The sequence below is a fragment of the Streptomyces sp. NPDC037288 genome (assembly GCF_055603265.1).
The window spans coordinates 1-55856 of the sequence record NZ_JBVJVY010000044.1; the positions used below are offsets into that span (position 1 = coordinate 1).

Consider the following 55856-nt stretch of genomic DNA (forward strand, 5'->3'; position numbering starts at 1 on the left):
AGGGCGATCTGGACGATCTCGAGCCAGACGTTGTTCTGGGCGGTGTCGTGCAGGGGAAGGTTGCGCAGGCCGGTCGAACGCGCGGCCCGGATGCGACGAGCAGGCCCGCAGGGATCGTGGGATCGAACTCCTAAAGCGGTGGTCAGCGCACCGTGGACTGTCCGTGGACCATGAGACCCTAACGGTTGCTTTCCTAGGACGCAGGGCTCTCTGGACCCATGTGCACAGGTTTGGCGAGGCAGCGGAGTGCACGCGCTGCCGGGAGCCAACCGGGGAGCCAACTGAGGCGTCCGACGACGAACGGACCCGAACCGCCACGGACAGTCGCGTTGTTCGCGCGCAGGTGGGCTACCGGGTTCCTCCTCCGCTTCCTGAGCCCTCGGTTAGTCCGGCCTTAACGGCACCGTAAGGGTCGCGCGGCTCCCCGCACCGGTCTACGGCCACCGGGCTCACCGCATGCGGAACGGGGCGAAACCGGGCAGGGTGGATGCACCGGCCGTACGCCCGATCTTCCAGTGCCCGGTGATTTCGAGGAGATGCGATGTCCGATGCCGTAGCGCCGGTCCAGCCGGTCCTGGAACCCGCGGCAGCCGAGTTCGCCAAGGCGACCGCCAACCCGCCCTTCCTCTTCGAGCTGCCGCCCGCGGAAGGCCGTAAGACGCTCGACGAGGTGCAGTCCGGCGACATCGACAAGCCGGTCGTCGACGAGGAGTGGATCACCGTCTCCGGCGGTCCGACGGGCAGCGTCCAGGCGCGGATCGTCAAACCCGCGGGAGCGGACGGGACCCTCCCCGTGATCCTTTACATCCACGGCGCCGGCTGGGTGTTCGGCAACGCCCACACCCATGGCCGCCTGGTGCGTGAACTCGCCGTCGGCACGGACGCCGCGGTGGTGTTCCCGGAATACGACCTCTCCCCCGAGGCCCGCTACCCGGTCGCCATCGAGCAGAACTACACCGTCGCGCAGTGGGTCGTCGAGCAGGGCGCCACCAAGAACCTGGAAGGCTCGCGGCTGGCCGTGGCCGGCGACTCGGTCGGCGGGAACATGACCGCCGCGCTCACGCTGATGGCCAAGGAGCGGGGCGGCCCCTCGCTGGTGCAGCAGGTGCTGTTCTACCCGGTCACCGACGCGAACTTCGACACGCCCTCCTACCACCAGTTCGCCACCGGCTGCTACCTGCGCCGCGACGGCATGCAGTGGTTCTGGGACCAGTACACGACCGACGAGGCCGAGCGCGCCCAGATCACCGCCTCCCCGCTGCGCGCCACCACCGAACAGCTGACCGGCCTGCCCCCGGCGCTGGTCATCACCGGTGAGGCCGACGTCCTGCGCGACGAGGGCGAGGCCTACGCCAACAAGCTCCGGAAGGCCGGCGTCCCGGTCACCGCCGTGCGTTTCCAGGGCATCATCCACGACTTCGTGATGCTCAACGCCCTGCGGGACACCCACGCGGCCCAGGCCGCGATCGACCTGGCCGTCCGCACCCTGCGATCGGCTCTGCACACCACCTGAGATCCGTCCGGGGGCACGGTCCGCCCGCTATGCGCGGTTGCCGTCGCACAGCGACCACACCTCCCGCAGCAGGGCCGGGTACTCCTCGCCATACGTGGCGACGCCCGCGTACACCGCGTCCAGAGCCGCCCTGAGCGGGTCGGGGTCGCGGCGGCGGCGAGCAGCGCGGGTATGGCCATGTGCGGCTGGGAGAAGCGCAGGGAGGGGTCCGGCTCGCCGATGGTGACCCACACGGTGTACTTCGACGCTTCGTCGGGCGGGGCCGTCGGTGCCCCGGGCGGCTCCGGCGCCGCGGGTGTCCCCTGCGCGCGTCCGGTGCGGAGGTGACGGCGTCGAGAACGCCCACGGCGATCACGTGTAGCGGCCTGGTTCATCCCGGCGCACCCCGGCAGAGCCGAGTTCCCCGCCCCCGCAGCCACCAGGTCGAGGTCCGTTCGCCGCCAGCCTTCCGCACCCCCCGCCGGTGAGATGGAGGCATGACTTCACAGACAGCTCTGAACGGCAAGAAGGCCCTGGTCACCGGCGGCAGCCGGGGCATCGGTGCGGCGACGGCACTGCGGCTGGCGCAAGAGGGCGCGGACGTGGCCGTGACCTTTGTGCAGGGGAAGGAAGCGGCTGAGGACCTGGTACGGGAGGTCCAGGCGCTGGGCCGACGGGCGGTGGCCCTGCGCGCCGACGCCGCGGACGCGGAGGAGGCGGCGGGCGCGGTGGGCCGTGCGGCCGAGGCACTCGGGGGGCTGGACGTCCTCGTGAACAACGCGGCCGTCGGGCTGATGCAGCCACTGGAGAGCATGTCGCTCGCCGACGTGGACCGCCTGATCGCCGTGAACGTGCGCGGGGTGTTCCTGGCCGCCCAGGCCGCCGCCGCGCTGATGGCACCCGGGGGACGCATCATCACCCTCGGCAGTTGCCTCACCCACCACACGCCGGGCCCCGGTGCCACGCTGTACGCACTGAGCAAGTCGGCGGTCGTCGGGCTGACGAAGGCACTGGCCCGTGAGCTGGGCGGGCGCGGGATCACGGCGAACGTCGTGCATCCGGGCCCGACCGACACCGACATGAACCCCGCGGACGGGCCCTTCGCCTCCGGCCAGGCCGCCATGACCGCCCTCGGCCGGTTCGGCAGGGCCGAGGAGGTGGCGTCGGCGGTGGCCTACCTGGCGGGACCGGAGACGGCGTACGTGACGGGCGCGGAACTCGCGGTGGACGGCGGGTACGCGGCGTGAGGGAGAGGGGGCGGGAGGCGCCGCGCCGGGGTCACGTCCTGTGCAGCCGGCGTACGTCCTCCTCGTCCCACTTCCTGGTGTCGCGGGGCTGGGTGTAGGGCTCGGTCCGGGGCGGATGGCCGCCGGCGACGGCCCGTTGCCGCACGGTCTCCGCGTCGAACTCCAGGCCCAGCAGGATCGCCAGGTTGCTGATCCACAGCCAGACCAGGAAGACGATGACACCGGCCATGGTGCCGTAAGTCTTGTTGTAGGAGGCGAAGTTGCCGACGTAGAAGGCGAACCCGGCGGAGGCGATCATCCAGATCGCCAGCGCGAGGACGCTGCCGGGGGTGATCCACTTGAAGCCCTTGACCCTGGCGTTGGGCGTCGCCCAGTACAGGATCGCGATCATCATGGTGACCAGCAGGACCAGCACCGGCCATTTCGCGATCGACCACACCGTCAGTGCCATGTCGCCGACTCCCAGGGCCTGGCCGGCGTGGCGGGCCAGCCCGCCGGTGAAGACGACGATCAGCGCGCTGGCCACGGCGAGGACCATCAGGACGACCGTGACGCCGATCCGTACCGGCAGGATCTTCCACACCGGGCGGCCCTCCGGCATGTCGTAGACGGCGTTGGCGGCGCGGATGAAGGCGGCCACGTAGCCGGAGGCCGACCACACCGCGAGTACGAGGCCGGCGACGGCCATGACGGAGCCGGTGCCGGAGTGGCTCTGGAGCTGCTCCACGGCCCGGGTGAGGATGTCCCGGGCGGAACCGGGCGCGAGATGCCTGAGGTCGGCCAGCACCTTGTCGGTGACCGACCTGCCGGCGACGGACAGCAGCGACACCAGTACCAGCAGCGCCGGGAACAGGGCGAGGACCCCGTAGTACGTCAGGGCGGCGGCCCGGTCGGTGAGCTCGTCGTCCCGGAACTCGCGTAGCGAGCCCTTGAGCACGGCTCCCCAGGCCCGCCTGGGGAGCTTCGCCGGGGTGTCGGGGGCGGCCCGCTCGACCTGCCGGTCGGGCCCGGCCTCCTCCGGTGCCGGTACGTGGGGCGCCGGAGTCGTGTCGCCGCCGTGGTGGTGGCGCCGGGGAAGATGCAGCTTCGCCATGCCGGTCGGGTAACCCGGCGGCGCGTCCTCAAGCCCCGGGGTCCGCGGGAATCGGCCGGGGCGCCCGATTGACCGCACCACCGGGGTGGGTTTGGATGTGGCGCATGCCGGGTGCAGCGCAGACGGGTGGGACACGGAACGCGGCCGATCAGGTCCTCGCCTTCGCCTCGCAGGAGGCGTGGGAGAGGTGGCTGGAGGAACATCACGCCGAGGTGCGGGGTGTCTGGCTGAAGATCCCGAAGAAGGACTCCGGGCTGCCCGGCGTCGACTACGCGGGAGCACTCGAGTCCGCCCTCTGCTTCGGCTGGATCGACGGGCAGAAGAAGAAGCTGGACGAGCGGCACTGGCTGCAGCGGTTCACCCCGCGCCGGCAGGGCAGCAAGTGGTCGAGGGTGAACCGCCAGAAGGCCACCGAACTCACGGAGCAGGGCCGGATGCGACCGGCCGGCCTGCGGGAGATGGAGAAGGCCCGGGCGGACGGCCGTTGGGAGGCGGCGTACGCGAACCAGGCCGCGGCCACGGTGCCCGACGACCTCCGGGCCGCCCTGGAGGCCGCCGGACCGGAGGCGCGGGACTTCTTCGCCGCCCTCGACAGCCGCAACCGGTACGCGATCCTCTACCGGATCCAGGACGCCAAGAAACCTGAGACCCGGGCGGCGCGCATCCAGAAGTTCGTCGCCATGCTCGCCGCACAGCAGAAGATCCACCCCTGACGGCGGCCCGCTCCGAGCGAGACCGCCCCCGTGCCCACCGCCGCCGGGATGCCCTGTGTGCCGTCCATGGCGACGGCGCAGAGGTTCTTCGCCGTGCCGTCGAGGACGGCGCCGGAGGGCACGGTGCCGCGAGGCCGGCCAGGCACGTGAGCCGGAGAGTGACCGACGCGAGCGGGGACTTCACGAGGGACTGCCCCGTGGTTTGGAGCCAGTCCTCACACCGTCGACATGTACGGCGTCGGCGCCAACGAGGAGTTCCTCGCGCCGTTCGCTGCGTACTCGCCGCTCGGCCGGGGCTTTTTGACCGGGTCCTGCCTGGGTGCAGCAGCGGGCGCAGATGCCCGGTCTGACCGTGGTGCCGATCCCCGGAACCCGTAGGCGCAGCCGCCTGCTCGAGAACGCCGCGGCCACCAGGATCACGCTGAGCGCCGAGGAGTCGGCCCTGCTGCAGCCGATCGCGGGCCAGGTGGCGGGCGACCGTTACGCGGACATGTCCCTCACCTCGGCGGCCAGGCAGTCGCGGGCATGAGGCCGGCGCATCAGCACTGGGGCCGTTTCCCGTGGTTGGCGGCATGACCGCGTCGCGACTTCTTCTTACGGCGTCGCTTCGAGGACATGGGAACCTCCTGAGGGAGAGGAAAGCGATACGGACGGACTATCCATGAATACGCCATATCCGGACTGATCACCTCTCCACTCACCGCCCTCGTTGATAAGATGCATAAAATGTCCGACTCATGAATATCCTCCCCTGGACCAGAGGAGCCGGAATGGCCGGTGACCCGAAGCCGATCAGCGCCACGGCCCGTCATGCGCTGGAGCGGGAGCTGGCCGATCTGCGCGACGAGCGCCGGCTCGTCGCCGGCTCGCTGCGCGACAGCGCCGGTGTGGGTGACCAGGCCGACCAGGCCGACGAGTTGCGGCGCGTCGATCAGCTCGGCCGTCTGGACCGCCGTATCGAGGACATCACCGAGCGGCTGCGCCAAGCGGACGTGGCCGGGCCTCCCCCCACGGATGAGGTCGGCGTGGGCAGTACGGTCACCGTCCGCTTCCCCGACGGCTCGCAGGAGGCACTCCAGATCGGCGAGGTCGCCGAGGCCTTCGACCAGAACCTGGTCACCTCGGACAGCCCGCTCGGCCGTGCGCTGCTCGGGTGCCGCGCGGGTGACTCGGTGCACTTCGACACACCGGACGGCCCGTCGAGCGCGGTGGTCGTGTCGATCGGGGACGGTCAGCCCCTCTAGACGGCAGGCTCGCCGCAGCCGCTGCCCTGGCGCACCGTGCAGTGCAGTGAGTCGTGTTGTACGTCGGCGACGACGGTGTCGCCGGGCCCCGCCTCACCGCCGAGCAGGAGGCCGGCGACGCGGTTGTCCGGTTCCGCCTGGATCGTGCGGCGCAGCGGCCGGGCGCCGAACTCCGGCTGGTGACCGTGCGCGACGAGCAGCTTCTTCGCCGCCTCGGTGACCTCCAGTGCGATGCCCTGGGCGTGGACGCGGTGTCTGCTCCGGTCCAGCAGCTGGTCCACGGTCTTCCCCCGGTCGTCCTCGGTCAGCCCGTGGAAGACGATGATGCCATCGATCCGGTTGAGGACCAGGATCCGGTGCGCGCCGATGTTGGACGTCATGATGACGACGCAGTGCCGGAAGTCGACGGTACGGCCCTGGGCGTCGGTCAGCCGGCCGTCGTCCAGGATCTGCGAGAGCGTGTTGAAGACGTCCGGGTGCGCCTTATCCACCTCGTCGAACAACACCACGCCGTACGGCCGGCGGCGCACCTTCTCCGTCAGCTGCGAGACCGGAATCCCCCCGATGCCGGCGAGTTCGCCCTCCACCTCGGCGATCTCCCGCTTCAGCTCCGCAGCCTTCTCGAAGTCCTCGCCCGAGACGGCCTGTTCGAGTTCACGGCGGAGTCCGGCGATACGGTCCTCGCGGCTGACGATCTCCGTGGAGCGCCCCACGCCGCGCAGCCGTACCCGCGCACCGGCCTGGTCCATCACATCGATGGCCTTGTCGGGAAGGAAACGGTCGGTGACACAGCGGTCGGACAGGGTGCGCCTCGTAGGAGCCCCGCAGCCCCGTGTACCGGATCCCCCGGCGGATCGCTGACCGCGGGCCCGGCCGGGCTCATACGGGCGTGTGTCCTTGAAGGTACGCGCGTACGGCTGCCGGGAGCACGGCGTCGGCGGCCTCGGGGATCGGCACCCAGCGCACCTGCTCCGGCGCGAGGCTCGCTCCGTCCGACGGGGACCCGCTCAGCAGCTGGCACACCACCGCCGACGCCCCGTCCACCGGGGCCGTGTCGTGCGGGGCCAGGGACTCGGTGCCGTCGACGAGGTAGCCGGTGAGTTCGTAGACGACGCGCGCCGCGGTGGCCTCGGCCGGCTCGGCCGGTTGCGGAGTGCCCGACGGCAGCGTCCACGCGTCACCGTCCGCCACCAGCAGCAGCCGTCCGTCGTACAGGACGACCGCCTGTACCACGCCCTCGGCAGGCTCCAGCCTCATGACCGACCACCTCTCCCCCGGCGCGCCCGGCCGGGTCCTCCTCCCCTACCCAAGCCCGGCCCGTCCTGCACCGACGCCGCGTCACCTCCCGCTGGCCGGCGGTCGGTACAGCACCGGCAGGTCTCCGGGCCGTACCCGCACCGTCACCGGGAGGGTGGCGTCGACCTCGCCGTCGGCGCCGTAGGGGACGGGCCGGTTCGCCTCGATGCGCAGTTCCCTGCCGCGCAGGACACGCACCTCGGGGCGGTGGATGTGGGCGCCCGTCGTCAGCTCGTTCATGAGGGCGAAGAACAGCCTGCGCGGTGCCTCGCGGATCATCACCACGTCCAGCAGTCCGTCGTCGACGCGCGCGTCGGGGGCGATGAGCCGGCCGGAGCCGTAGTAGGGGGAGTTGGCGGCGACGACCGTGTAGCCGCGGTGGGTGTGCTCCTCGCCGTCGACGGTGACGCGGTAGTCGGCCGCCCGCCAGGTGGTGACGGCGCGCAGGCCGCCCGCGTAGTAGGAGGCGGCGCCGCGCAGCAGCCGGGCGTGGTTGGCGTGCCGGTTGGCCACGGCGTCCACACCGGCGTAGACGCTGCCCAGGACCACGGTGCCCTTGTGGACGGCCGACTCCACCTCGATGGTGTCGACGGGCCGGGGCTCGGCGTGCAGCAGGATCTCGGCGAGTGCGGCGGGGTCGGCGGGCAGGTTCAGGGCGCGGGCGAAGTCGTTGCCGCGTCCCGCGGGTACCAGGCCCAGGACGGTTCCGGTGCCGCTCAGCGCGCCGCCGATGCCGCCGGCGATCCCGTCGCCGCCGACGGCCAGCACGATCCTGCCGCGCTCGCCGGCGCGGCGGGCGATGTCCTGGGCGTGGGCGAGGCTGTGGCTGTACTCCGTCTCCAGCTCGGCTCCTGCCTCGCGCAGCAGCCGGGCCAGGTGCAGCAGGGTCGCCGCCCCGGTGGAGCCGCCCGCGGTGGGGTTGACGACGGCGGTGAACTGTCGCATCGGTGTGCCTCCGAAGCAGGCGGATCTGATGGGTCGGCCGGACTGGTGGACGAGTCGTATCAGGGGGTCAGTCGGCGGGGAGCAGGACGCCGGGGTTGAGCAGGTCCTCGGGGTCCAGGCGGCGCTTCACGGCGCGCAGCGCCGAGATGCCGAGCGGCCCGGCCTCGCGGACGTACCAGTCGCGGTGGTCGGTGCCGACCCCGTGGTGGTGGGAGATGGTGCCGCCGGCGGCCAGTACGGCTTCGTTGGCGGCGTGCTTGGCGGGCGTCCAGTGGGCCACCGGGTCCTCGCCCTGGGCGCTGACGACCGTGAAGTACAGGGAGGCGCCGTTCTCGTAGACGTGGGAGATGTGGCACATGACCAGGGGCGGGGTGCCGGCCTCGGTGAGGGTGTCGGTGAGCGCGGTGCGTACGGCCGTGTACAGGTCGGGGATGCGGGACCAGAAGGCCGCGGTCTCCAGGGTCTCGGCGAAGGCGCCGACGTCGAGGAGGGCGTCGCGGAGGTACGGCGCCGAGTAGCGGCCGTGGGCCCAGCGTTCGCCGGGTTCCGCTCCGACGAGGGTGCCGCCGCAGGCGGTGAGGACGGCCGCCGCCTGCTCCCGGCGCAGCGCGGTGTCCTCGGCCGTGCCCTCGTAGCCGGTGATGGCCAGGCAGCCCGCCGCGCTCTGCGTCAGGTCGCCGCCGATGGCGTCGGGCTGGGCCAGGCCGATGAGGGTCTCGGTCTCGTCGGACAGCCGCAGCACGGTCGGCCGGGGGCCGTCCTGGGCGAGCCTGCGCAGGGCGGCTGCGCCCTCCTCGAACGAGGCGAACCGCCAGCCCTCGTAGATCCGTTCCTGCGGCAGCGGGCGGATGCGTACGGTGACGGAGGTGATGACGCCGAAGGCGCCCTCCGAGCCGAGGATCAGCTGGCGCAGATCGGGGCCTGCGGCGGAGCGCGGGGCGCGGCCCGTCTCGAGCGTGCCCTCGGGGGTGGCGACGGTCAGGCCGAGGACCATCTCGTCGAAGCGGCCGTAGCCGGCGGAGGCCTGTCCGCTGGAGCGGGCCGCGGCGAAGCCGCCGATGGTGGCCCATTCGAAGGACTGCGGGAAGTGGCCGAGCGTGAAGCCGTGTCCGGCGAGCAGCGCTTCGGCCTCGGGGGCGCGCAGGCCGGGTTGGAGGACGGCGGTGCGCGAGACGGGGTCCAGGTCGAGCAGAGCGTTCATGCGGCGCAGGTCCAGGGCGATGAACGCGGTGCGCTGGGGGGCGAGTCCGCCGACGACCGAGGTGCCGCCGCCGAACGGGACGACGGCGAGGCCGTGCGCGGCGCAGGCGCGCAGCACGGCGAGGACCTCCTCGTGGCAGGCGGGCAGGACCACGGCCTGCGGGACGTCCGAGAAGTCCCCGGTGCGGATGCGCAGCAGGTCGGGTGTGGACTTGCCGCGGGTGTGGCGGATGCGGCTCTCGCTGTCGGTGCGGACGTGGTCGTCGCCGCCGACGGCCTCGGCGAGGGCCCTGAGCGCGGCCGGGGCGGCCGTGGTGCCGGGCAGGCGGATGTCCTCGAGGGAGAGGGCGGGGGTGGTGCGGGGCTTGACGCCGAGCAGGTCGCGCAGCAGGCCGGTCACCGAGTCGGGCAGCGGTGCCGCCTTGGCCGGGTCGCCCCAGCCGTTCCACAGCATGTCCATTGAACGGTCGTCCTCACAGGTCGGTGTGCTCGGTGTGCTCGGTGCGCGCGACGGCCGGCGGCCGTTCCCAGGGCTGACGGTGGCTGCTCCGCCCGGCCCCCGGAGCGTTACACTGTGACACATGACGCCTATTCGTCACAACGGCTCGGACAACGATCATGTGCTCGACGCGGTGCGCGACTGCGTGCTGGCCGTCGGAGTCCGCCGCACCACCCTCGCCGACGTGGCCCGCCGCGCCGGCGTGTCACGGATGACGCTCTACCGGCGCTGGCCGGACCTGCGGACCCTAGTCGGCGACCTGATGACCCGTGAGTGGATCGACGTGGCCACCCGGGCGATCCCCGAGCCCGCCGACGGCACGGACACGCGCACCCGGATCGTGGACGGACTGGTGGCCGGAGTCGAGGCCTTCCGGGCCCACCCGCTCTTCCGCAAGATCATCGACGTCGATCCGGAACTGCTGCTGCCGTATGTACTCGACCGGCGCGGGGCGAGCCAGGAGGCACTGCTGATCCTGCTGGCCGACGCGGTGCGAGCGGGCCACGCGGACGGGTCGGTACGCCCCGGCCATGTCGAACGGCAGTCCCGTGCCCTGCTGTTGACGGTGCAGTCCTTCACCCTGTCCCTGCGCACGATGACCGACGAGGACGATCCGGAGCTCGACTCCACCGCCTTCCTCGCCGAGTTGCGCACCCTCCTGGAGAGGACCCTCACGCCATGAGCCACACCAGGTCCCACGCGGGCTCGTCCCTCAGCGCCCACCGCCGCAGGCGGGAGCTGGCCGAGGCCGCGGACGGCAGGGTCGCCGACGTCCTGGTCGTCGGTCTCGGCGCCACAGGAGCCGGAGCCGCACTCGACGCGGCGGCACGCGGGCTGGACGTCGTCGCGGTCGACGCACACGACCTCGCCTTCGGCACCTCCCGCTGGAGTTCGAAGCTCATCCACGGCGGGCTGCGCTACCTGGCCTCCGCACAGTTCGACGTCGCGCACGAGAGCGCGGTCGAACGTGGGGTGCTGATGACCAGGACCGCCCCGCACCTGGTGGCCGCCCAGCCGTTCGTCCTGCCGCTGACCCCGCTGGTGTCCAAGGCCCAGGCCTCGCTGGCCTGGGCCGGGTTCCGTGCCGGGGACATGCTCCGGATGGCCGCCCGGACCCCGCGCCAGGTGCTGCCCGCGCCGCGCCGGCTGTCGGCCACGGAGACCCGGCACCTGGCGCCCTCGGTGCGCGCGGCCGGGCTGCGCGGCGGACTGCTGTCCTGGGACGGCAGGGTGACCGACGACGCCCGGCTGGTCACCGCCCTGGCCAGGACCGCCGCCGCGCACGGCGCGCGGATACTCACCCGGGTCAGGGTGCTGCGGCTGACCGGCACGGGCGCCCGGATCCGCGACGAACACACCGGCGAGGAGGGCGAGATCAGGGCCCGCGCGGTCATCAACGCGGCCGGGGTCTGGGCGGGCGGCCTCGTCGAGGACATCCGGATCCGGCCCTCCCGCGGCACCCACCTGGTCCTGCGCTCGGAACGGCTCGGCGCCCTGCCGGCCGGCCTGCACATCCCTGTCCCCGGCGAGACCAACCGCTTCGTCCTGGTCCTGCCCCAGGGCGACGGCCGGGTGTACGTCGGCCTCACCGACGAGCCGGTCGAGGGCGGGATCCCGGACGTCCCGGAGGTACCCGAGACGGACATCGGCTTCCTGCTGGACGTGCTCGGCTCGGTCCTGGACGCGCCGGTGGCCCGCGAGGAGGTCGTCGGCGCCTTCGCCGGACTGCGCCCGCTACTGGACACGTCCGGGCACGACGGCCGGGACGGTGCGTCCGCGCGCACCTCCGACATCTCCCGCCGGCACGCGGTGCTGGCCTCCCCCGACGGTGTCACGACGATCGTCGGCGGCAAGCTCACCACCTACCGGCGGATGGCACAGGACGCCGTGGACGCCGCGACCGCCGCCCGGGGCCTTCCCGCCGCCCCCTCCCCCACCGCCGCACTGCCGCTGGTCGGCGCCGCCGCACCCGCCCGGCTGCGCACCCTGTCGGCGCCCCGGCGCCTGGTCCGCCGTTACGGCGTCGAGGCCGAGGCCGTCCACGCCCTCGCGGCGCAGGACCCGGCCCTGGCCGAGCCGGTGCTGCCGGGCCACCCGGTCACCCGCGCGGAACTGCTGTGGGCGGTCCTGCACGAGGGCGCGCTGGACGAGTCCGACCTCCTGGACCGCCGTACCCGCATCGGTCTGGTACCGCAGGACCGCGCCGAGGTGCTCTCCGTGGCACGGGAGGTGCTGGCGGAGGCGGCGGTGGCGCGCCCCTGACCCACAGGGCCGCAGGCTGGGGCCCCAGGCCGACTGGGCACTTCACGGATCGGAGCAGAGCCTCACAGCAGGCGGCGGATGTCGCCGCGGACCCGGTAGAAGCCGCCCGCCGCCTGGTGCAGGGCGTCCACGACGTAGCGGGCGCCCGGCTGGCGTATCGCGCGCGGGAACTGCACCTTCCAGGAGGGGTCGTAGCCCTCGGACACCACGTGCACCCGAAGCCGGCCGCCCTCCTGCACGCACTCGACCACGACGGTTCCCGAGGGAGCCCGCTCGACGGTGGCCACCGCGGCCACGGCGGTGGCGGGTGCGTAGGTCGGCAGGGCGGCGGCGAGCTTGACGTCGCGTGCCACCGGCACCGTGCCCTGCTGGGCCGCGGCGATGGCCGTCTCGCTCGCGTCGACGCACACCAGCGAGCCGTCGGTGGTCACCAGGTACAGCCGCTCGTCGCGGTACTGCATCGACAGCGCCGAGCCGCCGCCCGTGCCGAGCTTCCACAGGCGCGTGCCGTCCCGGTCGAAGCAGTAGACGGACGACGCGGCGTCCCCGGCGAAGACGAACCGCCCGCCCGGGGACGTGGCGCACGAGTAGACCGCGCTGTCGCAGGCGTACGTCGCCTCGATCGCGCCGGTCGTCTTCGACAGCCGCTGGACCACGCGGTGTCCGGTGCCCGCGTAGACGGCGTCGGCCTCCTGCCAGCCGAACAGCACGCTGCCGTTGGTGGCGGTGTGCCACAACTCGCCGCCGCCGTCGGGGGCGTAGGCGGTGACGCCCCTGTGGTGGCCGTGGTAGACGGCCCGGTCGTCGGCGCGGACCATCCAGGCGTGTTCGCCCTGGCTGCGGCGGGCCCACTGGTGTTCGTCCTCGTGGTCGATGACGGTGAGCCGGCCGGCGCGGTCCGAGACGTTCAGGACGCCCTCGTGGATGTCCAGCCAGAAGATGTCGACGTCGGCGGCGATGTCGTACGCGGCGAAGGGCAGTTTGGAGGAGAGGTCGTAGACCTTGCCGTCGTCGCAGCCGGCGTAGATCCAGAAGTCGTCGGCGACCAGGCACTTCACTCCGTCCGGGAGGCTGAACCGGGCGAGGACGGCACCGTCGTGTCCCAGGGTGTAGACGTCACCCGCCTGATTGCCCACCCAGCAGTGCTCTTCGTCGACATGGATGCCGAACGCCGAGGAGCCGGTGCGGAACCGCCACAGCACGGGCGCCACCGCCCGCGCGGTGGACGGGGCCGAGCTGACCTGACGCCGGGTCACCGCGCGCGGGGCGCGCTGCCCCTGGACGGCCGGGGCATAGCCCTTGCGGACCTTCTCCCCCACCTTCTTCGCGGCGGCCGCCCTGGCCTTCTCGGCGGTCGCGAAGGTCGTGGTCTGGGTCTGCCCCGCGGCACCGATCCTTCCGTACCGCACCGTCACCACCGAACCGTCGACGGTCACCTCGTAGAACTTGTGGGCGCCGCCGCCCTCCTGCGACAGCTCCAGATACGTCGTCGACACCGCGGACGCCGTGGTCATGGCAGACCCCTCCCCAGGGACGGACCCGCGGCCGTTCCGGCAGGTCCTCACTGATCGAACCGTAAGGGCGACCACTGACAACGGCCCGCCGGCTATCCTCCGCTGTTGCGGTGCGGCGCCAACGCACCCATTCCGCCGACCAGTTGGCGCAGGCAGTGGACCGCCAGGGCGGCCGGTGCGGACTCCCCCGTCACTCCCGCCTCCGTGTCGGCCCAGGTCTCCAGCGCGATCCGGATCGCGTCCGTGGCCGCCGCCGCGACGAGTCGCACCTGAACCGCCTCGAGACGTCCGTCCGCGAGGCGGGCTAGGACCGGGACGAGCCGTTCCTCCGACTCCTGGTTGACGCGGTACCACACCGCGCGCAGCGCGGGATCGTCGGCCGCCGCCCGCAGCAGCCCGCGGGTCCGCAGCAGCGCTCCAGCGGCCTCTTCGTCAGGTGCCGCCAACGACCGCTCCACCGCCGTCTCCAGCGCCCGGGACAGGTCCGTGCCCGGCTCCGCCGCCTCCAGCAGGGCCCGCCACCGGTCGGCTCCATCGGCGAGCAGCGGGCTCACCGCGTCCTGCTTCGAGCGGAAGTAGCGGTAGAAGGTCCGCAGCGCGACGCCCGCGTGCCGGGCGATCTCCTCGGCCGTGGTCGCGTGCGGTCCCCGCGTGGCGAACAGGTCCGCCGCCGCGTGCGCGATCTCCAGCTGCGTGGCGGCCTTGCGGCGCTCGGTCAACGAGGAGGGCGGCTTGGTGCTCACTCCAGAAGGGTACGGCCCGAAGCCAGGGGACGGCAGATAATGCCGATGTGGCAAAACGTGTCACCTAGGCGTAACGTGAAGCGCCGGAGGACGCCGCCAGCGAGGCGTTCCGGCGTCACGAACGGCCCCGCCGCGCACCGGCAGGGCGGGCAGGAGAAGACATGAACCGCTACGAAGGCCGCCGCGCGCTGATCACCGGGGGTGGCTCGGGCATCGGCCAGGCCACCGTGCTGCGCCTCCTCGCCGAGGGCGGCACGGTGGTGGCCGCGGACGTGAGCGAGCGGGGCCTGAAGGACACCGTCGAGAAGGCCGGTGCACACGCGGAACGCCTCATCCCGCTCGTCGTGGACGTCGCCGACGAGACCTCGGTGCGCGAGGGGGTCGCCGCCGCGACCGCCGCGCTCGGCGGACTGGACGTGCTGGTCAACGCCGCCGGGATCCTGCGCTCCTCGCACACCCACGAGACGAGCCTTCCGGAGTTCACCCGCATCCTGCAGGTCAACCTCGTCGGCACCTTTCTCGTGATCCGCGAGTCCATACCGGCGCTGCTGGCAGGCCGGGACGCGGCGGTCGTCAACTTCAGCTCCACCTCGGCCCAGTTCGCGCACCCGTACATGGCGGCGTACGCGGCGAGCAAGGGCGGCATCCAGTCGATGACGCACGCCCTCGCCGCCGAGTACGCCCAGCGGGGCATCCGGTTCACCGCCGTCCAGCCCGGCTCCATCTCCTCCGGGATGACCGACGGCAGTGGCGCCAGCGGGCAGAGCACCGGACCGGGGCTGCCCGAGGACGCCGACATGACCCTGTTCGCCAAGCTCTCCCCGGCGCTCGGGCAGGGCTTCGCCGGCCCCGAGACGGTGGCGTCGGTCGTCGCCATGCTCGCCTCGGCGGACGGGACGTTCATCACCGGCACGGAGATCCGCGTCGACGGCGGCACCCACTTCTGACCGCGTGACGGCGGTCAGGGGCCGGGGGCTGGCGGCTACACGAGGGCGACCAGGGACCGGTAGTCCTCGCTCCAGAGGTCCTCGTCCGCGTCCGGCAGGAGCAGGACACGGTCGGGGCGGAGGGCGTCGAGGGCGCCCTCGTCGTGCGTGACCATCACGATGGCGCCGGGATACGTGCCGACCGCGGCCAGGACCTCGTCCCGGGAGGCCGGGTCGAGGTTGTTGGTCGGCTCGTCCAGCAGCAGGACGTTCGCCCCGGAGTGGACCAGTGCGGCCAGCGCCAGCCGGGTCCGCTCGCCGCCCGACAGGACACCCGCGGGCTTGCCGGTGTCGTCGCCGCTGAACAGGAACGCGCCCAGCACCCGCCGTGCCTCGCCGCTGTCCAGGTGCGGTGCGGCCGCACGCAGGTTCTCCAGCACCGTGCGGCCGGTGTCGAGTGTGTCGTGCTCCTGGGCGAAGTAGCCGAGGCGCAGTCCGTGCCCGCGCACCACGCGTCCGGCGTCCGGCTGCTCGGCACCGGCGAGGATCCGCAGCAGGGTGGTCTTGCCGGCGCCGTTGAGTCCCAGCACGACCATGCGGCTGCCCCGGTCCACCGCCAGGTCCACCCCGTGCAGGACCCGGTGGCCGCCGTAGGACTTGGCGAGGCTGATCGCGCCGAGCGGCGTCCGCCCGCACGGGGCGGGCTCGGGCAGCCGGATCCTCGCGGTCTTCTCGGTGCGCCGGGCCGGTTCCAGCCCGGCCAGCATCCGGTCGGCGCGGCGGGCCATGCTCCTGGCCATGGTGGCGGTGGCGGACCGGGCCTTCATGCGGTCCGCCTGTGCGTGCAGGGCGGCGGCCTTGCGTTCGACGCCGGCCCGCTCCCTGGTACGGCGCCGCTCCTGCGTCTCGCGTCGCGTCGTGTACGTGGTCCAGCCGGTGTTGTGGACGTCGATCACGGCCCGTCCGGAGTCCAGGTGGAAGACCCGGTTGACGACGTCGGCGAGGAGAGCGGTGTCGTGGCTGACGACCACCAGTCCGCCCTGATGGCCTTGCAGAAAGCCGCGCAGCCACCCGAGCGAGTCGGCGTCGAGGTGGTTGGTGGGCTCGTCCAGCAGCAGGGTGCCGCGGCTTCCGGAGAACAGGATGCGGGCGAGTTCCACGCGCCGCTTCTGTCCGCCGGACAGGGCGCCGAGCGGCTCGCCCAGGACTCGTTCAGGCAGCCCGAGCCCGGCGGCCACCCGGGCGGCCTCGGCTTCGGCCGCGTAGCCACCGCCCGACTGGAAGGCGGCCTCGGCACGGGCATAGGCGTTCATCGCCCGCTCCAGCGCCGCCGGACGGGCGGCGTCGGCCATCGCCGCCTCGGACTTGCGCAGTTCACGCAGGGCGGTGTCGAGGCCGCGGGCGGACAGGATCCGGTCGGTGACCGTGACGGCGGGGTCGGCGGCACGGGAGTCCTGGGCGAGGAAGCCGACCGGACCGGTGTGCGTGATCGTGCCGGCGGCGGGCCGGGACCGTCCGGCGAGCGCGGTCATCAGGGTGGTCTTGCCGGCGCCGTTGCGGCCGACGAGGCCGATCCGGTCCCCGGGGGAGACGGTGAAGGAGACACCGGAGAGAAGCAGGCGCGCACCGGCGCGCAGCTCGACATCACGAGCGGTGATCATGGGTAACGCTCCGACATAGCAGGAGAACACACTTCTGGCGTGGAAGCGGGTCCTCAGCTAGGAGATGCGGGGCGTAGACATGCCGTCACGGTAACGGACGCGTGCCGAGCGGCGCATCCGTTTTCCCGGGCCGGGGTCCGGTTCCCGGCTGCTGCCCGGCGCGGGAAGGCGCACCCGCGCCGGGCACGGGAACCGGTCAGTTCCCGAGAGTGCACCAAGTGCCGGGATCAGCCGGTCACTTGAGGTATCCGAGGATGGTCATCATGCCGCTCTCCGAGTGGTACTGGTTGTGGCAGTGGAGCATCCACAGGCCCGGGTTGTCGGCGTCGAAGTCGACGACGAGTTTGCGGTGGGGCAGCACCAGCGCGGTGTCCTTGCGCGTCCCCACGCCGTCGAGGCCGGTGACCGCGAAGGTGTGGCCGTGCAGGTGCAGGGGGTGCCACATGTCGGTGGCGTTGATGAGGGTGAGCCGTACCCGCTCACCGGGGCGCACCGGGTGGCGCCTGCGAGGGTCGTAGGGCTGGTGGTCGAAGCCCCAGTCGAACCTGCGCATGTTGCCGGTGACCCTGATACGCAGCTCACGGTCGGGTTCACGGTCGTGCAGCGCCACGGACTCGTCCGGTACGAGACGTCGCGCGGGTACCACCCTCCCGTCCAGTTCGTCCGGGCGGACGTTCCGCCCGGGAATGCTCCTCCCCCCGTCGGTGCGCAGCACGGCGAGTGCCTGGCCCTGCTTCCCCTCCGCGAGTGCGACCAGGGGGAACACGCCGTCCTCGGCCGTCACCAGGACGTCGTACCGCTCGGCCATGCCGACGAGGAGCGCGTCGGTCTCCGCGTGCTCCACGGGATAGCCGTCGGTGTGCGTGACGGTCATGGTGTGGCCGCCCAGCGCCACCCGGAAGGCGGTCTCGGAGCCCGCGTTGATGATGCGCAGCCGGACGCGGTCGCCCGGACGGCACCGGAACACCGGGGGGTTGGCCGGCAGGCGGCCGTTGGCGAGGTAGTACGGGTAGGCCACACTGCCGCCGGGGCTCTCGAGCATCCGGCTGTACGAGGTGCGCAGCACCCGGGAGGGACCGGTCGGCAGACCACCGCGTCCGGGACCCATGGCCATGCCTCCGCGCCCCATGGACATGCCCGTGCCGGGCTGGAGCTGGTCGAGCACACGGTCCGGGGTGGAACCGTTCACGCCGTCGAGCCAGTCGTCCAGGACGACGACCCATTCCTTGTCGTAGGAGAGGGGTTCCCTGGGGTCGTCGACGATGAGCGGGGCGTACAGCGCCCGGTCGGGCTGGACTCCGACATGGGAGTGGAGGAGATAGGTGCCCGGGTGGGAGACGGTGAAGCGGTAGGTGAAGTCGGCGCCCGGGCGGATGGCGTTCTGGGTGACGGCGGGGACGCCGTCCATGTCGTTGCGCAGGCGCACTCCGTGCGCGTGGAGCGTGGTGGCGGCCGGCAGCCGGTTGGCGAGGCTGAGGTTCAGGACGTCACCGGCAGTGACGCGCACCACCCGGCCGGGCAGTGTGCCGTCGTACGCCCAGCTCCGGACGGTCCGCCCGCCCAGGTCCAGCGTGGCCTGGGCGGCGGTGAACGCAAAGCTGCGCACGGGTCCGGAACCGCGTCTCCGCTCGGCGGCCAGGACCTCCGGACCCGACGGGTCGACATAGGTCCCGGACCGCGGCGGGCCGAAGGCGGACTCGCCGAGGGCGGTCTCCTCGGGGCCGCGGTGGGGGCGGAGAACGGAGTCGGTACGGGCAGGCAGGAATCCCGCGCCGGCGGCAGCGAGCGGGGCACGGAGCAAGGTACGCCGCGAAGGAGTGTGCATGGCTGTAATAAGCCACAATTTGCGGCGTGATAGGGGGAAATGCGGCGCTTGCGTCGGTGATGTCGGACTCCGTGACCCAGTCGGCGGGCGATGCGCCGGGCCGCGCCGCGGACGGCCGGCGGCGGCGCCTTCGGTTCCGGGGACGTCGGCTGACCGGCAGGCGCCGACCGGTCGGCGACGCGGCTCTGGGCGGCGGGCACGGACCGCGGTGCACCTGTCATGGCCGGTTGTTGAGCGGCTCGGTTGTTGAGCGGCTCGACTGTTCAGCGGCTCGACTGCTGAACGGCCCGGCTCACGCGGCACCGTAACGCCCTTCAGCTGCCGAGGAGTTCGGTGAACCGGTGGGTGTCGATGTTGCCGCCGGAGGCGATGATGCCGATGCGGGGCGGGAGGTTGTCGACGTGGCCGGCCAGGAGTGCGGCCAGACCGGTGGCGCCGCTGGGCTCCAGGACGATCTTCAGACGTTCGAAGGCGAAGCGCATGGCGCTCACGATGTCCGCGTCACCGACCAGGGCGATGGCGTCGACGAGGCGCCGGTTGATCTCGAAGGTGATCTCGCCGGGCGTGGGCAGGGCCTGACCGTCGGCGATGGTCCGGGGCACGGGCAGGGTGACACGGGTGCCGCACTCCAGGGAGCGCCTGGTGTCGTCCCCCTCTTCCGGCTCCACGCCGATGATCCGGATGCCGGGGTGCAGGGCCTTGGCGGCGGTGGCGCTTCCCGCGATCAGGCCGCCGCCCCCGACGGGTACGACCAGGGCGTCGAGCGGACCGGTCTCGTCGAGGAGTTCGAGCGCCGCGGTGCCCTGTCCGGCGATGACGTCGGGGTGGTCGTAGGGCGGGATGAGGACGAGGCCGCGGTCCTCGGCCAGCGCCGTACCGAGCGCGGTGCGGTCCTGTGTGTAGCGGTCGTACGTGACGATCTCGGCGCCGTATCCGGCGGTTGCCTCACGCTTGGAGCGCGGGGCGTCCTCGGGCATCAGGATGACCGCGCTGGTGCCGAGTTCGCGGGCGGCGAGGGCGGTGGCCTGGGCGTGGTTGCCGGAGGAGTAGGCGGCGATGCCCTTGGCCAGCTGTTCCACGGAGAGCCGGGCGGCGGCGTTGTAGGCGCCGCGGATCTTGAAGGCACCGGCGCGCTGGAAGTTCTCGCACTTGATGAACACCTCGGCGCCGACGAGGGCGTTCAGGGTGCGCGAGGTGAGGACGGGGGTGCGGTGGGCGACGCCTTCGATGCGCGCGGCGGCGGCTCGGACGTCGTCGAACGTTACGCGTGAAGCGGCGGCGGCCATGGCGGTCTCCTCGTCCCCGTCCCAGCGGCCGCACACCTGCACATCGGCCGATTGGACTAATTTTCCATTCCTGGACGAGGACTCTAGATACCGGTACGCCCGTCTGTCCAGGGAGCGGTCAGACGGGCGCGGGGTGGCGGCGTGAGGCGCGCTCGGCCTCAGTGACCGCTGATCCCCCTGGTCGTGTACGGCTCCTCGAGCTCCCGCACCTCGTCGTCGGTGAGCCGGAGGTCGAGCGCGGCCAGCGCGTCCGGGATGTGATGGGCCTTGGTGGCACCGACGATGGGTGCGGTGATACCCGGCCGGGACGCGACCCAGGCCAGGGCCACCTGGGCGCGCGGGACACCACGGCGGGCGGCGATCGCGGCGACGGCGTCGACGATCCGCTTGTCGTCCGGCTGGTACAGGGTCCGGCCGAAGGCGTCGGTCTCGCTGCGGACGCTGGCGGCGTCCCAGTCGCGGGTGAGGCGGCCACGGGCGAGGGGGCTCCACGGGATCACGCCCACGCCCTGGTCGGCGCAGAGCGGCAGCATCTCCCGCTCCTCCTCGCGGTAGAGGAGGTTGTAGTGGTTCTGCATGGACACGAACTTCGTCCAGCCGTGCCGCTCCGCCGTGTGCTGCAGCTTGGCGAACTGCCAGGCGTACATCGAACTCGCCCCGAGGTAGCGGACCTTGCCGGCCCTGACCACGTCGTGCAGCGCCTCCATGGTCTCCTCGACCGGGGTGTCGGGGTCGAAGCGGTGGATCTGGTAGAGGTCGACGTAGTCCGTGCCGAGCCGGCGCAGGCTGTGGTCGATCTCGGTCATGATCGCCTTGCGGGACAGGCCCGACCGGTTGGGGCGGTCGCTGCGGGCCGCGCCGTTCTCCACCGCGAAGTAGGCCTTGGTGGCGATCACGACGTCCTCGCGCCGGGTCAGCTCCCCGAGCGCCCTGCCGACGATCTCCTCGCTGGTGCCGGCGGAATAGCTGTTGGCCGTGTCGAAGAACGTGATCCCCGCGTCCAGGGCCTGGCGGATGAGCGGGCGGGCGGCGTCCTCGTCCAGGGTCCACGGGTGCGGCCCCCGGTCGGGAACGCCGTAGCTCATGCAGCCCAGCGCCAGCCGGGAGACTTCCAGGCCGCTCGTGCCGAGCTTGACGTACTCCATGGTGCGGTTCCCCTCGTCGGTGTGGTCCCGCCGGGTGCGCTGCGGCGCGGGGCTCGGGCATGGGCGGGACTTCTCCGTCTGCGTGATCATGATCGTATCGGGGTGGATCCGGCCGACGCCGCGTCGATCCGGGCCACGCTTCCGCCGGTTCGGGCCATGCTTCGGCCGGTTCGGGCATGCTTCCGGCGATCCGGGCCACGCTTCCGCCGGTTCGGACCACGCTTCCGCCGGTTCGGGCATGCTTACGTCGGTTCGGGCCACGCTTCCGCCGGTTCGGGCCACGCTTCCGCCGGTTCGGGCCATGCTTACGTCGGTTCGGGCATGCTTACGTCGGTTCGGGCCACGCTTCCGCCGGCTCGGGCATGCTTACGTCGGCTCGGGCCGTACCCTCCTCCGGTCCCCCGGCCCTCCCCGCCGTCGGCTCCGGCCCTGCTCCGCGAACTGGTCCGCCGCGTCACCGCTCCTCGGCCAGGGCGACGAGTTCGGCGAAGAGGCCGTCGGCGGGGACGAGGTCGTCGTAACCGCCGTGCACGATGACGCGGCCGCCCGCAGACGACGACGGTGACCGCGAGTCAGCCGAGCCTCCCTAGGCCGCCGACAAGGATCTGATCCGTGCCTTGAGCCGACCTCCTCGGCGCCCGTGATGTGACTTGGCGCCTGAGTCGGCGAGTTGGGTGTTGTGGTCGGCGAGCGAGCTGATCACCGCCCCGACACGCAAGCTCTCGCCGCCCGAATCGACCGAGACGACGCACCCCGGCCCCTCCGGGGTCATGGCGCACGAACACGCAAGGCTCACGTGTCGGGGTGTCGTCGAGGCTCCGCGTCAGGACGGGGCGAGGACGCAGAACTCGTGGCCCTCCGGGTCGGCCAGGCACGTCCACGGAACGTCGCCCTGACCGACGTCGAGGTCGGTGGCGCCGAGGGCCCGCAGCCGGGCCACCTCCGCCGCTTTGTCGCCACCGGGGTACGGCAGCAGGTCAAGATGGACGCGGTCCGGCACGGTCTTCACGTCGGGCGTGCGGAGGAACTCCAGATACGGGCCGACACCCTTGGCGGAGCGCAACGACGCGTGCTCGTCGGTCACCTCGTGCAGGGTCCAGTCCGTCGCCTCACCCCAGAACCGGGCCATGGCCCGCGGATCCGCGCAGTCGACCACCACCGCGGCGATCGGCCCGGTGTCCCGGTAGATCTCCCGGGGCTCCAGCACACAGAACTCGTTGCCCTCCGGATCGGCGAGGACCGTCCACGGCACCTCGCCTTGGCCCACGTCGGCGGGCGTCGCGCCGAGAGCCTTCAGGCGCGCGACCAGCTCCACCTGATGGTCCGCGGAGGTGCTGGCGAGATCGAGGTGCACACGGTTCTTCGTCGTGGTCTTGGGTTCCGGGACGGGAACGACGTCGATGCCGACACCGACCGGCTCCGGCCAGACGAGCCCGCCGCCGGGTCCGGCGTAGGTGGTCACCCCGGGGCTGTGAGCACTCCAGCCGAGCGCCTCCGCCCAGAACCGGCCGACCGCCGAGCCGTCAAGAGCCTTTATGTTCACTTGAACAGGTCGCAACGCCATGCCGGCGATCCTATGCGCCCGCCCTCTCCAGGAAGATCTGGTGCGCGGAAGATCTGGTGCGCGCCACGCGGGTCCGTCACGGCGCTGCAGTGCACGGCCGCACGCCAGGCGCTGAAACCGTCCGCCGAACAGCCCGGCACCTCCGAAGGTCTCCCGGTCGAGCGGGGTGTCGAGCCCGTGCGGAAGCCGCTCGACCGCCTCGCGCATGCCGACGGCGTCGATGGCGTCCCACACCGGCCCGTGGTCATGGGTGCACGGCTGGCCGAGCGTGATGTCCTCCCTGGCGCGCGAGGGCACGCGAGGAGGAGGCTGGCTTCTTCCGGGGGTTCCTGCCGGACCTGGCCGCGGAGTTGATCGCGGCCGGCGGTGGAGGGGCGGCCGGGCATCCTCTGTCGAGGCGCCGAACGCGCGGTCGCCGTGGTGCAAGGCTTCCTCACTCGGCGAGCTGCGGATAGAGCGCCGCCAGATCCCCGGACAGCCCCGCCTTCACGCTCCGGGTGAGGTCGTCCGCCAGGACCTCGTGCGCCCCGGACTCGACGCCGTCCAGCGCCAGGGTGGCGATGTCGCCCGCAGCGGACTTGGGTGCGTCGATGTTCGTGGTCATGTCGGTGTCGATGTAGCCGACGTGCAGCCCGGTGACGGCGATGCCACGGGAACGCAGCTCCAGGCGCAGGGAGTTCGTCTGGGACCACAGGGCGGCCTTGGTGGCGCTGTACGAGCCGGCGACGCCGAGCCAGGAGAGGACGGAGTGGACGTTGAGGAGGTGTCCGCCGCCGTTGCGCTCGACGACCGGGACGAAGGACCGGGTGACCAGCAGCGGACCGTAGAAGTTGATCTCGAATTCGCGGCGTATGACGTCGACGGGAGTGTCGAGGAAGGACCTCGCGCCGAGCGAGACGCCGGCGTTGTTGACCAGGATCGTGACGTCCTGGGCCCGCGCCGCCACGGCCTCGACCGAGGCGGGGTCGGTGACCTCAAGGGCGAGCGGCTCGGCGTCGGGGTGGGACACGGTGCGCGGGTCGCGAGCCGTGGCGTACACCTTGGCGGCTCCGCGCCTGTACAACTCCTCCACCAGCGCCTTGCCCAGACCACGGCTGCCGCCGGTGACCAGTACGACCGAGTCCTTGATCGAAGTCATGTTCATCTCCCGAGAGAAAACCGATCGGTTTCCAGCAACCGTAAACCGATCGGTTTCCACGCGCAAGCGCACCCGACCGGTACCCACCGAGTCACCCCTTGCCTGAAGGCCCGGCCGACCGGCATAGTGAGTTTGGAATTCAAACTTAACCGGGAGGGGCAGGATGCGCGAGCAGGACACCACCGAGGAAGCAGCAGGTCACAGGCTGCCCGCCAAACTCGCCACCCACCCGTCCGTGCGAGCCTTACTGGCCGCTCGGTCGTCCGGCGGCCGGCCCGCGCCGCCCCCGGTGATCGACGCGGCGTGGCTGCGCGCACTGTGCCTGGAGGCCGGCGCGGACGACGCGGCAGCGGTGAGCCTGGACCATCCCGGCCTCGCCGGAGAACGCGAGCACGCGCTGGCCGCGCTGCCGGGAACGCGCTCGCTGGTCTCGCTGGTGGTCCGCATGAACCGCAACAACACGCGCTCGCCCGCGCGCAGCGTGGCCAACCAGGAGTTCCACCAGACCGACGAACAGGTCAACGCGGCGGCCCGTACGGTGGCCCGGGCGCTGGAGGACGCCGGCCATCGCGCGCTCAACCCGTCGGCCGGGTTTCCGCAGGAGATGGAACGCTTTCCGGGTCGTATCTGGGTGGTGGCCCACAAGACGGTCGCCGTGGCCGCCGGCCTGGGTGTGATGGGGCTGCACCGCAACGTCATCCACCCCCGCTTCGGCAACTTCGTGCTGCTCGCCACGGTGCTCGTGGACGCTCCGGTCAGCGCGTACGGGCAGGAGCTGGACCACAGCCCCTGTGTGGACTGCAAGTTGTGCGTGGCCGCCTGCCCGGTGGGCGCGATCGGCAGGGACGGCACGTTCGACGCCCTGGCCTGCACGACACACAACTACCGGGAGTTCATGAGCGGGTTCACCGACTGGGCGCAGACCGTGGCCGACAGCGAGGACGCCGCCGACTTCCGCTCCCGGGTCACCGACCCGGAGAACGCGTCGATGTGGCAGAGCCTCGCCTTCAAACCCAGCTACAAGTCCGGCTACTGCGTAGCCGTCTGTCCCGCCGGCGAGGACGTGCTCGGCCCCTACCTCGACGACCGCAGAACCTTCCTGGACACGGTCCTGCGTCCCCTCCAGGACAAGACCGAGACCCTGTACGTCCTGCCGGGCTCGCAGGCGCAGCGATACGACGAACGCCGCTTTCCGCACAAGCCGACCAAGGAGGTCACGGGCGGCTGGCGCGCTCCCGGGACGCAGCGCGCAGACCCGCCCGACGGAAACTGAGCGCCGGGACACCGCTGTGCCGGCGGTGGCCGTGCGGCCGGCACCGGGACCAGGCCAGTTCCCGGCCGTCGTAGGTGATGGAACCCGGAGGAGCCGTCCGGCTGATGCCGGGACGGTGAACGTCCCGCCGGAGCCGGGGCGGGGCGCTTCGGGCCACGGCGGGAGCAGGACGGGATGCGCACGGTCGCGCAGTGGGCCCGAGCGGGGACAGAAGGGGCGGGGAACGACCCGAGCGCATGGATTTACCGTTCCCCGCCCCGGCGTGTCGGCCCGCCTCGTCACGAACACGGGGGGACGACTCTGCGACCGGTCGGCCGAAAGCCTCGACTTCCCGATCTTGTTACAGACCCTCCGACGCCGATCGCCCGCGGGCCAGCGGAGCCGGTCCGGCCGGGTGACGCGGGCACCGGGCCATGGGCTGCACCGTCTCGGCACCGGGACCTGCTTCCCCCGGCTCGCGCGCCGTCGGCGTCTCCCCCGCCGCCGCCGCAGGCCGTGCCGCCCCCGCCACCCGGCAAGGCGGCCCTGGAACCGGGAACTACCGACGTGTGCCCGGTAGTTGACAGGGGAAGCCTTGGCCGGCCGTTTGCGGGGCCGAGGCCGTGACGGTCGCCGAGAGGAGCACCAGGCTTGCCCTCCGCACCCCTTGACCGATCCCCCACCGACGGCTCCATACTGGCGGCCAAATCGATGTGGCCAAATCGATTTGGCCGCCGTCCACGGCCGGATCGTCGAGGCCTGAGCCGAGCGAGCCGAACGGAGCCCGCACGTGTCCAGTCCCGTACATCCCGTCGACGAGTCCCGTCCCCTCGGGCGGATCCTGCTCTTCGGTGTGCAGCACGTCCTCGTCATGGCGGCGACACCGATCTCCGCGATCTTCCTGATGAGCGCCACCCTCCGGCTCAGTCCCGGCATCACCGTCGACCTGCTCTCGGCGGCCCTACTGCTGTCCGGGATCGGCTCGCTCGTGCAGTCACTCGGCCCCTGGAAGTTCGGGCCCCGGCTGCCGTTCGTGATGCTGCCGGGCGGAGCGCCACTGATCCTGTTCCTGTCGATCGCGCAGCAGCACGGACTGCGCACGGCGACCGGCGCGGTACTCCTCACCGCCGCCTTCACCTTCCTGGTGCTGCCGCTGTTCGCGCGCCTGCTGAGATTCTTCCCGCCGCTGGTCATCGGCACGATGATCGTGATCGTCGGGGTCAACCTGGTGAAGGTCGGCGCGCTGCTGGTCACCGGGCAGCCCGGCACGCCGGGCTTCGCCGATCCGGCCCGGCTCGGGCTGGCCTTCGCCACCATCGCCCTGATCGTCGTGTTCACCCGGCTGCTGCGCGGTGTCCTGCGGCAACTCGCCGTACTGCTCGGCCTCACGGCCGGCACGGCCCTCGCCTGCGCCCTCGGGCAGGTCCACCCGGGCTCCGCCCTGGCGGGCCAACTGGTGGGCGTGCCGCGGCCGTTGCCGTTCGGCACACCCGTCTTCGACCTGCTCGCCGCGCTGCCCCTGCTGCTGTACAGCCTCGCGTCCATGGCGGAGGCGACCGGGCAGACCGTCATCAACGCGGAGGCGGTCGGCAAGGACATCGACGTGCGGACCGACGTACCGCGCACCATCCGCGGGGACGCCCTGACCTCACTGCTCGGCGGCTGCTTCGGCCTGCCGTTGATGGTGACCAGCGGGGAGAACATCGGCATCGTCCGGGTCACCGGCGTGCGCAGCCGGTATGTCACGGCCGCCGCGGGCGTCGTTCTCGTCGTCCTCGGCTTTGTGACCCCGGTCGCGCGGGCGATCACCGTGATGCCGTCGGCGGTGGTCGGCGGAGCCGCGATGGTCGTCTTCGCGGTGATCACCGTCCTCGGCGTGCAGATGCTCGGCCGGGCCCGGCTCGAGGACCACACGGCCACGGTGACCTGCGCGGTCGCGGTCGCGCTGGGGCTGCTGCCGATCCTGGTGCCCGGTGTGTACGCCGGTTTCCCGTCCGGCGTGCGGATCCTGCTGGAGAGCGGGGTCGCCGTGGGCGCCCTCGTCGCCGCCGTCCTCAACGTCGTCTTCCACCACCTGGGGCGGCACCCCGCGGACACCACCGCCGCCGTGCCGGCCGAGGCGCCGGGTCCCGCCGCCCGTGTCTGACCTCCCGCACAGCCCCTCTTCCCCTTTCGAACAACGGAGAAGCATGACCGACCTGACCCCCGACCGGCTCCGCCATGACGCGCTGCTGCTGGTCCCCGACGTGACGCTCACCCCCGACGGCCCGCTGGAGCTGCACGCGGTGGTCGTACGGGACGGCGTGTTCGGCGACGTCGGCCCGGTCGAGCGGATCGTCCGTACGCACCCGTCGCTGACCCCCGTCCGGCTGCCCGGACAGGTGCTGATGCCGGGTTTCGTCGACGCCCACCACCATCTGACGCAGAGCTTCGGCGGTGCCCTGGCCTTCGGGGAGCCGTCGGAGATCTTCCGCCGGGTGTGGGTGCCGCTGGAGCGCGCCCTGGACGAGGAGTCGGCGTACGTCGCCGCGAAACTGGCCGCGCTGGAGTCCCTGCGGGGCGGTTTCACGACGGTCGCCGAGTCGGGGACCCGGGCCACGGTGGACGTGGACGTGGTGGCCTCGGCCGCGCGCGACGCGGGCATCCGCTGCGTGCTGGGGCTGATCTGCAACGACGCCTCCGACGGCACCGGCGACGACGCGGATCCGCGGGCCGTGCTCGCCGCCGCCGAGCAGCACCTCGCGCGCTACGGCGCCGACGACCTGGTCCATCCCTCGCTCGCCGTCTCCGTGCCGGAGGCCGCGACCGCACACACGCTGGCGGCGACGGCGCGGCTCGCCGCCGACGCGGGCACGGTCGTACAGATCCACGTGAACGAACACCTCGTCGCCGTCGAGCGGTCCCTGGTCCGGCACGGGCTGCGGCCCCTGGAGTATCTGCACCATGTGGGCGCGCTGGGCCCGCAGCTGCTGGCCGCGCACGCGACGCTGCTCACCCCGGCCGAGGTCACGCTGCTCGCGGACAGCGGCACGGCGGTGAGCTACAACCCGGTCGCCAGCGCGTGGAAGGGCAACGCCGTCGCCCCCGCGACCGCCTTCGCCGAGCGCGGCATCCGGTTCGGCCTGGGCACCGACGGGACGCGCGGGGACGGTTTCCGGCTCGCGGACGCGGCGGAGTTCGCTCAGCGGCTCGCCTACGGCCTGGCCAGCGGCGACTCCTCCTGCGGCGCCGGCTGGACGTGGTGGGAGCGGGCCACGGCGGGCGGCGCGGACGCAGTCGGACTCGGCCGGCGCACGGGACGCGTCGTGTCCGGTGCCGCCGCGGACTTCCTCCTGGTGGACGTCGGGGGGCCGGAGATGCAGCCGTCCTGGGACCTGCCGTGGGAGCTGGTCCGGCGCGGCAACCGGGACCAGCTCACCGCCGTGTTCGTCGCCGGCCGGCTGCGCCTGTGGCACGGCTGGCCGCCGGACTGGGACGGACCGGCACTGGTGCGACGGGCCGCCGAACTGGGCCCGCGCGTGGTACGGCGCGCCGGGGTGGCACGGACCCATCCGACATCGGTGACCGCACGGCAGCGGGCGGCGACGCCGGACGCCTCCGCGTCCCCGCGGACCACACTCACGGCCGGGAACACCCCCACCGTCCCAGCGCCCCATGGGCACCCGTACGGCTCCGCCCTCTCCGCGCCCTGTCCCGGTGGCCGGCGATGAGCGCCGGCACCCTGGCGGTACTGGCGTTGACCGTCGCGGCGGCGGCGTTCGTGCAGGGGACCAGCGGCCTCGGGTTCGCACTGATCGTCGCGCCGGTCGCCGGTCTCGTCGATCCGGCGCTGCTACCGGTGTTCGTGCTGACCGCGATGATCCCGCTCAACCTGTACGTCGCCTGGCGCGAGCGGCACAGTCTCGATCTGCGCGGCGCCCGGTGGATCACGGCGGCGCGGCTGACGGCGACACCGGCGGGGCTGGCGCTGCTGTGGGCGATCCCGCAGGGCGCGCTCGGAGCCGTCGTCGGCGCGGCAACGGTACTGGCGGCCGTGGTGAGTCTCGTCGTGCCGTCGTTCGTGCCCGGGCGCGGAGCCTATGTGGGCGCCGGTGTCGTCACCGGGCTGACCGAGACCGCGACCGGAGTGGGCGGCCCGCCCCTCGCCCTCGTCTACCAGCACCGGCCGCCGGGCGAGCTGCGGGCGACGGTCGCCGCCTGCTTCCTGGTGGGCGAAGTCGCCTCACTCCTCCTGCTGTTCGTCACCGGGCGGGGACGTCCGGCGGACATGGGCTGGGCACTCCTGCTGCTGCCGGCGCTCGCCGCGGGGGCCTGGCTGAGCCGGCTCGCGCACCGTCGGGTCGACGCGCGGCGGATGCGGGCGTTCGTCCTCGTCTTCGCCCTGGTGTCCGGGGTGGTGCTGATGACGGGGACGTGACACACCTCTGACGGACGGGCCCCGCTGTGCCCTGCTGTCGGACGGGCCCCGTTGTCCCCCGCCGCCGGACGGACCCTGTTCCACACCGTCGCCGGTCGGACCCCGGTCTACGCCGTCCCCGTGTCTACGCCGTCCACGTGCGCGTTCCGCCGGTCCCGGGCGGTGGGCGGCGCAGCGACGAGGTGCGCAGGACGAGCCGGGGGGCGGCGGAGGGCAGCCCGCCGCCGGTCGCCGCGGGCCCGGCCGGGCCGGTGGCCGGGCCCGCGCCCAGCCGGGCGAGCAGCAGTTCCACCGCGTCCGCGGCGGCGCGGTCCAGCCGCAGGTCGACCGCGGTGAGCGGCGGTTCGCAGGTGCGGGCGCGCAGCCCGTCGTACCGGGTGACGACCATGACGTCGTCGGGAACACGGCGTCCCGCCTCCCGCAGTGCCCGTACGGCGCCGACGGCGAAGGCGTCGACCAGCACGCACAGCGCGTCGATGCCGGGGTGCTGCGCGAGCAGCGCGGCGCATCGGTCGTACCCCGCCTGCTCGCCGCCCTCCTCCGGGGCGGTGGCGACGATCGGCGGCCAGCCGTGCGCGGCGGCGGTCTGTTCGTAGACCGCGCGGGCGTCGACCGAGGAGTGGCGGGTGCCCGCGCCGACGATGAGTGCCGGGCTGCGGGCGCCCTGGTCGCGCAGATGGTCCAGAAGCAGTTCGACCACCCTGCCGCCGTGCAGATCCACGTAGGGGGCGTCGTCGTCGGGCGCGGTGGGCCGGCCCAGGGCGACGTACGGCAGTCCGCGCTCGCGCAGTTGGGCCACGGCCGCGTCGTCCGCCTCGGGCTCGACCACGATCGCGCCGTCGATGTCGACGGAGTACAGCGCGGCTCCGGACCGCACGGGCGGGATCAGCACCAGGGCGTAGTCGTGGACGAGGGCCCGCTCGGCCGCCGCGGCGGCCACCTCCATGTAGAAGCCGAGCCGTGAGGGGCCGCCGGCCACCGCGAACGGCATCGAGGACGCCAGCGCGATGGCCTTGGCCTGGCCCCGGCGCAGCCGCTGGGCGCGCAGGTTGGGCCGGTACCCCAGCTCGGCGGCGATCTTCTTGATGCGTTCGCGGGTCCGTGGGTCGACCTTGCCGATGCCGTTGAGGGCGTGGGACACCGTGGTCCGCGACACCGACGCCGCGGCGGCGACGTCGGCGATCGTGGGCCGGCGAGCGCCCTGCGAGGTGGTCATGGGCCCATCTTCGCAATCTCCGCCCACCGGAGCCAGCACGATCCCGCACCGACGGCCGGCCGGCCCGGCAACGGGAGCTGTACGTACGGGCGTTCACGCGAAGCCGGCACCTGCGCGGGGGAGCAGGTGAGGGTGTTGCCGGCCGGACCGTCATGGATGTCGGCACTCGGCGAGGGGTCGCCGGGCGTTCCGCTGAGTGCGCACTCGGCTGTGCCGAGGTTCTCGGCGTCCAGGCCACCGGCCACGGCCGCCTTCGCCCCGGGCCTGGGAGCCGGGCCGCGCTGATCGCGCTGATCGCGCTGATCTGCGCCACGGACGCCGATCCCGAGTGGCCTGCGGGGCGGCGGGCGGCCTGTCCCGGCCACACCGGGTACCTGCTGGTCTCGGGGATCACCCCCGCCGCGGCAGGACAGCCTTCGCCGACTTTCCCCGCCCGGGGCCCGCAGCGGCAGCGGCCCGCGTCGCCCGGTTCCACGTCACCCGGGGCTGCCCCGGCGCCTGCGTGGCCGGATCCTTCGGTGAGGCGGCCGTCGCCGCCGAGGTCGTGCGCGCCGGCCGACTCCGCAACGGCCGACGGGTGCTCCGCGACGAGACGTGCGCCGCCCTCGTCCGCGATCAGCGTCCCGCCGGGGTCGTCGGCGAGGCGATCGGCGTCCCCGCGCGGTGGGGGCTGGCACTGATGCCGGCCACGTTCGGCTCCGGCCGGCACTGCTCGCCGCGCACCTCCGGCCGCACCGGCGGCGGCGCGTGCGTGGTCCTGCCGGATCCGGACGCGGGGGCGACGAGCGCCGCCCGCTTCAACGGCACCGCACCGCTCGCCGACCGCATCCGCCGCGACCACGTGCCGTGCACGGCCGAACTCTGGGCGAGCGCGGTGTCGACGTGCCTCTTACGAGAGACTCCGGCGCGGAGGTCCACCGCCGCGCGGCTGCGGGCCACGCTTGGTGGGGCTCGCGTGATGGTGCGACTCTGGGTGGAGAGGTCTGCGACGAGGGGAAATCCTGGAGGGCCGATGGGACGCGACGTCCCGGCGCTCGTCTTCACCCGCGAGGACCGCCGCCGGTACCGGATCAAGATGCACGAGTGCCTCGACGCGCTGGCGCAGATGCTGCGCGAGTCACGGTTCGAGTCCGAGCGGCCGCAGGTCGGCCTGGAGATAGAGCTGAACCTGGTGGGTGAGGACGCCGAGCCGGCGATGCGCAACACCGATGCGCTGAAGGCGATCTCCGACCCCGCCTGGTCCACCGAGCTGGGCCGGTTCAATCTGGAGATCAACGTCCCGCCCCGGCGGCTGATCGCGGGCGGACCCGACGCGTGGGAGTCGGAGATCCGCGCCGCGCTGAACCACGCCGACGAGCGGGCCAGGTCGATCGGCACCCGGCTGATCATGATCGGGATCCTGCCCACCCTGCGCCAGGAGGACATCGGCGAGGAATCCCTGTCGGAGAACCCGCGCTACCAGCTGCTCAACGACCAGATCTTCGCGGCCCGGGGCGAGGACCTGCGCATCGAGGTGGACGGTGTGGACCGGCTGCGGACGTACGCGGACACGATCACCCCGGAGGCCGCGTGCACCAGCACGCAGTTCCATCTGCAGGTGTCGCCCGAGGAGTTCGCCGGTTACTGGAACGCGGCACAGGCCATCGCGGGGGTCCAGGTCGCGCTGGCGGCGAACGCACCGTTCCTGTTCGGCAAGGAGCTGTGGCACGAGACCCGTGTCCCGCTGTTCGAGCAGGCCACGGACACCCGCCCGGACGAGATCAAGGTGCAGGGCGTACGGCCCCGGGTGTGGTTCGGCGAGCGGTGGATCAACAGCGTCTTCGACCTCTTCGAGGAGAACCTGCGCTACTTCCCCGCGCTCCTCCCGCTGTGCGACGAGCAGGACCCGGTGGAGACGCTGGACCGCGGAGACACCCCCGAACTCGGCGAACTGACCCTGCACAACGGCACGATCTACCGCTGGAACCGCCCGGTGTACGCCGTCTCGCACGACCTGCCGCACATCCGGGTGGAGAACCGGGTGCTGCCCGCCGGACCGACCGTCGCCGACACCCTCGCCAACGGTGCCTTCTACTACGGGCTCACCCGCGCCCTGGTGGAGGAGGACCGGCCGGTGTGGTCGCGGATGTCGTTCGCGGCCGCCGAGGAGAATCTGCACACCGCCGCCCGGCACGGCATCGACGCCCTGCTGTACTGGCCGGGGATGGGCGAGGTGCCGGTGCCGGAACTGGTCCTGCGGCGGCTGCTGCCGCTGGCGCACCGGGGCCTGGAGCACTCCGGCATGGACGCGGCGTGGCGGGAGCCGCTGCTCGGCATCATCGAGCAGCGCTGTGTGACGGCGCGCAACGGCGCCGTGTGGCAGAAGGAGATGTTCCACCACCTCGACGCCGCCGCGCACGCGGGCCGGCACGAGGCGCTGCGCCGGATGACCCAGCTGTACATCGACTACATGCATCTCAACGCGCCCGTCCACACCTGGCCGGTGGACTGAGCCTGCTCAGCCGCGCCCGCTCAGCAGGTTCACGGCCCGGTCGAAGGCCGAGTCACGGTTCTTCGCGAACTCCTCCTTGGTGAAGACCGGTTCGGTCAGCTGCGGCGGGATGCCCGTGCCGTCGAAGGCGCGGCCGGTGCGGGTGAGGTACTCCTCGTTCGGCAGGCCGAAGAACAGGCCGTCGGGCAGGGAGCGCACCATCACGTCCGAGAAGACGCCCTGGGTGGGCTGCCCGATCCGCACGGTCGGCCCGGGCCGGTCCAGGAGGGCCTGGGTGAAGGTCTCGCCCGCGCTGACCGTCGAGCCGCCGGTGAGGACGGCGACGGGGCCGGTGTAGCGGGGCGCGTCGGCCGGGACGACGCGGACGGGTTCGGGGCGGGTGCGACGGGTGGGGTCGGCCGGGTCGTTGCGGGCCCGCTTCGCGTACGCGGTGTACGGCGTGTCGGTCAGCCGCTGGGCGATGCGGATGCCGAGGCTGTCGGAGCCGCCGCCGTTGACCCGCAGGTCGATGACGAGCCCTTTGAGCCGTTCGGTACGGCCGGGGGTGAGCACGGTGTTCAACGCCCGGTCTAGTACGGCCTGTTCGGCGGTGTACGGCGCGCCGTCGCCGGCGTAGCCGCCGAAGCCGGAGATCCGCAGATAGCCGAGGCCGCCCCGCAGGTCGGCGTAGGTGATGCGGCCGGCGGCGAAGTCCTGACGGTGGAGGGCGTCCCTGAGGTCGCGGGCCAGGACGAACTTTTTGACCTCGGCGTCCAGTTCCGGGCCCGGGTTCTCCGTGCCGGGGCGGACCTGGCCGAAGACGCGGCCGCCGTCCATCACCGTGACATGGGCGTCGTACAGCGGACGCACCATCCGGCTGAGGATCCCGAAGAGTTCGTCCTTGGTGGTGTCCTTGTGCACCAGCGGCCGGTACCGGTCGCGGACGGCGTGCCAGTCGATGCCCTTCTGGGTGAAGAAGGGGTAGTTCTCCTCGAAGGTGTGCCAGAAGACGTCGAATGCGGTGCGCGGGTCGGTGGGGGCCGGTCGTGTGCAGTCGGCGGGCAGGGCGCTCAGGCGGCGCAGCTTCCGGTGTCCCACCGAACTGTCGGCGAAGAGCAGGGCGTGATCGCGGTCGTGCACGGTCCGTACGGTGAGCATGGAGCCGTCCGGGGCCGCGTACGTTCCGGGGCCGGTCTGCCGCGAGGTGTCGCCCTTCAGGCAGCTGACGGAGGCCGTCTGGTACTCCTGCAGCACTCCCCCGCCGAGCACGAGCACGGTGCCGTAACCGTCCATGCGCCACACCCCGTCGGTACCGGGCGGCCCCGTTCGGGCGGCGGTCGCGGCCGGCACGGCTCCGGCGGCGAGGACCAGGGTGGCGACGGTGGCCGTCAGGGTGCGCACGAGCATGTCCTTCCGACGTCGGTTGGCGGAAGACCACCGTCGCCGACGCGCCCCGGCGCGCACCATCCGGCCAGCCGGTGCATCGGCGGGGGGACAACCCCCGCCCCTCACACGGCCCCGGTCACACCGTTCGGCGGAAGGCACCGGTGTCCTGCGACGGATCAGGTCCCGGTCCGACCCTGCCGTAGGCGCACGACGGGTGGCCCGCGGCGCCCACCGTGGTGTCCGCGGCCGGGCGCTAAGCCTGCGACCGGGGTGACCGCTCGCGGTCCATGCCGGGGCACGGCGGCTTGTCGGGCAGGTGCGACTTCGCCCACTCGGCCAGTTCCCGGAGCGCCGGTTCCAGGGCGGCCCCTGCCTCGGTCAGCCGGTAGGACACCCGCAGCGGCGGCCCCTCGTCGACCTGGCGGAGCACGAGTCCGGCCGCGCCGAGTTCCGCGAGCCGGTCGGACAGCATGCGCTCACTGATGCCGGGGACGGCCCGGCGCAGGTCGGCGAAGTGTGCGGGCTGCTCCACGAGGACGGCCACGATCGGGCCGCTCCAGCGCTTTCCGAGCAGCTGGAAGACACGGGTGATGCCCTCGTCCACCCGCTTGCACGCCGCGCTGTCGTGGGTCACGTCCGCCGCCATGTGATCAGGGTACTACCCCGACGTAGGGGGATGAAAAAAAGTAAGTCCCTGTGTTAGAGATAGTCAGGTACAAAAGCTCAGCCCTCGGCGAGCGCCGTCGCGGGCCACCTCGCCCCTTGTCCCTCTTCATCCCGTTCTGGAGTCACCATGGCCACCCTGCTGCACATCGACTCGTCCGTGTCCCCCGCCGAGGCCTCCACCTCGCGCGCCGTGGCGGCGGCCTTCCGCGCGCACTGGCAGGAGCAGCACCCCGACGGCACGGTCGTCTACCGCGACCTGTCGGCGCAGCCCGTCCCGCACATCACCGCCGACGCGCACACCGCCGGCTTCGCCGACCCGGCCTCGCACACGCCCGGGCAGGCCGCGGCCTTCGACGAGCGCGTCCGGCTCATCGAGGAGCTGGAGCAGGCCGACGCGGTACTGATCGGCGCCCCGATGTACAACTTCTCGATTCCCTCGACGCTGAAGGCCTGGCTGGACAACGTCGTCCTCCTCGGCCGTACCGCGGGCGAGGCCCCGTCCGCCAAGGGCACCCCGGTGACCGTGGTCGCCAGCCGGGGCGGCTCGTACGCGCCGGGCACCCCGCGCGAGGGATACGAGTACGTCCAGAACTACCTCACGGCCGTCCTCGCCGACGCCCTCGGCCTGGACGTCGACTTCATCGTCCCGGAGCTGACCATGGCCCCGCAGAACCCGGCGATGACCGAGCTGGTCCCGCTGTACGAGGCCTCCCGCGACCGCGCCTTCGAGGAGGCCGCCGCGAAGGCCAAGCAGCTCGCGGAGCGCCTCGCGGCCTGACCGGCCCGCCCGACTCGCCCGGCGCCGCCCTGTGCGTGTCGCCGGGCGAGTCGCTTCAGCGGGCGAAGGCCGTACTGGCCGGCGCGACGTGCGTGCCGGTGCCGGCCACGACGCTCAGAGCGGCAGGTCGCGCAGGCGGTGGACGACGAGGATCACCATGATCGCGGCGGGCGTCCGGGGCTGGAGGTACCGCACGGTCCGGCTCGCACGCACCGGGCCGACCGCGGTGCACGAAGAGCTGCAGCCACAGGATGCGGCGTCCGGGCCAGGAGCGGGCCGGCTCCCCCGCCGCCACCACTTCGTCCGGTCACGGACGTACTCTGCAACGACCCGCTCAACGTGCCGCGCGCACGGACGTCTTGAGGAGAGGCACCCGTCGCGAGCCAGCTACTTCGAGCGCGTAGACCCGCATCGCTATGAGCCCACCGGGCATGCGGGCGGCGCGTGGGACACCGACGAGATGTACTTCAGCCCGCTCGGCGGACTCGTGGTCCACGCGATCGACCAGCACCGCGCCGAGCGCCCGCCGAGCGGCCTGCGGCGACCGCCGCGGCCACGGCGAGGGTGCCCGGGTCCAGGAGGCGGGTGCCCGCCTGTTGATGCCGCCGTCCGCGAGGACGTGCTGGTGGACGGGCAGCCCGACATCGACCTGCTGCGGCCGGTGTCCCGGCTGGGCGGGAACGAGTGGGCACGGTGGGCGAGATCCACGAGCTGGCTCGCCTGCCGTACCGGGACCGGAAGCGCGGCCGAGCCCCGCGGTTCCTCGGCGAGCACCGGCACCAGGGCACGGCCGGCGAGTCCGTGAGCCGGCCTGCGTGCCGTACCGGGACCCGGGCGCGGCTGCCCCCCGGCTCCTCGTCAGGTCCGCGAGCTGGTCCGTGTGCCGTACCGGGACCGCGCGCACGCGACCGAGCCGCCCCGCTCCTCAGGCGAGCACCAGCACGAGGGGCACGCCCCGGCACGGCACCAGGCGCAGGCCGTCGTACGCGCCGGGCCGCGCCGCGCTGACCAGTCCGCCGAAGTCGGGGCCCTTGGTGAGGGAGCCGGCCAGATGGGCGGGGTCGGCGGAGGCGGCGACCCGGCCCCGGGCGTTGACCAGATGGGCGGGGCGGGCCAGGCGCCGCAGCAGCGGCAGGACGGCCGCCTCGAAGTGCCGCAGGTACACGTCGGCGGCGGCCACCCCGGCGAACCGACCCTCCCTCAGCACCGGTTCGGACAGGGTGAGGCTGTACTCGTCGGAGCAGAGATAGTCGACGTACGGTCCGGCCACCGCCCGGCGTCCGGTGTCGCGGGGCAGCGCGAACCAGTCCCAGTGCGTGTAGTCGGAGTACGCCGACTGACCGGGATCGAGGTCGAGGAGGAGCGGTCGGACGCCACCGTCGGCGCCCGACTGCCACCACTCCAGCCAGGCGGGCACGTCGGACAGCAGGCCGGGTGCCGCGACGAAACCGACTCCGGAGACCAGTTCCCCGCGGGTCAGATGCGGGTGCAGTCCGGGGCGGAGGGCGGCGAGGTCGGCGCTGGTGGGCCGCCGGTCCTGCGCGGCCACCCGGCGCAGCAGGGCCTCGGTGTCGGCGCGGATGGCGGCGACCGTCTCGAAGACGGCCTCCAGCGCACCACCGACCTGCGCGGCCACCCAGGTCTCCGTCTCGGTGTCGAAGGTGGCGAGCCCGGGCCTGACGCCCATGGTGTCCTCCAGCGGCCGGGAACCGGACGCGGTGCGGTCAGAGGGTGAGGCGTACGGCGACGAGCCGCGCCGTCGACTCCCTGACGCACCGCTCGGCCAGCGTGCCGGCCGTTTCGTGGGCCCCATCTTGCACGGCGGAGATGACGGAGCGGTGACGGTCCGCAACTTCTTCACGACATGCGTCGTCGGCGAGGACGAGGCACAGCAGTGCGCCGATCTCGCTCTGCAGGGCGACCTGTTCGCGGGTGAGCCGGGCGGACTGGGCGGCTGCCGCGAGTTCGACGTGGAAGCGGCCGTACAGCCGGCTGCGTGCCGCCGCGTCCTCGGCTCGCGTCAACTCCTCGGCTGTCCGGCGCAGTTGGCGCAGGTCCTCGGGTTCGGTGCGCTGCGCGGCGAGGCGGGCAGCGGCACCGGACAGGGCGGCCCAGTGGTCGCCCAGGTCGCGCAGTTCCTCGGTGCTCCAGCCGCGCAGCCGGGCCCTCAGCCGGTCGGCGGCGGGGACTTCGGGGAGGGAGACGAAGCTGCCGCCGCCGCGGCCCCGGCGGGTGGTGACCAGGCCCTGTTGGCGCAGGGCCATGAGTGCCTCGCGCAGCGTGACCGTGGAGACACCGAGCCGTCCGGCGAGCTCGCTCTCGCCGGGGAGCTGCTCGCCGTCGGCGAGGAGGCCCAGTTCGATGGCGTCGCCTAGGCGGCGGACGACCGCGTCCACGCGGGCCCGGCTGTCCACCGGGCTGAAGACGGCTCTGCGCGCCCGGCCGTCCCTCTCCTGATGCCTCACGGTCACCACCTCGTGCATTGACTCAAGCTTTACCTTAAGGGGACCTTGAGCTTAGAACTATGACTTCATATGTTTGCGGTCAAGCGGTTCAACGTACAGCGCGCCAGAAAGGTTCCCGTATGCAGGGAATTGCGATCCGGCTGCAGGACCTGCGGAAGTCGTTCGGCGAGACGACCGCCGTGGCCGGGGTCGACCTGGAGATCCGGGACGGGGAGTTCTTCTCGATGCTGGGCCCCTCCGGCTCCGGGAAGACCACGGTCCTGCGGCTCGTCGCCGGGTTCGAGACACCGGACCGGGGCCGGATCGAACTCGCCGGCCAGGAGGTCACCGGCCTCGCCCCGTTCGAGCGGGACGTGCACACGGTCTTCCAGGACTACGCCCTCTTCCCGCACATGACGGTCGAGCAGAACGTCGCCTACGGACTGAAGGTCCGCAGGGTACCGAAGGCCGAACGGCTCGTCCGCGCCCGCAAGGCCCTCGCCGGGGTCCGCCTCGAGGGCTACGGCCAGCGGCGCCCGGCCCAGCTCTCCGGCGGGCAGCGCCAGCGCGTCGCCCTCGCCCGCGCCCTCGTCGGCCGGCCTCGGGTGCTGCTCCTGGACGAGCCCCTCGGCGCCCTCGACCTGAAGCTGCGCGAGCAGATGCAGGTCGAACTGAAGGCGATCCAGCGGGAGGTCGGCATCACCTTCGTCTTCGTCACCCACGACCAGGAGGAGGCCCTGACGATGAGCGACCGCATCGCCGTCTTCGACCAGGGCCGTATCGCCCAGGTCGGCACGCCCGCGGAGATATACGAGCGCCCGGCGACCCCCTTCGTCGCCTCCTTCGTCGGCACCTCGAACCTCCTCGACGGGGAGACGGCCCACCGGATCGTCGGCACCCCGGGCACGTACAACATCCGGCCGGAGAAGATCCGCGTCCTGACGGAGTCCGCCGAGGCCGACGAGCCGGAGCACGCCACCGCGGCCGGAACCGTCGCCGAGGTCGTCTACCTCGGCGAAGCCACCCGCTTCCTGGTCGACCTCGACGGCGGCGGCCGGCTCACCGCGCTCCAGCAGAACCTGGAGACGTCCTCCGAGGACGTCGCCGGCTACCGCGGCACCCGGGTCCGGCTGGCCTGGCACCGCCGGCACGCCGTCCGGCTGCCCTCCTGACCTCTGCCCCGCCTCTACGTCCCCATGGAGAACGCCGTGCGCCCCACCCGTACCCTGCGCACCGCGGCCTGCGCCGCCGCGCTGCTGCTCGCCGCCGCCTGTGACTCCTCCAGCTCGGGCGGCTCCGCCGCCACCGGGCTCAACCCGCCCGACCTCAAGGCGCCGACGAAGCTCGGCAAGACGGAGGGCCAGGTGAATCTGGTCGCCTGGGCCGGCTATGTCGAGGACGGCTCCAACGACCCGAAGGCGAACTGGGTCGGCGACTTCGAGAGGCAGACCGGCTGCCAGGTGCACTCCAAGGTCGCCGCCAGCTCCGACGAGATGGTCAAGCTGATGAAGACCGGCGAGTACGACGCCGTCTCCGCCTCCGGCGACGCCTCCCTGCGCCTGATCGCCGCCGGCGACGCCGCTCCCGTCAACACCAACCTGGTCCCCAACTACAAGGACGTCTTCGCCGGGTTGAAGAACGGCGCCTGGAACTCGGTCAGGGGCCGGATGTACGGCATCCCGCACGGCCGGGGCGCCAACCTGCTGATGTACAACACACAGAAGGTCAGGCCCGCGCCCACCTCCTGGTCGGCCGTCTTCGGCGACGCCGCACAGCACAAGGGACACGTCACCGCGTACGACTCGCCGATCTACATCGCCGACGCGGCCCTCTATCTCAAGGCCACCAGGCCGGAGTTGAAGATCAAGGACCCCTACGCGCTGGACCAGAAGCAGTTCGACGCGGCCGTGGCCCTGCTCAGGCAGCAGAACGAGAACGTCGGGGAGTACTGGAGCGACTACCTCAAGGAGGTCTCCGCGTTCAAGAGCGGCGACTCGGTGGTCGGCACCACCTGGCAGGTCATCGCCAACCTCGCCTCCTCCGAGGGCGCGAAGGTCAAGGCCCTGGTGCCGAAGGAGGGTTCGACCGGCTGGTCCGACACCTGGATGGTGTACAGCAAGGCCAAGCACCCCAACTGCGCCTACAAGTGGCTGAACTGGATCGTCTCCCCCAAGGTCAACGCCCAGGTCGCCGAGTACTTCGGCGAGGCCCCGGCCAACTCCAAGGCCTGCGCCGAGACCAGTGACAAGAACTTCTGCACGGTCTACCACGCGGCCGACGAACGCTACTGGAAGAGGATCGCGTTCTGGAACACGCCCATCGAGCAGTGCCTCGACGGCCGCAAGGACGTCCGTTGCGTGCCGTACGCGAAGTGGGTACAGGCCTGGACCGAGATCAAGGGCTGAGGCATGACCCTGCTGACCCGGACCGCGGGGTCGCTGCACCGCAGACCACGGCTGCGGCTTGCCTTGCTGCTCACCGCCCCGCTGCTGTGGCTCGCCGTCCTCTATCTCGGCTCGCTGGCGGTGCTGTTCGTCTCCGCGTTCTGGACGACGAACTCCTTCACCTCCCAGGTGGTGAAGGTCTGGTCGACGGACAACTTCCACGACCTGTTCACCACACCCGTCTTCCGTCAGGTCGTCCTGCGCAGTGTCGGGGTGGCGCTGGCGGTGACCGTACTGTGCGCGCTGATCGCCTTCCCGGTCGCCTTCTACACCGCGCGCGTGGCCCGGCCCAGCCGGCGCCCGCTGCTCGTGGTGGCCATCCTCACCCCGCTGTGGGCGAGTTACCTGGTCAAGGTGTACGCCTGGCGGCTCATCCTGTCCCAGGGCGGCCTCGCCGACTGGATGCTCGCGCCGTTCGGGGTGAGCGGCCCCGGCTTCGGCCTGCCGGCCACCGTCCTCACCCTGACCTACCTGTGGCTGCCGTACATGATCCTGCCGATCCACACGGCCCTCGAACACCTCCCGGCCAACCTGCTCGACGCCTCGGCCGACCTCGGGGCGAGGGCGGGACGGACCTTCCGCTCGGTGGTGCTGCCGATGGTGCTGCCGTCGGTCGCGGCCGGCTCGGTGTTCACCTTCTCGCTCAGCCTCGGCGACTACATCACCGTGCAGATCGTCGGCGGCAAGACCCAGCTCATCGGCAACCTCGTGTACTCCAACATCGAGCTCAACCTGCCCATGGCCGCCGCGCTCGGCACCGTTCCCGTCGTCGTGATCGTCCTGTACCTGCTGGCGATCCGCCGCACGGGCGCCCTCAACGGCCTGTAGGACCCTCAGGAGAAGAGCGTCATGCATCTCAGCCGCACCGCGCGCATCGCCCTGCGCGCCGGCGCCGGGCTCGGTTTCGCGGTGATCTACGTCCCGCTGCTGCTCGTCCTCGTCAACTCCCTCAACCCCGACCGCAGCGCCGGCTGGCCGCCGCCGGGGCTGACCTGGCACTGGTGGTCGGTGGCCGTGCACAACTCCGGCGCCCGGCAGGCGCTGTGGGTCTCGGTGAAGGCGGGGCTCGGGGCCACCGCGATCGCGCTGGTCCTCGGTACGCTCATCGCGTTCGCCGTGGCCCGGCACCGCTTCTTCGGCCGCGACACCGTGTCGTTCATCGTGGTCCTGCCGATCGCGCTGCCCGGCATCGTCACCGGTATCGCTCTCAACTCGGCCTTCAGCACGGTGCTGGAGCCGCTCGGCGTGGGTCTCGGGCTGTTCACCGTGATCGTCGGCCACGCCACGTTCTGCATCGTGGTGGTCTTCAACAACGTGGTCGCGCGGCTGCGCCGTACGGCCGTCTCGTACGAGGAGGCGGCCATGGACCTCGGCGCGACGACCTTCCGCGCCTTCACCGACGTCACCTTCCCGCTCGTCCGCTCCGCGCTGCTGGCGGGCGCACTGCTCGCCTTCGCCCTCTCCTTCGACGAGATCGTGGTCACCACGTTCACCGCGGGCCCCGGCATCGAGACCCTCCCGATCTGGATCTTCGACAACATGACGCGGCCGCAGCAGGCGCCGGTGGTGAACGTCGTGGCCGCCGTACTCGTGCTGCTGTCGGTGATCCCGATCTACGTCGCCCAGCGGCTGTCCGCGGACACGGCGACGTCGAGCCGGGTGTGAGAGCCTGTACGGCGGACGAGCAGGGGGTCGCATGAGGACGGGGAACGCCACAGACCCGGCGCGGGCGGTGCGCGCGGCGTACGAGGCCGCGTCGGCGGTCGTCGCGGGCCTGGGTGACGAGGAGTCGTGGCTGCCGACCGGCTGTACCGGCTGGGCGGTCCGTGACCTCGTCTTCCACTGCCTGACGGACGCGCAGCGCGCACTCGTGGCCCTGCACACACCGGCGCGCGAGCCGGTGGACCGGGACGCGGTGACCTACTGGCAGGACTGGCGGCCGGACACCGTCGGAGCGGCGAACGGCCGGCGCTGGGTGCGGGTGAACGCCAGCATGTTCCTCGACTTCCGTCAGCTCCAGGGCCTGTATCTGGAGACTCTGGCGGCGGTCGTACAGGCGGCGGAGGCGGCCGACCCCGCGCAGCGTGTCGGCACACAGGGGCATGTGCTGACGGCCGGGGACCTGCTGACCACCCTCGCGGTGGAGGCGGCCGTCCACCACCTGGACCTGACCGTCCGTCTCCCGCACGCGCCGGGCCCGGCCCCGGAGGGCCTGGCCGCGGTGCGCGCCACCCTGGACGGCCTGCTCGGGCGCCCGGGCCTGCCGGACTGGACCGACGAGCACTACGCGCGTGTGGGCACCGGGCGCGCCGCGCTCACCGAGGGCGAACGGGCCGCCCTGGGCGCGGTGGCGGACCGCTTCCCCCTGTTCGGCTGAGACCGCCGGTCCCGCGGTTCGGCCGAGACCGGCCGGCGCCCCCGCCACACACCCAACACGGGGACGCACACGACGTCACCTGCGCGGCGCGGGGCTCGCCGACCGGGTTGATGGAAGCCTGCGCCCCATGAACAACCCGCCCAGCATCGACCGGTACGTCGACCGGGTCACCGCCGGCCCCGGCGGAGCGATGACCGACGAGGTCGGCGTGATCACCGGCGACCTGACCGTCGCGACCATCCTGCTGTCCGACGGCCGCAGCGTGCGCGTCGCCATCCAGCACTCCGGCAGCGACACCTGGTACACCCTGGCCGGCAGCCCGGCCCCGGTGCCCGCCGGGCAACTCGCGGCGTACCACCGGGATCTGCTGGGCCGCATCCGCCGCGGGGGCGGCACGCGCGCCACCTGAGCGGCCAACACCCCGCGAAAACAGGCCCGTTGATTGAGTCATGAACATGCAAAAGGCCGGTCCCGCACCTTGACCGACGTCTGGTCCAGACCAATCATGGCGTAGCCCCGGCCGGGCCGCACAGCGCCGTTCGCTACCCGGGAGTACCCGATGACACGTCCGAGACCCGTACGCGCCCTGCTCGCGGGCCTGGCCACCCTGGCCGCCTCCGCGGGGCTCACCCTGGGAGCGCAGGGCACCGCGCACGCGGCGACCCCGCTGCCCACACATGTCTTCGCGCCCTACTTCGAGGCCTACAACGGCGACAGCCCCGCCGCGCTCGCCCAGGCCTCCGGTGCCAAGTACCTGACCATGGCCTTCCTGCAGACCGACAAGAGGGGCTCCTGCACCCCGTACTGGAACGGCGACACCTCCACCCCGGTCAGCTCCTCCGCCTTCGGTGCCGACTTCACCACCATCCGCTCGCGCGGCGGCGACGTGATCCCCTCCCTCGGCGGCTACGCGGCCGACAACGGCGGTACCGAGATCGCCGACAGCTGCACGGACACCGACTCCATCGCCGCCGCCTACGAGAAGATCATCACCACCTACGACGTCTCCCGGCTCGACCTGGACGTCGAGGACAACTCCCTCACGAACACCGCCGGGATCGACCGCCGCAACCTGGCCGTCAAGAAGGTCCAGGACTGGGCCGCCGCGAACGGCCGCCCGGTGCAGTTCTCCTACACACTGCCGACCACGACGACGGGACTCGCCGACAGCGGCCTCGCCGTGCTGCGCAGCGCGAAGAACGCGGGGGCCAGGATCGACGTGGTCAACCTCATGACGTTCGACTACTACGACGGCGCCACGCACCACATGGCCACCGACACCGAGACGGCCGCGAGCGGACTGCACGACCAGCTGGCCGAGCTGTACCCGAACCTGTCGGACACCCGGCTGTGGAACATGGTCGGCGTCACCGAGATGCCGGGCGTGGACGACTACGGCCCGGCGGAGACCTTCACCACCGCCGACGCCCCCACGCTGTACGACTGGGCGGTCGCCAAGGGCCTCAACACCCTCTCCTTCTGGGCCCTGCAGCGCGACAACGGCGGCTGCCCCGGCTCCGGCGCCTCCGACACCTGCTCCGGCATCTCCCAGGACACCTGGTACTTCACCCACACCTTCGCGCCCTTCACGGGCGGTACGACGACCCCGCCGGCGAACGACTTCTCCGTCGCCCTCTCCCCCGCCACCGCCTCGGTCGACCCGGGCGGAACCGCGACGGCGACGGTGCAGACGTCGGTGACCTCCGGCAGCGCCCAGACGGTGGGTCTGACGGTGAGCGGCGCCCCGAGCGGGACGACCGCCTCCCTCAGCCCGTCCTCGGTCACCGCGGGCGGCACCTCCACGCTCCCGTCCGGCGGACGCCCTGCCCCGCGGCTGCGCTGTCCTACCGCCCCGCGATCCCGTCGATCCGGGCCTGGAGCCGTTCCCCCTGGGCGGCCATCAGACCGGGGTCGCGCAAGGTGTTGGTGAGGACGGACATGCCCTGGTAGGCGGCGACCAGTTCGACGGCGAGGGCGTCGGCGTCGGCGCGGCCGAGCTGGGCGAACTGGGACTCCACCCAGTCGAGCAGGGCCCGCATGACCTTCGCGGCGGCCCTGTCCAGGCCGTCGTCGCGCTTGTCGAGCTCGGTGGCGAGGGTGCCGAACGGGCAGCCGAAGCGGGCCGCCGTGTCGCGCTGATCGACCCAGCCGGCGACGAGCGCCTTCAGCCGGGCGGCCGGGTCCGGCAGGGCGTCCAGGCGGGCGGTGAGGGCGTCGAGTTGCGCGCAGTGGGCGTCGACCGCGGCTTCGACCAGCTGGTCCTTGGTCTTGAAGTAGTAGTAGACGTTGCCGAGCGGCACCTCGGCCGTACGGGCGATGTCACCGAGGGTGGTCTTCTCCACGCCCTGTTCATGGAAGACCTGGACGGCCGCGTCCACCAGGCGCGCACGCTTGCCACCACGGCCGGAACGGTTCGACCGCGCGGGCTGGGCCATGGCGGCGGATTCTGAGTCAGTCACCTGACTAAGGATAGACAACGGGCGTCCGCACGCACTACGGTCTCGACTTAGTCAGTCAACTAACTCACTCGGTTGAGAGGGAATCTTCATGATCGTTGTCACGGGTGCCACAGGAAACGTGGGGCGGGCCCTGGTCGCCGCTCTGGCCGCGGCCGGAGAGACGGTGACGGCCGTCGCCCGGCACATCAGGGCGGACGACGTGCCGCCGGGCGTCCGGGCCGTCGCGGCCGACCTCGGCGATCCGCACAGCCTCACTCCCGCACTGCGGAACGCCGAGGCACTGTTCCTGCTGGTGGCCGGCGAGGATCCGGCCGGCATCCTGCGCCGGGCCGCCGCGGCCGGGGCGGCGAAGGTGGTGCTGCTGTCCTCGCAAGGCGTGGGCACCCGGCCCGGGACGTACACGCACGCGGCGCGCTTCGAGGCGGCCGTGGCCGATTCGGGGCTGCCGTCCACCGTGCTGCGCTCGGGCGGGCTGGCCTCGAACGCGCTGGCCTGGGCGGAGCCGGTGCGCCGGTCTCGTACCGCGGCCGCCCCCTTCGCCGAGGTGGCGCTGCCGTTCGTCGACCCGGACGACGTCGCCGCGGCGGCAGCGGCCGTGCTGCGCGGGGACGGGCACGACGGTGCCACCTACACGCTGACCGGCCCCGAGCCCACCACCCCGCGGCAGCGGGCGGCGGCCATCGCCGCCGCGCTCGGCGAGCCGGTGACGTTCATGGAGCAGAGCCGCGAGGAGGCCCTCGCGCAGATGATCCGGTTCATGCCGCCCGCCGTCGCCGAGGGCACACTCGCCGTCCTCGGCGCACCGACCCCGCAGGAACAGGCGGTCGACGGCACGGTGGAGCGCCTGCTCGGCCGGCCCGCGGCACCCTTCTCCGCGTGGGCGGCACGCAATGTGGCGGCGTTCCGCTGATCCGCAGCGGGTGGGCCGGCCGGGTGACGAGAGCGGTACCGGGCCGGCCCTTTGTGCGCCACACCGCACGCAATTAGCCGTTTTATACACTTATCGGCTCTATGGTGCGAGCTGTCGGGAGCGTCGGCCGAGGTGGCGCGCAAGGCGTCGCGCCTGGGCGCGGGTTGGGATGACGATGAGTGGAATCAGCCGCCGGAGCGTGGCTCGCCTCGGTCTCGGCGCCGGCATCGGCGTGGCCGCCGCCTCGTTGGCCAGATGCGCGGGCCGCTCGGGCGAGGACGGTACGGCGCCTCTGCAGGGGCCGCCCCGGCTGATCGGGGACGGCTCCACGGCGTACACCGGACGGCAGCCCCACCAGCCGGAGCCGCCCGAGCCCCTCGAACCGGGCCAGACCCCGCCGCAGTTCGTGGTGTTCTCCTGGGACGGCGCCGGCGAGCTGGGCACCGGACTGTTCCCGCGCTTCCTGGAGCTCGCCCGCACCCACGGCGCGCACATGACGTTCTTCCTCTCCGGCCTCTATCTCCTGCCGGAGGAGAAGAAACGGCACTACGACCCGCCGAACAACCCGCTCGGCGCCTCCGACATCGGCTACCTCACCGACGAACACCTCAAGGCGACGCTGAAGTACGTCCGTCAGGCCTGGCTCGACGGCCACGAGATCGGTACACACTTCAACGGGCACTTCTGCGTCGGCCCCGGGTCGGTGGCCAACTGGACTGCGGAGCAGTGGCGTTCGGAGGTCGAGCAGGCTCGGACCTTCGTCAAGTGCTGGCGGTCGCACACCGGTTGGCACGACGAGCCGCCGCTGCCCTTCGACTACGACAAGGAACTCGTCGGGGGCCGCACCCCGTGCCTGCTCGGCCAGACGAACCTGCTGCCGGTCGCGCGGGAACTGGGCTGGCGCTACGACGCCTCCTCACCCGGCGGCCTGCAGTGCTGGCCGAGGAAGCGGGGCGGCGTGTGGGACCTGCCACTGCAGAGCATCCCGTTTCCCGGGCACAGGTTCGAGGTGCTGTCCATGGACTACAACATGATGGCGAACCAGTCCAAGAACTCGACGCGGGCGCCCTCCTACAACTACCCCTACTGGCGCGCGCAAGCGGCACAGGCGTACGTGGCCGGGTTCCAGCGGGCGTACGAGACGAACCGGGCGCCGCTGTTCATCGGCAACCACTTCGAGCAGTGGAACGGCGGCATCTACATGGACGCGGCCGAGGAGGCGCTCAGGCAGATCGCCGGCTGGAGCGACGTACGCCTGGTCTCCTTCCGGCAGTTCGTCGACTGGCTCGACGCCCAGGACCCCAAGATCCTCGCGAAACTGCGCACCCTCGAGGTCGGCGAGAAACCGCACGGCGGCTGGACCGCCTTCCTGCGCCCCGAGACCTGACCGGCCCCGAAAGGAAGGCCAGTTTCCGTCGATTGGACTTTGCGTGGCGGAATTGGCCTTCCTAGCGTGGGGTCATGGCACCACAGGGAACGACAGGGGGCGGACGGGCCGGGGATGTCGTCGTCGGGGTGAGCGACTCGCTCGCCGGCCTGGCCGCGTTGCGCCGCGGCATTCTGGAGGCCCGCAGAACCGGCCGCACGCTGGTGGCCGTCCGGGCCTGGGAGCCACCGGAGGGCGATGCCCTCTACCGGCGCTGGCCCGAGCCGTCGTGGGCGCGGCTGTGGGCCGGCAACGCGCGACAGCTGCTGGACCGGGCCTTCGAGCTGGCGGCCGGCGGGCCGCCGGGCGACCTGCGGATCGTACGGCGCGTGGTCAGGGGCCCAGCAGGGCGGGTGCTGTGCTCGATCGCGTCGTGCCCGGACGACCTGCTGGTCATCGGGAAGGCACGGCCTCGGGGTCCGCTGGCCCTGCTGCACCGCAGGCCCGTCCACCGGCACGTCCCGGCCCGGGCCGAGTGCGAGGTCCTGGTCGTGGCAGGCCCGCGGCTGCTGCCCCGCGAGGCACGGATCCTGCGCCGCGGCGAACCGGTGGAGCGGCGGGGCCGGGCGGCGGGCCTGGCACCGTGATCCCGGCCGCGCCGCGCCGGGATCGCCCGGGTCAGCTCGCGCTGCGGCGGGCGTACACCTCGATCTCGATCTTCATGCGAGGGTCGGCGAGGCCGCACACCATCATGGTGGCGGCCGGCCGGACGTCGCCGAAGCACCGGCGCAGCACCGGCCAGCAGGGCTCGAAGTCCGTGCGGTCCGGGAGCAGGTAGCGCACCCGCACCACGTCGGCGAAGCCGCACTTGGCCTCCGTGAGCGCGGCCTCGATGTTGCGCAGGCACTGCTCGGCCTGTTCCACGACGTCGTCCGAGATCGTCATGGTGGTGTAGTCGAACCCGGTGGTCCCGGACACATGCACCCAGTCGCCGTCGACCACGGCACGGGCGTAGCCGATCTGCTCCTCGAAGGTCGAGCCGCTGAGGACCGCACGTCGCTCTGTCATGCCCGGAAAGCTAGGCGACCAGCGTCGATACGTCCAATGCGAGCTGTGCCATCGGCGGACCTTCGTCGTGGTGATGCTCACACCTGCCGGCCCTGCTGCGCGTGCGCGTCCGCGGCGGCGGTGGTCGCCTCGGCGAGTTCCATCCGCCGGGCGGCGCCGGCCCGTGACGGGACCGCTCTCTCATATCTCTCTTATGTCCGGTCGCCAGAGTCCACGGCCGTGAAGGCGAGGAAGCTCAAGAAGACGAAGACACAGACGAAGATCATCGCGGTGAGCGGTGCGCTCCTGATGGTCGGTGTGATCGGTACGGCCGCCGCGTTCGGCACCGCCACGCAGGAGGCCCGGCGCATCGAAGCGCACGGCAACCAGCTCTCCGTACCGGTCGACGGTGGCCAGGCCACGGTGGACATCAGGTCCCTGGCGGTGCGGGCCCGAGCGGACGACGGCCGCACCTGGCAGCTCTCCGCACCGGCCTCCGGTGATCTGGGTGCGCCCGGCAAGGTCACCGTCCGCGACGGGCAGGCCAGTTGGCGATACGGCACGAGGGGGATGACCGTCACCGCGTCCGCGCGGGACGGGCGCCTGGCCGTCACCGTGCACGCGGCCCGGCGGTCCAGCCTGACCTGGCCGGTCTCCGGCACGGACCGAACCACAGAGGAGTTGCAGTTCCCGCGCGGTGAGGGCTTGTCCGTCCCGGTCGCCGACCGGTGGTGGAACTCCCCCTCAGCGGGCCTGGCGGGCACCGAGGCCGACATGGCCGGCGGCCTGACCATGCCGTTCTGGGGCACCAGTCAGTCCGGACGGCACGGCGCGAGCTACATCGTCCAGTCCGACATCGGCACGACGCTCAGGTTCGTGTCCGCCGGCGGCCGGCTGCACACCGAGGCCGAGCACTCGTTCTCGGCGCCACAGGCCACGGGGACGTACACGGTGACGTTCGCGCTCACCGACGGGTCGCCGGTGGCGGCGGCGCGCGACTACCGCGCCTGGCTCCAGGGCCACGGTGGCATCACGACGCTCCGACAGAAGATCGCGCGCAATCCCGAAGTCGCCAAGCTGGTGGGCGCGTTCCACGCCTACGCGTGGGGTCAGGCACGTACCGCCGAGGGCGTGCGCCGGCTGCGGGAGCTGGGGATCGACCGGATGTGGCTGGGGTACGACGCCGACGGCGCCCCCATGGACCGGAAGGCCACGCGTCTTGCCCGGCAGGCCGGTTATCTCGTCGGGCCCTACGACTCCTGGGCCAACGCGCAGGACCCGGCGTCGGCCGACACCTCCGTGTCCGACTGGCCCGCCCCGGTGTGGCAGGCCGCCTGTGTGCGCCAGGCGGACGGCACGATCGTCACCGGCTTCGGCGACCGCGGCTGCTATGTGAGCTCCGAAGCGCTCCGTCGCGCCGAGCCCACCCGGCACTACCTGGCCGACCGCACCACCAAGATGACCGCGAGCGGCGCCACCAGCTACTTCCTGGACGTGGACGCCGCGGGTGAACTGTTCGCCGATCACTCCCCGGCGCATCCGATGACCAAGGCCGAGGACCGCAGGAACCGGCTCGCGCGCATGGCGTGGCTGTCCGGCGACCGCCGCCTGGTGCTCGGTTCGGAGAGTGCGGGCTCCTGGGCGAACGGAGTGCTGTCCTTCAGCCATGGATCGGGCACACCGGTCGACGACCGGCTGTGGAAGCTGGAGCGGGACCGCCCGACCTGGGGCCGTTACGCCCCCGCCGACGCGCCGGGGGTCTTCTTCCAGCCCGTCCGCCTGCCGGCCGACGTCGCCAAGGCGATGTACGACCCCCGGTACCGGGTGCCGCTCTACCAGACGGTCCTGCACGACTCGGTGATCAGTACCGAGCGCTGGGAGCTGTCGTGGTCGAAACTGCCGGACCAGAGCCGCACCCGCGCGCTTCTCGCGATGCTGTACAACGTGCCTCTCAACCTGGTCCTCGACCAGTCCGAACTCGACCGCCACGGCGAGCGGATCGCCCGGGTGCAACGGTACTTCGAGCCCCTGCACAAGGCGGCGGCCACACAGCCGATGACCGACTTCCGCCGGCTGACGGACGACGGGCTCGTACAGCGCACCACGTTCGGCAGGGGGGTGCTGACCGTGACGGCCAACTTCTCCACCACGTCCCGTGCCGGGCTGCCCGCCGGGTGCGTCGACGCGGTGCTCAAGGGCGGTGAGAAGCACCGGTTGTGCCCCGCGGGTCTGTGAGAGGCGGCCGGCTGCCGGCACGGAGGCATCGGCTCCTGGCACGGGCAGCGAATCCCGGCGCGGCAACCGGTTCCTGGCACGGGCGAGCGGGATCCCCTACGGATACCCCGAGGGACAGGATCGGGGACTTCCCCGGATGTGGGGAGAGCCGACGAGCCGTCAGGCTTGCTCCATGACGAATCCCCTTCCGCGCCCGCCCGATCGTCCCGGGGGCACCCGGCGGCGGGCACGAGCGCTCGCCGCCTGCGCGGTCGCCGCGCTGTGCACGCTGACCGCCGCTCTCCCCGCCTCCGCGGCCACCCGCGCCGCCCCCACCGGTCCGACCACCTCGTCGTCCTCCCGTCCGCTCGCCCTCCCCGCCCCGACCGGCCCGTACCGGGTCGGGGAGGTGGACTTGCACATGGTGGACCACTCCCGGGCCGACCCGTGGCAGTCCGGGCACAGGCGCGAGTTGATGGTCAGCGTCTACTACCCCGCTACACGCACGGAAGGCCGTCCGGCAGCCCCGTACATGCTGCCCGCGGCTGCCTCCCACTTCGACGAGGTCACGGCGAACGGCTACCTCCGGTTGCACGTCCCGGCCGGCCGGGCTGACTGGGCACGCACCGTCACCCACGTGACCCGCAGCGCTCCCGTGGCCTCGGCGCGCGATGGGCGGCTTCCGGTGGTGCTCTACTCCCCGGGACTGGGCGAACCGCGCACCTGGGGTACGACGTCGGCAGCCGACCTGGCCAGCCGCGGCTATGTGGTCGTCACCATCGACAACACCTACGAGTCGCCCGAGGTCCAGTTCCCGGACGGCTCCCTGGCCACCCTGTCGCTGCCCTCGGACGGTGTCGACGCCTTCCTGCGCAAGGCGCTGGCCGTCCGGGTCGCCGACACCGGCTTCGTCCTGGACCAGCTCCAGGAGCTCGACCACGGACGGAATCCCGACGCGGACGGGCAGCCGCTGCCGGACGGCCTGGCCGGGGCGCTGGATCTGGCCGAGGTCGGCATGTTCGGACATTCGATGGGCGGCACGGCCGCCGCGCTGGCGATGGACGCCGACCACCGGATCACCGCGGGCATCGACATGGACGGCAACCTGACCGACTACGACGGCTCACTGATGCCGGTCGCCCGGCACGGCCTCGACCGGCCCCTCCTGCTGATGGGCAAGGACGGCGACACCGACACCGGACCCGGCTGGCAGGCGTTCCGCTCCCACACCCCGGGGTGGAACCGTCAGCTGACCCTGCTCGGCTCGGAGCACGCCTCGTTCACCGACGCGGAGGCGCTCGTGCCACAGCTGAATCTGTCGCCCTGCGAGCGCACCGACGACATCGGCACCATCGACCCGGCCATCGCGATACGCACCGACGAGGCCTATGTTTCCGCCTACTTCGACCACTGGCTGCGCGGCCGCAGCGGACGGCTGCTGGAGCGACCGTCGCCGAAGTACCCGGAGATGGTCTTCGTGAAGTGATCGCGATGCCTTGCCGGTGAGGGCGAGCGGTACGGGAGCTAACAGGAGGATGCGAAGCGCGTCAGCTGGTCCTTGACCCACGGGTCGTACGCTGCGAGGCGATGCCGGGCGCCGGGGACGAACCACGCCAGCTGACCGGCGACCCACGGATCGATCCGCTGGCCGGGGCCGCCGCGGCAGGGCGTGCGATGGCCGGCGTGCACCGCCGCGGTAGCGGCGGCGCCGTGGCCGGCCGTCCCCGGGGTGGCCGCCGCGGCGGATCCGCCGGTGACGAGGAGAGCGGCTGCGACCACCGTGGTGACGGCGCCGGCCGCACCCGCTTCCCGTATCAGCTTCTTCATGGCCTTCTCCTTCCGGTGGGGCCCATGACGGTGCGTGTGCGGTCCATGACCGGCGGTCCCGTCCCGCCCGTAGCGGCGGACCACGGAACCGCCTCCCATGGCCGGTAGGGGCGTCTACCCGGTGGCTCGCGCCTCACTCGTATCCCGGTCCCGAGCCCGGAACACGGCCGGGGTCCCGCCGGTGCGCCGCGTGGTCGCGGGGCGCGCACCACGATCGAGCCGGAGACCGGGCCGGCGGTCTTGGGGCTCGGAGCGCCGACGGAGGTCACGTACGCGCCGGAGGGCCGGGGGCGGCCATGTCGTCGGGCTCGTTCCGGACGGACGACATGGTCGTCGTGCCCTGGTCTCTCCCGCGGGGGCGTGCAGTTGATGCCGCCGCTGCCGGCGTTCTCCAAGCATCCGCGGTCCGTGGACGACATCGTCGACGACGTCGCCACGTGTGGCGCACCAGCGAACCCGCCCGGCCGCCCGGCGCGAGGACTGTCCCGAGGGGTTCCGGCTGACCGCGGCGCACCTCGCGAACGCCGACGAGGTGCCGGCCGTACCCCCGCTGCGGCCCACGGCCCGCACGCACGCTGCGGGAGTTCCCGGCTGCCGCCGTACACGAATGGCCGCAGCGGACGCTGTGCCGACCACTACCGCGGGCTTATGGTGGGCCGTCACTCGCGTCCGCTCTGAGGGGAACCGATGAGACCCGGGACCAGGATCGCGCGATACGCCGCCGTCTGTGCGGCAGTCCTGCTGCTCTGTGCCGGCCTCACCACCACGGCATCCGCCGACGGTGCCACCGCCGGCCGGAACCCGCTCGCCGACCGGCTCGACGCCTACTGGACCCCGGCCCGCATGGCGGCCGCGCTGCCGGCCGACACCGTCAAGGGGAGCAAGCCCGGCGCGACGGCCGCCGAAGCGTCCCCCGCGGTGGACGGGCCCCGGCCGGGCGAGTACATCCCGCCGAGCCGGAGCTTCGACGGCATCCCCGAGGCCGGCACCTTCTTCTGGACGGACGCCGGCGGCACCGGCCGCACCTGCAGCGGCTCCGTCGTCCGCAGCCCCGGCCACGACCTGGTACTGAGCGCCGGGCACTGTCTGAAGGGCTATGCCGGCACCTCGCCCGAGCGCCGCCTGGCCTTCGTCCCGCAGTACCACGACGGCCGGAAACCCTTCGGGATCTTCCCGGTGCGCACCAACGGCGTCTACGTCCCCCAGGAGTACTACGACCTGGGCGAACACGCGGGAGCCGAGTACGACTTCGCCTTCGCGGTCACCGAGCCCGACCAGGACGGCACACGCCTCGAGGACGCGGTCGGCGGGGTGCGGCTGCTCACCGGGACGGGTTACTACCACGCCCCGGTACGGATGATCGGCTACCCGGCGGGGGCGGAGAAGCCGCTGGCGTGCTGGAGCTGGACCACCAGGTGGGACAGCGACGACCCGGCCGATCCCGGTACGTTCCCGCGCATCGCCTGCGACGCCTTCGTGGGCGGCACCAGCGGCGGTCCGATGCTCGTACCGTGGCCCGGCGGCTGGGCGGTCATCGGTGTGATCGGCGGCTATCACACCGGCGGCAACACCCCGCAGATCTCCTACAGCGCCTACTTCGGCACCGCCACCGAGGCCCTGTACGGTGCGGCGGTCACCGGAGCCCCGCCGGCCGGCCCCCGCCTCACCGCCGGCTCATAGGGCGACCCCGCGCGCCGGGGAGGTCGTGCCTGCGCTTGGGGTGAGTCGCCCCGCACAGGTCCGGGAAGTCGTGTCCGGAACATGTCCGGGAAGTCGTGCCCGCACGTCCACTGCCAAGACAACGTCACCGTGGCACGATAGGGGTGACCATCACCCTATCGAGGGGGTGTGGACCATGGCCGTGTCAGAGGCCGCACCCGGTCCGAGAACCCAGAAGCCCGGGCTGCGGCGTGAGATCGGCTTCGTCGGACTCATCTGGGCCTCGGAGGGCTCGATCATCGGGTCCGGGTGGCTCTTCGGCGCCCAGGGTGCGCTGGCGGCCGCCGGTCCGGCGGCGATGATCTCGTGGGCCATCGGCGGCCTGGCGATCCTGATCCTGGCGCTGGTGCACGCGGAACTCGGCGGTATGTATCCCGTGTCGGGCGGCACCGCCCGCTTCCCGCACTACGCCTTCGGCGGCGCGGCCGGCGCGTCGTTCGGCTGGTTCTCCTGGCTGCAGGCGGCCACCGTGGCCCCCATCGAGGTGCTGGCGATGATCACGTACGCCCAGCACTACTCCTGGGCGAGCGGCTGGGAGAAGGTCCAGGGCGGCGAGCACGTGCTGACTCCGCCGGGCATCGCCGTCGCGGTCGGTCTGATGGCGGTCATCACGGCCATCAACTTCCTCAGCATCCGGCTGCTGGCCCGTACCAACAGCGCCGCGACCTGGTGGAAGGTCGGTGTGCCCCTGCTGACGATCTTCGTGTTCGCCATCGCCCAGTTCCACACCGCCAACTTCACCGCGGCCGACGGTTTCAGCCCGTACGGGGCCAAGGGCATCCTGTCCGCCGTCTCCACCAGCGGCATCATCTTCGCGCTGCTGGGCTTCGAGCAGGCCGACCAGCTGGCCGGTGAGAGCGCCAACCCCAAGCGGGACATTCCGCGAGCGGTGATCGGGTCGATCATCCTGGGCATTCTGATCTACATCCTGCTGCAGGTCACGTTCCTCGCCGCGCTGCCCGCCTCGCAGATCGGCAGCCACTGGGCCGACTCCGCCTTCACCGCGCTGAGCGGGCCCTTCGCCCAGGTGGCCACGCTGATCAGTCTGGGCTGGCTGGCCACGGTCCTCTA

48 protein-coding genes and 4 pseudogenes (1 of these 52 running past the window's edge) are annotated in these 55856 nt (G+C 72.3%); 30 read left to right on the top strand and 22 right to left on the bottom strand.

Annotated elements, in window-relative coordinates:
* Positions 1-541: 541 nt before the first annotated feature.
* Entirely contained in the window at positions 542-1513 is a 972-nt protein-coding gene (locus ACZ7GZ_RS34375; protein ID WP_471030323.1) for an alpha/beta hydrolase, read from the top strand.
* Positions 1514-1989: 476 nt separating this feature from the next.
* Positions 1990-2739 (top strand): SDR family oxidoreductase, encoded by a 750-nt coding sequence (locus ACZ7GZ_RS34380; RefSeq protein WP_471030325.1) that lies wholly within the window; start codon positions 1990-1992, stop codon positions 2737-2739.
* 31 nt (positions 2740-2770) lie between these two features.
* Here the strand turns inward: ACZ7GZ_RS34380 and ACZ7GZ_RS34385 are convergent, their stop codons facing one another.
* Entirely contained in the window at positions 2771-3832 is a 1062-nt protein-coding gene (locus ACZ7GZ_RS34385; RefSeq protein ID WP_471030326.1) for a YihY/virulence factor BrkB family protein, read from the bottom strand.
* Positions 3833-3936: 104 nt separating this feature from the next.
* Here ACZ7GZ_RS34385 and ACZ7GZ_RS34390 point away from each other — a divergent pair, with 104 nt between their 5' ends.
* Positions 3937-4545 (top strand): YdeI/OmpD-associated family protein, encoded by a 609-nt coding sequence (locus tag ACZ7GZ_RS34390; protein ID WP_471030327.1) that lies wholly within the window; start codon positions 3937-3939, stop codon positions 4543-4545.
* 313 nt (positions 4546-4858) lie between these two features.
* A pseudogene (locus ACZ7GZ_RS34395) lies at positions 4859-5074 on the top strand (aldo/keto reductase); the annotation flags it as partial.
* 10 nt (positions 5075-5084) lie between these two features.
* Here ACZ7GZ_RS34395 and ACZ7GZ_RS34400 read toward each other — a convergent pair.
* Positions 5085-5162 carry a 50S ribosomal protein bL37 gene (locus ACZ7GZ_RS34400; protein WP_373305753.1) on the bottom strand — a complete coding sequence of 26 codons (78 nt, stop codon included), beginning with the start codon at positions 5160-5162 and terminating at the stop codon, positions 5085-5087.
* 153 nt (positions 5163-5315) lie between these two features.
* Here ACZ7GZ_RS34400 and ACZ7GZ_RS34405 point away from each other — a divergent pair, with 153 nt between their 5' ends.
* Positions 5316-5789: a GreA/GreB family elongation factor gene (locus ACZ7GZ_RS34405; RefSeq protein WP_471030329.1), complete on the top strand. Its 474-nt coding sequence runs from the start codon at positions 5316-5318 to the stop codon at positions 5787-5789.
* Here ACZ7GZ_RS34405 and ACZ7GZ_RS34410 read toward each other — a convergent pair.
* The 4 genes and pseudogenes from ACZ7GZ_RS34410 to ACZ7GZ_RS34425 all read right to left on the bottom strand — a co-directional run.
* A pseudogene (locus tag ACZ7GZ_RS34410) lies at positions 5786-6592 on the bottom strand (AAA family ATPase); the annotation flags it as partial. The gene ACZ7GZ_RS34405 and the pseudogene ACZ7GZ_RS34410 overlap by 4 nt on opposite strands.
* Before the next feature lie 76 nt (positions 6593-6668).
* Positions 6669-7046 carry an NUDIX domain-containing protein gene (locus ACZ7GZ_RS34415; RefSeq protein ID WP_471030331.1) on the bottom strand — a complete coding sequence of 126 codons (378 nt, stop codon included), beginning with the start codon at positions 7044-7046 and terminating at the stop codon, positions 6669-6671.
* 81 nt (positions 7047-7127) lie between these two features.
* Positions 7128-8030 (bottom strand): YegS/Rv2252/BmrU family lipid kinase, encoded by a 903-nt coding sequence (locus ACZ7GZ_RS34420; RefSeq protein ID WP_471030333.1) that lies wholly within the window; start codon positions 8028-8030, stop codon positions 7128-7130.
* Positions 8031-8097: 67 nt separating this feature from the next.
* Positions 8098-9690, bottom strand: coding sequence for an FAD-binding oxidoreductase (locus tag ACZ7GZ_RS34425; protein ID WP_471030335.1), 1593 nt, complete (start codon positions 9688-9690; stop codon positions 8098-8100).
* Positions 9691-9811: 121 nt separating this feature from the next.
* On the opposite strand from ACZ7GZ_RS34425, the gene ACZ7GZ_RS34430 reads away from it, so the two are divergent.
* Both ACZ7GZ_RS34430 and ACZ7GZ_RS34435 read left to right on the top strand, forming a co-directional pair.
* Positions 9812-10411, top strand: a complete 600-nt coding sequence (locus tag ACZ7GZ_RS34430; RefSeq protein ID WP_471030336.1) for a TetR/AcrR family transcriptional regulator — start codon at positions 9812-9814, stop codon at positions 10409-10411.
* Positions 10408-11991, top strand: coding sequence for a glycerol-3-phosphate dehydrogenase/oxidase (locus ACZ7GZ_RS34435; RefSeq protein WP_471030338.1), 1584 nt, complete (start codon positions 10408-10410; stop codon positions 11989-11991). Before ACZ7GZ_RS34430 ends, ACZ7GZ_RS34435 begins: the two co-directional genes overlap by 4 nt.
* A gap of 62 nt (positions 11992-12053) precedes the next feature.
* Here ACZ7GZ_RS34435 and ACZ7GZ_RS34440 read toward each other — a convergent pair whose 3' ends face one another.
* Both ACZ7GZ_RS34440 and ACZ7GZ_RS34445 read right to left on the bottom strand, forming a co-directional pair.
* A complete protein-coding gene (locus tag ACZ7GZ_RS34440) occupies positions 12054-13505 on the bottom strand; it encodes a WGR domain-containing protein (protein ID WP_471030341.1) in 1452 nt (483 codons plus the stop codon).
* A 92-nt stretch (positions 13506-13597) separates the two neighbouring features.
* Positions 13598-14248 carry a TetR/AcrR family transcriptional regulator gene (locus tag ACZ7GZ_RS34445; protein ID WP_471030342.1) on the bottom strand — a complete coding sequence of 217 codons (651 nt, stop codon included), beginning with the start codon at positions 14246-14248 and terminating at the stop codon, positions 13598-13600.
* Positions 14249-14409: 161 nt separating this feature from the next.
* Here ACZ7GZ_RS34445 and ACZ7GZ_RS34450 point away from each other — a divergent pair, with 161 nt between their 5' ends.
* Entirely contained in the window at positions 14410-15195 is a 786-nt protein-coding gene (locus ACZ7GZ_RS34450; protein WP_471030344.1) for an SDR family NAD(P)-dependent oxidoreductase, read from the top strand.
* Positions 15196-15230: 35 nt separating this feature from the next.
* Here the strand turns inward: ACZ7GZ_RS34450 and ACZ7GZ_RS34455 are convergent, their stop codons facing one another.
* The 6 genes from ACZ7GZ_RS34455 to ACZ7GZ_RS34480 form a co-directional block, all read right to left on the bottom strand.
* Positions 15231-16835, bottom strand: a complete 1605-nt coding sequence (locus ACZ7GZ_RS34455; protein ID WP_471030347.1) for an ABC-F family ATP-binding cassette domain-containing protein — start codon at positions 16833-16835, stop codon at positions 15231-15233.
* Positions 16836-17070: 235 nt separating this feature from the next.
* On the bottom strand, positions 17071-18660 hold the full coding sequence (locus tag ACZ7GZ_RS34460) for a multicopper oxidase family protein (RefSeq protein ID WP_471030349.1): 1590 nt from the start codon (positions 18658-18660) through the stop codon (positions 17071-17073).
* A gap of 314 nt (positions 18661-18974) precedes the next feature.
* A complete protein-coding gene (locus ACZ7GZ_RS34465) occupies positions 18975-19946 on the bottom strand; it encodes a threo-3-hydroxy-L-aspartate ammonia-lyase (RefSeq protein WP_471030352.1) in 972 nt (323 codons plus the stop codon).
* A 158-nt stretch (positions 19947-20104) separates the two neighbouring features.
* Complete coding sequence (locus tag ACZ7GZ_RS34470) at positions 20105-21091, bottom strand: aldo/keto reductase (RefSeq protein WP_471030408.1); 987 nt, start codon at positions 21089-21091, stop codon at positions 20105-20107.
* 823 nt (positions 21092-21914) lie between these two features.
* Entirely contained in the window at positions 21915-22655 is a 741-nt protein-coding gene (locus tag ACZ7GZ_RS34475) for a VOC family protein (protein ID WP_471030411.1), read from the bottom strand.
* Between the two features lie 433 nt (positions 22656-23088).
* Complete coding sequence (locus tag ACZ7GZ_RS34480; protein ID WP_471030354.1) at positions 23089-23793, bottom strand: SDR family oxidoreductase; 705 nt, start codon at positions 23791-23793, stop codon at positions 23089-23091.
* Between the two features lie 163 nt (positions 23794-23956).
* On the opposite strand from ACZ7GZ_RS34480, the gene ACZ7GZ_RS34485 reads away from it, so the two are divergent.
* The 4 genes from ACZ7GZ_RS34485 (at position 23957) to ACZ7GZ_RS34500 (ending at position 29462) form a co-directional block, all read left to right on the top strand.
* Positions 23957-25066, top strand: coding sequence for a 4Fe-4S binding protein (locus ACZ7GZ_RS34485; RefSeq protein WP_471030357.1), 1110 nt, complete (start codon positions 23957-23959; stop codon positions 25064-25066).
* Positions 25067-25835: 769 nt separating this feature from the next.
* The gene (locus tag ACZ7GZ_RS34490; RefSeq protein ID WP_471030359.1) at positions 25836-27191 is read left to right on the top strand and encodes a uracil-xanthine permease family protein; all 1356 of its coding nucleotides are present in this window, start codon (positions 25836-25838) and stop codon (positions 27189-27191) included.
* Between the two features lie 43 nt (positions 27192-27234).
* Complete coding sequence (locus tag ACZ7GZ_RS34495; protein ID WP_471030361.1) at positions 27235-28755, top strand: amidohydrolase family protein; 1521 nt, start codon at positions 27235-27237, stop codon at positions 28753-28755.
* Positions 28752-29462 carry a sulfite exporter TauE/SafE family protein gene (locus tag ACZ7GZ_RS34500; protein WP_471030364.1) on the top strand — a complete coding sequence of 237 codons (711 nt, stop codon included), beginning with the start codon at positions 28752-28754 and terminating at the stop codon, positions 29460-29462. The genes ACZ7GZ_RS34495 and ACZ7GZ_RS34500 overlap by 4 nt, the downstream gene beginning before the upstream one ends.
* A 124-nt stretch (positions 29463-29586) precedes the next feature.
* On the opposite strand, the gene ACZ7GZ_RS34505 is transcribed toward ACZ7GZ_RS34500, so the two are convergent.
* A complete protein-coding gene (locus ACZ7GZ_RS34505) occupies positions 29587-30678 on the bottom strand; it encodes a substrate-binding domain-containing protein (RefSeq protein ID WP_471030366.1) in 1092 nt (363 codons plus the stop codon).
* Positions 30679-31690: 1012 nt separating this feature from the next.
* Between ACZ7GZ_RS34505 and ACZ7GZ_RS34510 the strand changes: the two genes are divergently transcribed.
* Positions 31691-33169 carry a glutamate-cysteine ligase family protein gene (locus tag ACZ7GZ_RS34510; RefSeq protein ID WP_471030412.1) on the top strand — a complete coding sequence of 493 codons (1479 nt, stop codon included), beginning with the start codon at positions 31691-31693 and terminating at the stop codon, positions 33167-33169.
* 6 nt (positions 33170-33175) lie between these two features.
* Here the strand turns inward: ACZ7GZ_RS34510 and ACZ7GZ_RS34515 are convergent, their stop codons facing one another.
* Together ACZ7GZ_RS34515 and ACZ7GZ_RS34520 are read right to left on the bottom strand one after the other, a co-directional pair.
* Positions 33176-34549 (bottom strand): S41 family peptidase, encoded by a 1374-nt coding sequence (locus tag ACZ7GZ_RS34515; RefSeq protein ID WP_471030369.1) that lies wholly within the window; start codon positions 34547-34549, stop codon positions 33176-33178.
* A 238-nt stretch (positions 34550-34787) separates the two neighbouring features.
* A complete protein-coding gene (locus ACZ7GZ_RS34520) occupies positions 34788-35180 on the bottom strand; it encodes a winged helix-turn-helix transcriptional regulator (protein ID WP_471030371.1) in 393 nt (130 codons plus the stop codon).
* A 147-nt stretch (positions 35181-35327) separates the two neighbouring features.
* Here ACZ7GZ_RS34520 and ACZ7GZ_RS34525 point away from each other — a divergent pair, with 147 nt between their 5' ends.
* The 3 genes and pseudogenes from ACZ7GZ_RS34525 to ACZ7GZ_RS34535 all read left to right on the top strand — a co-directional run bounded on the left by ACZ7GZ_RS34525 (position 35328) and on the right by ACZ7GZ_RS34535 (position 36783).
* Entirely contained in the window at positions 35328-35978 is a 651-nt protein-coding gene (locus tag ACZ7GZ_RS34525) for an FMN-dependent NADH-azoreductase (RefSeq protein ID WP_471030373.1), read from the top strand.
* Between the two features lie 376 nt (positions 35979-36354).
* A pseudogene (locus tag ACZ7GZ_RS34530) lies at positions 36355-36516 on the top strand (thioesterase family protein); the annotation flags it as partial.
* Between the two features lie 87 nt (positions 36517-36603).
* Positions 36604-36783, top strand: a complete 180-nt coding sequence (locus tag ACZ7GZ_RS34535; protein ID WP_471030416.1) for a hypothetical protein — start codon at positions 36604-36606, stop codon at positions 36781-36783.
* A gap of 120 nt (positions 36784-36903) precedes the next feature.
* On the opposite strand, the gene ACZ7GZ_RS34540 is transcribed toward ACZ7GZ_RS34535, so the two are convergent.
* Both ACZ7GZ_RS34540 and ACZ7GZ_RS34545 read right to left on the bottom strand, forming a co-directional pair.
* Positions 36904-37665 carry a cache domain-containing protein gene (locus ACZ7GZ_RS34540; protein ID WP_471030375.1) on the bottom strand — a complete coding sequence of 254 codons (762 nt, stop codon included), beginning with the start codon at positions 37663-37665 and terminating at the stop codon, positions 36904-36906.
* 37 nt (positions 37666-37702) lie between these two features.
* Positions 37703-38443 carry a FadR/GntR family transcriptional regulator gene (locus ACZ7GZ_RS34545; RefSeq protein WP_471030377.1) on the bottom strand — a complete coding sequence of 247 codons (741 nt, stop codon included), beginning with the start codon at positions 38441-38443 and terminating at the stop codon, positions 37703-37705.
* 119 nt (positions 38444-38562) lie between these two features.
* Between ACZ7GZ_RS34545 and ACZ7GZ_RS34550 the strand changes: the two genes are divergently transcribed.
* The 7 genes and pseudogenes from ACZ7GZ_RS34550 to ACZ7GZ_RS34580 form a co-directional block, all read left to right on the top strand.
* Entirely contained in the window at positions 38563-39594 is a 1032-nt protein-coding gene (locus ACZ7GZ_RS34550; protein WP_471030379.1) for an ABC transporter ATP-binding protein, read from the top strand.
* Positions 39595-39630: 36 nt separating this feature from the next.
* The gene (locus tag ACZ7GZ_RS34555) at positions 39631-40827 is read left to right on the top strand and encodes an ABC transporter substrate-binding protein (RefSeq protein ID WP_471030382.1); all 1197 of its coding nucleotides are present in this window, start codon (positions 39631-39633) and stop codon (positions 40825-40827) included.
* A gap of 3 nt (positions 40828-40830) precedes the next feature.
* Positions 40831-41694, top strand: a complete 864-nt coding sequence (locus tag ACZ7GZ_RS34560) for an ABC transporter permease (protein WP_471030384.1) — start codon at positions 40831-40833, stop codon at positions 41692-41694.
* Positions 41695-41715: 21 nt separating this feature from the next.
* Entirely contained in the window at positions 41716-42531 is an 816-nt protein-coding gene (locus ACZ7GZ_RS34565; RefSeq protein ID WP_471030386.1) for an ABC transporter permease, read from the top strand.
* A 67-nt stretch (positions 42532-42598) separates the two neighbouring features.
* Positions 42599-43243: a maleylpyruvate isomerase N-terminal domain-containing protein gene (locus ACZ7GZ_RS34570; protein ID WP_471030414.1), complete on the top strand. Its 645-nt coding sequence runs from the start codon at positions 42599-42601 to the stop codon at positions 43241-43243.
* Between the two features lie 127 nt (positions 43244-43370).
* Positions 43371-43652, top strand: a complete 282-nt coding sequence (locus ACZ7GZ_RS34575; protein ID WP_471030389.1) for a hypothetical protein — start codon at positions 43371-43373, stop codon at positions 43650-43652.
* A 150-nt stretch (positions 43653-43802) separates the two neighbouring features.
* A pseudogene (locus tag ACZ7GZ_RS34580) lies at positions 43803-45050 on the top strand (chitinase); the annotation flags it as partial.
* Between the two features lie 37 nt (positions 45051-45087).
* Here the strand turns inward: ACZ7GZ_RS34580 and ACZ7GZ_RS34585 are convergent.
* The gene (locus ACZ7GZ_RS34585) at positions 45088-45702 is read right to left on the bottom strand and encodes a TetR/AcrR family transcriptional regulator (protein ID WP_471030391.1); all 615 of its coding nucleotides are present in this window, start codon (positions 45700-45702) and stop codon (positions 45088-45090) included.
* An 88-nt stretch (positions 45703-45790) separates the two neighbouring features.
* Between ACZ7GZ_RS34585 and ACZ7GZ_RS34590 the strand changes: the two genes are divergently transcribed.
* The 3 genes from ACZ7GZ_RS34590 to ACZ7GZ_RS34600 all read left to right on the top strand — a co-directional run bounded on the left by ACZ7GZ_RS34590 (position 45791) and on the right by ACZ7GZ_RS34600 (position 48625).
* The gene (locus tag ACZ7GZ_RS34590) at positions 45791-46612 is read left to right on the top strand and encodes an SDR family oxidoreductase (RefSeq protein ID WP_471030393.1); all 822 of its coding nucleotides are present in this window, start codon (positions 45791-45793) and stop codon (positions 46610-46612) included.
* A gap of 175 nt (positions 46613-46787) precedes the next feature.
* Positions 46788-47999, top strand: coding sequence for a polysaccharide deacetylase family protein (locus ACZ7GZ_RS34595; protein WP_471030394.1), 1212 nt, complete (start codon positions 46788-46790; stop codon positions 47997-47999).
* Positions 48000-48073: 74 nt separating this feature from the next.
* Complete coding sequence (locus tag ACZ7GZ_RS34600; protein WP_471030395.1) at positions 48074-48625, top strand: universal stress protein; 552 nt, start codon at positions 48074-48076, stop codon at positions 48623-48625.
* Positions 48626-48656: 31 nt separating this feature from the next.
* Here ACZ7GZ_RS34600 and ACZ7GZ_RS34605 read toward each other — a convergent pair whose 3' ends face one another.
* Positions 48657-49046, bottom strand: coding sequence for a RidA family protein (locus ACZ7GZ_RS34605; RefSeq protein ID WP_471030398.1), 390 nt, complete (start codon positions 49044-49046; stop codon positions 48657-48659).
* A gap of 219 nt (positions 49047-49265) precedes the next feature.
* Here ACZ7GZ_RS34605 and ACZ7GZ_RS34610 point away from each other — a divergent pair, with 219 nt between their 5' ends.
* Together ACZ7GZ_RS34610 and ACZ7GZ_RS34615 are read left to right on the top strand one after the other, a co-directional pair.
* Positions 49266-51260 (top strand): glycoside hydrolase, encoded by a 1995-nt coding sequence (locus tag ACZ7GZ_RS34610; protein WP_471030400.1) that lies wholly within the window; start codon positions 49266-49268, stop codon positions 51258-51260.
* A 172-nt stretch (positions 51261-51432) separates the two neighbouring features.
* Positions 51433-52725 (top strand): alpha/beta hydrolase family protein, encoded by a 1293-nt coding sequence (locus ACZ7GZ_RS34615; protein ID WP_471030401.1) that lies wholly within the window; start codon positions 51433-51435, stop codon positions 52723-52725.
* Positions 52726-52763: 38 nt separating this feature from the next.
* Here the strand turns inward: ACZ7GZ_RS34615 and ACZ7GZ_RS34620 are convergent, their stop codons facing one another.
* On the bottom strand, positions 52764-53066 hold the full coding sequence (locus ACZ7GZ_RS34620; RefSeq protein WP_471030402.1) for a hypothetical protein: 303 nt from the start codon (positions 53064-53066) through the stop codon (positions 52764-52766).
* A gap of 687 nt (positions 53067-53753) precedes the next feature.
* Between ACZ7GZ_RS34620 and ACZ7GZ_RS34625 the strand changes: the two genes are divergently transcribed.
* Both ACZ7GZ_RS34625 and ACZ7GZ_RS34630 read left to right on the top strand, forming a co-directional pair.
* The gene (locus tag ACZ7GZ_RS34625) at positions 53754-54746 is read left to right on the top strand and encodes a trypsin-like serine peptidase (protein WP_471030404.1); all 993 of its coding nucleotides are present in this window, start codon (positions 53754-53756) and stop codon (positions 54744-54746) included.
* A 175-nt stretch (positions 54747-54921) separates the two neighbouring features.
* Positions 54922-55856, top strand: the 5' portion of a protein-coding gene (locus ACZ7GZ_RS34630; RefSeq protein WP_471030405.1) for an APC family permease. It continues 712 nt past the right edge of the window; 935 of the gene's 1647 nt are visible here — the first part of the coding sequence; its start codon is at positions 54922-54924; its stop codon lies beyond the right edge, outside the window.

What these genes read in the sequence shown, in the direction of transcription:
- ACZ7GZ_RS34465 (WP_471030352.1), bottom strand. Translation starts at nt 19,946, where the DNA reads ATGGCCGCCGCCGCTTCACGCGTAACGTTCGACGACGTCCGAGCCGCC.
- ACZ7GZ_RS34590 (WP_471030393.1), top strand. Translation starts at nt 45,791, where the DNA reads ATGATCGTTGTCACGGGTGCCACAGGAAACGTGGGGCGGGCCCTGGTC.
- ACZ7GZ_RS34500 (WP_471030364.1), top strand. Translation starts at nt 28,752, where the DNA reads ATGAGCGCCGGCACCCTGGCGGTACTGGCGTTGACCGTCGCGGCGGCG.
- ACZ7GZ_RS34540 (WP_471030375.1), bottom strand. Translation starts at nt 37,665, where the DNA reads ATGGGCGTCAGGCCCGGGCTCGCCACCTTCGACACCGAGACGGAGACC.
- ACZ7GZ_RS34405 (WP_471030329.1), top strand. Translation starts at nt 5,316, where the DNA reads ATGGCCGGTGACCCGAAGCCGATCAGCGCCACGGCCCGTCATGCGCTG.
- ACZ7GZ_RS34565 (WP_471030386.1), top strand. Translation starts at nt 41,716, where the DNA reads ATGCATCTCAGCCGCACCGCGCGCATCGCCCTGCGCGCCGGCGCCGGG.
- ACZ7GZ_RS34390 (WP_471030327.1), top strand. Translation starts at nt 3,937, where the DNA reads ATGCCGGGTGCAGCGCAGACGGGTGGGACACGGAACGCGGCCGATCAG.
- ACZ7GZ_RS34520 (WP_471030371.1), bottom strand. Translation starts at nt 35,180, where the DNA reads ATGGCGGCGGACGTGACCCACGACAGCGCGGCGTGCAAGCGGGTGGAC.
- ACZ7GZ_RS34435 (WP_471030338.1), top strand. Translation starts at nt 10,408, where the DNA reads ATGAGCCACACCAGGTCCCACGCGGGCTCGTCCCTCAGCGCCCACCGC.
- ACZ7GZ_RS34595 (WP_471030394.1), top strand. Translation starts at nt 46,788, where the DNA reads ATGAGTGGAATCAGCCGCCGGAGCGTGGCTCGCCTCGGTCTCGGCGCC.
- ACZ7GZ_RS34450 (WP_471030344.1), top strand. Translation starts at nt 14,410, where the DNA reads ATGAACCGCTACGAAGGCCGCCGCGCGCTGATCACCGGGGGTGGCTCG.
- ACZ7GZ_RS34470 (WP_471030408.1), bottom strand. Translation starts at nt 21,091, where the DNA reads ATGGAGTACGTCAAGCTCGGCACGAGCGGCCTGGAAGTCTCCCGGCTG.
- ACZ7GZ_RS34425 (WP_471030335.1), bottom strand. Translation starts at nt 9,690, where the DNA reads ATGGACATGCTGTGGAACGGCTGGGGCGACCCGGCCAAGGCGGCACCG.
- ACZ7GZ_RS34440 (WP_471030341.1), bottom strand. Translation starts at nt 13,505, where the DNA reads ATGACCACGGCGTCCGCGGTGTCGACGACGTATCTGGAGCTGTCGCAG.
- ACZ7GZ_RS34380 (WP_471030325.1), top strand. Translation starts at nt 1,990, where the DNA reads ATGACTTCACAGACAGCTCTGAACGGCAAGAAGGCCCTGGTCACCGGC.
- ACZ7GZ_RS34495 (WP_471030361.1), top strand. Translation starts at nt 27,235, where the DNA reads ATGACCGACCTGACCCCCGACCGGCTCCGCCATGACGCGCTGCTGCTG.
- ACZ7GZ_RS34415 (WP_471030331.1), bottom strand. Translation starts at nt 7,046, where the DNA reads ATGAGGCTGGAGCCTGCCGAGGGCGTGGTACAGGCGGTCGTCCTGTAC.
- ACZ7GZ_RS34560 (WP_471030384.1), top strand. Translation starts at nt 40,831, where the DNA reads ATGACCCTGCTGACCCGGACCGCGGGGTCGCTGCACCGCAGACCACGG.
- ACZ7GZ_RS34430 (WP_471030336.1), top strand. Translation starts at nt 9,812, where the DNA reads ATGACGCCTATTCGTCACAACGGCTCGGACAACGATCATGTGCTCGAC.
- ACZ7GZ_RS34420 (WP_471030333.1), bottom strand. Translation starts at nt 8,030, where the DNA reads ATGCGACAGTTCACCGCCGTCGTCAACCCCACCGCGGGCGGCTCCACC.
- ACZ7GZ_RS34375 (WP_471030323.1), top strand. Translation starts at nt 542, where the DNA reads ATGTCCGATGCCGTAGCGCCGGTCCAGCCGGTCCTGGAACCCGCGGCA.
- ACZ7GZ_RS34385 (WP_471030326.1), bottom strand. Translation starts at nt 3,832, where the DNA reads ATGGCGAAGCTGCATCTTCCCCGGCGCCACCACCACGGCGGCGACACG.
- ACZ7GZ_RS34550 (WP_471030379.1), top strand. Translation starts at nt 38,563, where the DNA reads ATGCAGGGAATTGCGATCCGGCTGCAGGACCTGCGGAAGTCGTTCGGC.
- ACZ7GZ_RS34475 (WP_471030411.1), bottom strand. Translation starts at nt 22,655, where the DNA reads ATGGCGTTGCGACCTGTTCAAGTGAACATAAAGGCTCTTGACGGCTCG.
- ACZ7GZ_RS34620 (WP_471030402.1), bottom strand. Translation starts at nt 53,066, where the DNA reads ATGAAGAAGCTGATACGGGAAGCGGGTGCGGCCGGCGCCGTCACCACG.
- ACZ7GZ_RS34460 (WP_471030349.1), bottom strand. Translation starts at nt 18,660, where the DNA reads ATGCACACTCCTTCGCGGCGTACCTTGCTCCGTGCCCCGCTCGCTGCC.
- ACZ7GZ_RS34505 (WP_471030366.1), bottom strand. Translation starts at nt 30,678, where the DNA reads ATGACCACCTCGCAGGGCGCTCGCCGGCCCACGATCGCCGACGTCGCC.
- ACZ7GZ_RS34600 (WP_471030395.1), top strand. Translation starts at nt 48,074, where the DNA reads ATGGCACCACAGGGAACGACAGGGGGCGGACGGGCCGGGGATGTCGTC.
- ACZ7GZ_RS34575 (WP_471030389.1), top strand. Translation starts at nt 43,371, where the DNA reads ATGAACAACCCGCCCAGCATCGACCGGTACGTCGACCGGGTCACCGCC.
- ACZ7GZ_RS34455 (WP_471030347.1), bottom strand. Translation starts at nt 16,835, where the DNA reads ATGATCACCGCTCGTGATGTCGAGCTGCGCGCCGGTGCGCGCCTGCTT.
- ACZ7GZ_RS34615 (WP_471030401.1), top strand. Translation starts at nt 51,433, where the DNA reads ATGACGAATCCCCTTCCGCGCCCGCCCGATCGTCCCGGGGGCACCCGG.
- ACZ7GZ_RS34400 (WP_373305753.1), bottom strand. Translation starts at nt 5,162, where the DNA reads ATGTCCTCGAAGCGACGCCGTAAGAAGAAGTCGCGACGCGGTCATGCC.
- ACZ7GZ_RS34525 (WP_471030373.1), top strand. Translation starts at nt 35,328, where the DNA reads ATGGCCACCCTGCTGCACATCGACTCGTCCGTGTCCCCCGCCGAGGCC.
- ACZ7GZ_RS34625 (WP_471030404.1), top strand. Translation starts at nt 53,754, where the DNA reads ATGAGACCCGGGACCAGGATCGCGCGATACGCCGCCGTCTGTGCGGCA.
- ACZ7GZ_RS34485 (WP_471030357.1), top strand. Translation starts at nt 23,957, where the DNA reads ATGCGCGAGCAGGACACCACCGAGGAAGCAGCAGGTCACAGGCTGCCC.
- ACZ7GZ_RS34605 (WP_471030398.1), bottom strand. Translation starts at nt 49,046, where the DNA reads ATGACAGAGCGACGTGCGGTCCTCAGCGGCTCGACCTTCGAGGAGCAG.
- ACZ7GZ_RS34510 (WP_471030412.1), top strand. Translation starts at nt 31,691, where the DNA reads ATGGGACGCGACGTCCCGGCGCTCGTCTTCACCCGCGAGGACCGCCGC.
- ACZ7GZ_RS34480 (WP_471030354.1), bottom strand. Translation starts at nt 23,793, where the DNA reads ATGACTTCGATCAAGGACTCGGTCGTACTGGTCACCGGCGGCAGCCGT.